This window comes from Parafrankia sp. Ea1.12, assembly GCF_900465275.1.
Lineage (GTDB): Bacteria > Actinomycetota > Actinomycetes > Frankiales > Frankiaceae > Parafrankia > Parafrankia soli.
Genome location: NZ_UBIZ01000233.1, coordinates 1 through 41,956 on the forward strand (window position 1 = coordinate 1; position 41,956 = coordinate 41,956).

Here is a 41,956-nt window from a genome sequence, read left to right on the forward strand (position 1 = left end):
GCCCGATCCCGTCCCACCGGTGCCGGGGCCGGACCTGTTGCCCGGTGGTGCCCCGGCGTGAGCGCGAAGCGCATCGGGGGAGTGGGAGAGGCGTCCGCACGGGGTAGTGGTCCTTCATGACCCACCGCCCCGAGGGAATTCCCGCGCCCGAACTCTCCGACTCCGACCTCGTCCGTGAAGTACGGCATCTGCACCTGACCAGGCACGACACGTTCCTGGCCGGGAGCGAGGACGCATTCGAGACCCACACCCAGCGGATGCTGGAACTGGAGCGCGAGTACCTGCGCCGGTTCCCCGACGCGGGCAGCCCGGACCCGCGGCGGACGCGGGCCGGCCGCCGCCGCGCCGCGGGCGTCGCGGGTTAGTACCGCGACCACCGCCGCGATCCGGAGGCGTCACACGGGGGAGAGGAGCCCGCGGACCTCGTCGTCCGTGGTGGCGCCGAAGTCGCGGTAGTACGGGCCGACGGCCATGAAGCCGTCGGGGACGGCCAGGCAGACGAGGGCGTCGACCTCTGGCCGCAGGGTCTGCGCCCCCTGACCCGAGGCGACCGGTACGGCGGCGGTCACCCGCGCCGCGCCGGCCGAGCGCATCGCCCGCACGGCCGCGACCATGGTCGCGCCGGTCGCGAGGCCGTCGTCGACGACGATCACCTCGCGGCCGGCGACCGCGGGTGGCGGCCGGTCACCGCGGTACGCGTGCTCGCGGCGCGCGAGCTCGTGCCCCTCGCTGTCCGCGATGGCGTCGACGACGTCGGGGGCCAGCCCGAGCCGGAGCACCGCGGGCTCGTTCACGATGCGGATCCCGCCGCTCGCGATCGCCCCGATGGCGTACTCGGGCTGGCCGGGCGCGCCGAGCTTGCGCACGGTCAGCGCGTCCAGTTCGGCGCCGAGCCGGCTCGCGACCTCGGCGGCGACCGGCACGCCGCCCCGGGGCAGGCCCAGGACGAGTACGCCCGCGGCGGAGCCGGCGAGCCGGTCCGCCAGCAGCGCGCCGGCCTCGCGCCGGTCGGCGAACAGGTACACGGGGGTGGGCCTACCCCGCCGTGCCCGCCATGACCCGGGTGGTGCGATCCGTCGTCCGGTCCGTGGCGCGGCCCGCTCGGCGGCCGCGGCTCGGGTGGTCGCGGGTCAGGCGGTCGCGGGTCAGGACGCCGGCGTCGTGGATGCCGGCTTGTTCGGGCGCCACGAGGTCACAAGGAGGCCAACCGAGCCGCCGACTCCCAGCACGAGGGCGATGATCGCGCCCACCCAGCCGTTGAGGTCGTCGTCGATCCCGATCGCGTGGTCGAGCGAGGCCTTGCCCGGGCCGAGGATGGCGATTCCCAGGCACAGGACCGCGATCATGAGCACGTACTCGTAGCCCTGGCCCGGCTTGAAGATGAAGAAGCCGTTCTTGCGGTGCGCGGTGATCCCGGCGACCACCATCGTCCCCATGATCGCACCGGCGCTGAACGAGTTCAGGAAGCCGAAGGCGAGCCCGAAGCCGGCCGCGATCTCCACCAGGCCGGACGTCCAGGCATGCACGATGCCGGGCCGCAGGCCCATGCTCGAGAACCAGCCCGCGGTGCCCTGGATCCCGCCGGGCCCGAAGACGTGGTTGTAGCCGTGGGCGACCAGCGTGAGGCCGACGATGATTCTGAATATGAGCGCCGCGGTGTCGGGCGAGGTCACGGGTACTGCCTCCCAGGAGGGGACCGGCCGGTCCGGACCGGTTCGGACCATCGGGTGTAGGTGATCGGTTGTGGGTGCCCGGCTTCGGGTGCCTGTGGAACCGGCGCCGTCGTGGGTCGGGTGGACGATGAGATCAGACGGTAGCGGTACTGCGGTCCAGATTCGACAGCTTGGAGGCCAAAGTAACTGCTCACTCCGATGTCGGGCCGGATGCGGAGGAAGTCGATCGGCACCGGGCGTCAGGCACCGGCCCCGGGCTGGCGCGGCACCCGTTCCGGACGGACCCCGTCGACCTGTCCCAGCGAGGTCAGCGCGGCCACGGTGCGCAGCCAGGACACCGTCAGTTCGGCCCGTGCCGCCTCGGACGTGCCCGGGTCGTCGAGGGCGTCCGCTACCGGGCGGACGACGCCGTCCGGCCCCGTCCAGGTCGGGCTGTAGGTGAGACCGACGACCACCCAGCCGAGCGCCGTGCGCCGTACCCGGGCGTGCAGGAGCGCGCCGTCCCGCTCCCGGTCCCGCCCGGCGGCGTCCACGCCCGGTTCGGCGCCTGCTTCCCTGCCAGGGCCGCCGCCGGGGACGCCACCGGCACCGCCGCTGGGGCCGCCCGCTGCCGGGACGGTGATCGAGCCCGTCCCGTAGGCGACGTACTTGCCGTCGACGCGTTCGACCGGCCGCACCGTGCCGGTGCCGGTGCCCACGACCAGGTCAACGAGTGGGGAGTGGAGCAGCTCGCGCGCGGTCATCCGCTGCCGCTGCGTCGGCGCCGTTTCCGTCGGCGCGCTCCGCGCGGATTCGGCCTGGTCGGGGGCCCAGGACAGCGCGACCACGACGAGGTCGGCGCCGGCCTGGCGGGCGCGGGCGGCGTCCCGCAGGATCCGCGCCGGGTCCAGCTCGTTGACCGTCCAGCCGGGCGGGTCCGCTCCGGGTGAGCCGGGAGCGGGGTCGGTGCCGGCGTCCTCGGTGTAGGACAGCAGCGAGATCTGCCCGCCGCGCACGGGCAGCAGCGACAGGGTGGCGGCGTCCAGCGGCTCGCGGGCCGTGCCGCTGTGGTCGATCGCCGCGCCGTCGAGGGCGTCCAGCAGGCCGCGCACCCCGGCACCGCCCAGCCGGGCCGCCCGGCCGGACGCGGTGGCGCACGCGCCGAAGCCCACCCGCCGCAGGGCCTCGGCGATGACCTCCGGGTGGGCGGTGGGAGCCGGCCCGCGGCAGATCGCGAGGTCGGCGGAGGACAACAGGCTGCCGAGCGGTGCCAGCGCCGCGCGGGCGCTGGACGGGCCGAGGACCAGGTCGCCGCTGAAGGTCAGGGTGAGCTCGGTCGTGTCCCCGGCATCGGACGGGCTGCCGGCCCGCGGTGGCCACACCGGCCCCGGCCGCTGACCGGCCGCAGCGCCCCAGGGGGGCTGTTCCGCCTCTTCCGCCGTGGCGTCCCGCGTGGGTGGTCCCCCGGCGCTGCCCGCGGGCGGCGGGCCACCGGCCCGGCCAGCGCCGAGGGTCAGGACGTGCCGGGTCAGGACATCGGAGAAGAGCCCGAGGCCCAGCGCCGCCATCGCCAGAACGCAGACCGCCGCCACCAGGAGCCGCGCCTGCGGCGGGTCGTGCCGCGCCGGCGGCGGGTCGTTGTGACCCGCCGCCGGCGGTGACTCGTGGCGTTCCGCGGCTCCCGCCGGCCCGGAACGGCCCGCCGGGCGAGGCGGGCCGCGGCGCGGGCCGCGTGCGGAGCGTCTGCGGGACATCATTCCCATCGCCTGGGCCTGATCGGAGGGGTGGACCCCTCTCAACCTAGGTGATGGGTGTTGGCCTCACTACTTTTAGTAGCTGGATCCGGTGCTGATCGGATCTTGTCGGTGGTGAGGCCGATCCTGCCGTCAGACGGCGGCGTTCCCCTCGGCCGCCGAGATCGCCGGCACGGACTCGACGATCCGCGTCAGCATGGAGAGCAGGGCGGTGCGTTCGTCCGCCGAGAGCGGGGAGAGCAGGAGGTCGTTCATCCGCTCCACCCGCCCAGCGACGTGGCTGTGCGTCGATTCGCCGCGCTGCGTGAGCCGCAGTACGTTGCGGCGGCCGTCACGGGGATCGCGCACGCGGCGGATCAGCCCCCGCTGCACCAGTCGCGCGACCACGTCGGCGACGGTGGAGCGGTCCAGCGACGCCCGTTCGCCCAGCGTGCGCTGGTCGATGTCGGGGTCGGCGAGCAGGCTGTTGAGAACCACGAACTGTGGCGGGGTTGTCTCGGTGGACACAGTGGCGGTCCACAGTTGATATGTGACCTGCTGCAGACGGCGGGCAAGCTGTCCGGGGTGTGTCGACAGGTCTGCTACGGGCCGCGCGCGGCCGGGGTCGGTCTCCTCGGCCGGCCGTCTCGGTCCCGGGTATCGCTGGTTCACGGCGTCCTCACCGGTTTCGATGGTCACATGCTCGGTTCGTGCGGGCGGGGTCAGGGCTTCGTTCCATTCCGGGCTGGAGGGCGGGGACGTTCGAGCGCGCGACGGCAGGGCTTCGCGTTGGTCATCATCTCGCATCTCTACGCCCGTTGCCGGCAAGCCGGAGGAATCGAGCCAGGACGACCCCCCGGAACGGGTAACTCATCCGGCATGCGTCAAAACATCACTACTCGCCGAAAGATATCCGCCGGCCGGTCATCGGTCGCCGCGCCGCGTGTCTCTCGTGGTGTCCCTGGGGTCTCACCGCCCGCGTCGACCGCGCCGTCGCACGGGCCGAGCTATGCCGGATGGACAGTTTCCACTGGCCCGACAGTGTCATCGCCGACAGCTCGGCGTAGCCCGTCAGGGCCGTTGCCGAAGCGCGGGACCAGCGGCTTCAAAGCACGCTCCGGCGCAGCGCGGCGGCGTGTGGCGACTGCGGGAGTGCATATGTCCGCGGGACCTATGTCGGGAAATGTCGTCGGCGGCTACCGGATGGTGCGTACACTCCTCGCTCTGAGGGATGCGTACGTCACGCCCGTCCCGCGCGGGAACAACAAGGCGCACTTCTTCGTCTCGGCCGTGAACAACGGCCCGGACGCGGGCGCCGGAGTGCCTTCCGACCGGCGTTCCGCGGAAGCGGTAGGCGGTGGAACGGCGTCGGCCGTGTGCAGTTGCCGCCGCCGGAAGACCGTGTGCGTACGTGTCGTGAACACGACATGGGGCCGGCTCTGTCACTGAGGTGCTGCCGCGCTGTTGTGTCCGAATTGGCGGTGATGCGCCCGCGCGCCGCCCGATGCGGGGGGTCCCGGCACCGGATGCGGCCTTCGGGGAGTCAGGACGATCGGCGCGGGTACCCCGATGGTCATGGATGATGCGCCCCGCGGTCTGCGGGAAAGTCTCAAACGTGTCGCCGTGACGCTGAAAGAGGCGGAGATCCCCTTCGCGCTCGGCGGCAGTTACGCGTGCTGGGCCCGCGGCGGGCCGGAGCCCGTGCACGACGTGGACTTCATGCTCCGCGAGGCGGACGTCCCGCGTGCCGTGGAGGTTCTCTGCGCCGGTGGGCTGCGCCCGGTGGACCCGCCCGAGGACTGGCTGACCAAGGTCTTCGACGGTGACGTCCTGGTCGACCTGATCCATCACCCGGTCGGGCGGGCGGTCACCGACGAGATGCTGGCCCGCTCGAGCGAGATGTCCGTCGACTCGGTCCGGATGCCCGTCCTCGACGCCACCGACTGGTTCGAGATGACCCTGCTCGCCCTCGACGAGCGGTACTGCGACCTCGGTCGCGTGATCCCCATGATCCGCGCGATGCGCGAGCAGGTCGACTGGGAGCAGGTTCGCCGGGCCACCGCCGAGTCGCCGTTCGCCGAGGCCGCGCTGCTGGTCGCCACCCGGCTGAAGCTGATCCCACCGCACGTCGTCACCCCGCCGCGCGCCGCACGCGCCGTGGATGCCGTGGACGGGGTGGGTGCCGTGGGCGCCGCCGCGCCGGTCGCCGTCCTGGACGTCACCGAGCCGGCGGAGTACCTGGCCGGTGACCTGCACGAGCGCCTGGCGGAGGATCCGCGGGTCGCCGAGCTCGGCCTGGACGTCGCCGTCGGCCCGGAGGGGATCACCGTGCGCGGGGAGGTGGCCACCGAGGCCCGCCGCCGCGCGGTCGACGCGGTGCTGGCCGACGCCGTGCCCGGCCGGCCCGTCCGCAACGACGTCGTCGTGTCGAAGCGCGATTCACCATCGACGATGGAGAGTGTGTCGTGATCCGGATCGCCGCGGTCGGGGACATCCACCTGGGCACCGACTCGCGTGGGTCCTTCGCGCCCTGCCTGGCCGGGATCGGCGACCTGGCCGACGTCCTCCTCGTCGCCGGTGACCTGACCCAGCACGGACGGGTGTCCGAGGCCGAGGTCGCCGCGGGCGAGCTCGCGACGTCGGAGATCCCGGTGATCGCCGTCCTCGGCAACCACGACCACCACAGCGATCAGGCCGACGAGGTGGCCGCCGTACTGGGGCAGGCCGGTGTCGAGGTGCTCGAGGGCTCCGTGGCGCTGGTTCGGGCCGGCGGGTGCTGCCTCGGCGTCGCCGGGGTCAAGGGCTTCGGTGGAGGCTTCGCGGGCGCCAGCGGCAGCGACTTCGGGGAGCCGCAGATGAAGGCGTTCGTCCGGCACACCAAGGAGGTGAGCGCGGGTCTGCGAGCCGCCCTGGAGGGCCTGGAGTGCGACGTGCGGGTAGCTCTCACTCATTACGCGCCCGTCCCCGACACCCTCGCGGGCGAGCGGCCGGAGATCTTCCCCTTCCTCGGCAGCTACCACCTGGCGGAGGCGGTGGACGCCGGCGGCGCCCAGCTGGCACTGCACGGGCACGCCCACGGGGGGACGGAGAAGGGACGGACGGCCGGTGGTGTCCCGGTGCGCAACGTGGCCCGTCCGGTGATCGGGAAGGCGTTCGCGCTGTACGAGGTGAGCGCCCGGCTCGACCCGGCCGCGGCGGTTCCGGCCTCCGTCTAGGCACCTTCCCTCGCGTTTCGGGTACTAGGGGCCTGAGGGCTTCACGAGGAACGCGACGAAGGCATCACGAGGAAAGAGGACGCCGCATGTCGATGGATCGTGGCAGCGCCAAGCACGGGCCCAAGCGCGACGAGCTGATGGCCCACGAGGTCGCGGGCATCGTCCGCGCGCGCAGGGACACCCGAGCAGAGGAATGGAGGTCACCGGAACCGCCTGGCGAGGACGCCCCCGCGCTCGCCTCCCGCCCGGACAGCGCCGGCGTCCTCGGCAGTGCTCCGCCCGGGATGACGACGGTGGACGTCGAGGAACGTTCGGAGCTGGCCCGCTGGCTCGGGCGTGCGGTCTTCCCCGCCGAGCGGAACGAGGTGATGGACCACCTGCGCCACCAGCACGCGCCGGACCGGGTGGTCGACGAGGTCCGCGCGGCGCCCGAGGGGGTCCAGTTCACCTCGCTGGGCCAGCTCTGGCGCGCGTTGCGCGACGACGCACACGTCGAGTCGCACCGGTACTGAGCCCGCGCCGGACGGGGCACGCGGGCGAGCCGCGGGTGCGGGGCGCTGGTGCCGTAAACCGGGAACCGGGGTGAGGAACGTCGCGGGTGAGGGGGCACATCGGTGGGCGAGGCAGGCATGACGCTCCGGAGCACGGGCACAGACGCTGGCATGGATGGTCCTGTCCTGGAACGACGCTCCCGCCAGCGGCGCCGGCCCTTCGGCGGCCCGCAGGTACCCAGCCCGATCGGCGTGCGCCCCGACCCCGTCGACGCGGAGGGCGCGCGTGCGCCCGCACCGGCCCGTCAGGCTCCGGCTCGCCCCGCTTCGGCTGGTGGGGCACCGGTCCGTCAGGCACCGGCCCGACAAGCTTCGGCTCGCCCGGTCACGGCTCGCCCGGTCACGGCTGGCGCGGCTTCGGCTCGCCGGGTTTCGGGTCGCCCGGCTCCGGCCCGGTCCGCGGCCGCGCGGCGCGGGAACGGGGTGTCCGGGTGGGTGGGCGCGCATCCGGTCGCCTTCGGGCTTGTCGGCGCGGGTGTTCTGCTCGTCGCCTCGGCACTGGTCGGCGCGCTGGACCTGTTCGCGGTGGGGGCCGTCTTCGGATTCTGGACGCTGATCGCCGCGACGGGGCTGGTGCTCGGCCGTCCAGGCGTCGACTGGCGGGTCCCGACCGAGGAGATCCGGGCCGGTGCCCGCCGCGCCGCCGCCGTCGGCCGACGGGAGGCCGCCCGGGCAGCCCGCGGGCTGGCACGGACGGGCGGTACGACAGCCCGCCGCGTCCAGCGCCGGGCACGGCGCGACCGGCCGGCCGGCGACTAGTGGGCCGCTGGCGGCTGGTCGGCGACCAGTGGCGAGCCGGTGACCAGCCGCCAGCGGCTGGCCATGGCCCACTCACCGGCGGGGCTGTTAATTACTTTCCGTAGTTGGGATGGCGCGCAAACCGTCATGCCAAGGCGTGCCGGACCGCAGAGGTGGGTAGGGGACAGCCATGGCTGGGACCTTGGGCGGTGTGTGCGGGCCGGGATCCTCCGACCTGCTGGCAACATTGGCGGACGGCCTCGACGAGCGGGAGCGCGACGAGACCCTGCAGATCATCACCAGGCGGCTCAACGCTGAGCGCGCGGCCGCCGTCGGTGGTCAACGCGACCGCCAGGTGGATGTCGGCACCCGTAGCCGAGCCGCACGCACGCGCCGCGGCCCGCAGCCCGCCGTCCGCACGACCCGCCCGCGCGACGACGCTCATCCTTAGCCGGGACGGCGCTCACCCCTGGCGTGAGCGCCACCCACGGCCCTTCCAGCACAACCGTGGCGGCTGAGTGAGTCCATGAACACTCTCAGCCGCCACACATTGTTTCGGTCGGCCCGATCGGGGCCTGGCTCGCCTGCCGGGCCCCGATCCTGCTTGCGGTGGTGTGGCTGTCAGCCGCAGCAGCCGCCGCCGCAGCATGCGCCTCCGCCTCCGCCTCCGGTGGCCGGCGCCGTGGCCATCGCGGGCGCGGATGCGCCGCGGCTCACCGCGACCGCGGAGAAGACCCGTGAAGTCTCGGCGTGGCCGGCAGGGCAGGGCGCCGGTGCGGTCGTGTCACTGTTCATTCCGCGGCGGACCTCGAAGGACGCGTCGCAGACACGGCATCGGTACTCGTATGCGGGCACCGGCCAAGGATAGGCCGGCGATCGGCCGCGGCGCCGGCCGATCGCCCACCCGGAGCGTGCACCTGTCCGGGGTGCCTGATCAGAGGCGCTCGATGATGGTCGCGTTCGCGAGGCCGCCCGCCTCGCACATCGTCTGCAGCCCGAACCGGCCGCCGGTCTGGTGCAGCGCGTGCACGAGGGTCGTCATGATCCGGGCGCCGCTGGCGCCGAGCGGGTGGCCGAGCGCGATCGCGCCGCCCCGGGCGTTGACCTTCTCCGCCGGTGCGCCGATCTCGGCGCGCCAGTCCAGCACGACCGCGGCGAAGGCCTCGTTCACCTCGAACAGGTCGATGTCGTCCAGGCTCAGGCCCGAGCGCTCCAGCACCCGGCGGGTGGCGGGGATGACGCCGCGCAGCATCAGGAACGGGTCGTCGCCGACGACGGCGAAGCTGTGCAGCCGGGCGAGCGGGCGCAGCCCCAGTTCGCGGGCCCGCTCCGAGGTGGTGATCAGCAGCGCGGCGGAGCCGTCGCTGATCTGCGAGGCGTTGCCGGCCGTCACGTTCCAGCCGATCTCCGGGAAACGCGCGGCGGTGGCCTCGTCGTAGAAGGCCGGGCGCAGACCCGCGAGGGCCTGCGTGCTCGATGCCGGGCGGATGCCCTCGTCGGCGGAGAACTCGACGACCGACCCGTCCGGCCCGGTGACCTTCACCGGCGCGATCTCCGGGGTGAACAGGCCGTCCCGGGCCGCGGCGGCGGCGCGCTGGTGGCTGGCGAGGGCGAACTCGTCCATCTCGGCACGGCCGAGGCCCCGCCGCGCGCCGATCAGCTCGGCGCTGATGCCCTGCGAGATCAGCCCGTCCGGGTAGCGGGCGTTGATCCGGGTGCCGTGGCTGTCTCCGGGGAGCGTCGCGGAGCCCATCGGGACCCGCCCCATCGACTCGACACCGCAGGCCAGAACCATGTCGTAGGCGCCGGCGATGACGCCCTGCGCGGCGAAGTGGACGGCCTGCTGGGACGAGCCGCACTGGCGGTCGACGGTGGTCCCGGGCACCGACTCGGGCAGTCCGGCGGCCAGGGTCGCCCAGCGGGCGATGTTCGCGGCCTGCTCCCCGCTCTGGGTCACGCAGCCGGCGATGACGTCGTCGATCAGCGCCGGATCGACGCCGGACCGCTCGACGGCCGCGGAGATGCTGTGCGCCAGCAGGTCGATGGGGTGGACGGGGGCGAGGCTGCCGCTGGCGCGTCCCCGCCCGATCGGGGACCGCACCGCTTCGACGACGACGGCGTCACGCATCGGAGGCTCCTTCTCCAGGAGTGAGTTCGAAAACCAAACTCACTGGTGTTCCCAGTGTGCGCGTAGTTAGTTGGAAAAGGCAACTGATGGAGCTGTGACCGCCGGCCGGGTGGATCGCTCGGGTGCGGGTCCCGGGCGGCGGCGGGGAGCGCGCATACCCTGATGTGCATGACGGATTCGCGATCATGAACGATTTCGGATCATGAGCGAGTCCGGGGGAGGCGTGGCCCCGCCGGTGGTCGCGTGGATCGAGCGCGCCACCGCCACCGACCGCGACACCGACACCGCCACCGGGATGACCACGGTTCTGGTCGAGAGCCGGATCAGGGGGACCGTCGTCGGGCTGGACCCGGCCGGCGCGGTGGTGCTGTCGGTCGGCGACCCGACCGCGGTGATCTCCCCGCGGTCCACGGTGAAGCCGATGCAGGCCGTCGGGATGCTGCTCGCCGGGCTCGACGCGGCGTTCGGCTCCGGTGCCGGCGCCGCTTCCCGCCCTGCCGCCGTTTCCGGTGCGGGCGATCCCGCCTCCGGCGTCGGCGATCCCGACTGCGGCGATCCCGACTGCGGGGCCGCCTCCGAGTGGGGCGGCGGAATCCCGTCCGAGCTGCTGGCGATCGTGTCCTCCTCGCACAGCGGTGAGCCCGAGCAGCTGGCGGCCGTGCGGGCCGTGCTCGCGGCGGCCGGGCGCGGCGAGGACGCCCTGGCCTGCCCCGCCGACCTCCCCATCGGGCGGCTCGCCCACGAGCGGCACCTGGCAGCCGGCGGCGGGCCCGAACGGCTGTTGATGAACTGCTCCGGCAAGCACGCCGGGATGATCGCCACCTGCGTCGCGGCCGGGTGGCCGGTGGCCGGCTACACCGACCCGGCGCATCCGCTGCAGCGCCGGATCCGGGCCGTGATCGAGGAGCTCACCGGTGCCACGATCACGGCCACCGCGGTGGACGGCTGCGGTGCTCCGCTGTTCGGTATCCCGCTGCTCGGCCTCGCCCGCGGGATGCGCGAGATCGCGCTCGCCGCCGCCGGCCCGCGCTCGCCTCGGCAGCGCGTCGCGGCGGCGATGCGGGCCTTCCCGGCCCTCGTCGGCGGTCCGGGGCGACCGGACACGGAGCTGATGCTCGCCGCCCCGTGGATCATCGCGAAGGACGGCGCCGAGGGGGTCACCGTCGCGGCGACGGCGGCGGGGTACGCGGTGGCGGTCAAGATCGAGGACGGCTCCCAGCGCGCGGCTATGCCGGTCCTGGTCACCGCGCTGCGCCGCATCGGCGCGCTCGACCCCACCCCGGGCCCGGGCGCCGCCGTGGGCCTGGACGCCGGCAGGCTCGACGCCCTGGCCGCTCCCGCGGTGCTCGGTGGCGGGATGCCGGTCGGTCGGCTGCGCCCGTTCCTGCCGTCCGCCTCCTGAGGCGTTCGGCCGTCCGGCTTGCCGGCCCCGGTCCCGTCGGGGCCCGGCCGTGGTGGTTCAGTGAATGCCGGTGAGCGCGGGCCGGTGAGCGGGTTCCGGGCTTCCGGTCGCGGTGCCCGTCCGGTGTCCGGGGGTTGGTGGGCACTTGGTCGGGTGGTTTGACGTGCCTGAAAGCGGTGTCGCGTGCACGTGATGGCGTGGGTGTGCAATGCTGTCCGTCACATAAGCCTCACTCTGGGACATGGTCTGGGGGCGGGAGTAGCCCGGACGGTTCGTCCGGTGACACATCAGGCGACACGCGTGATCCGCTTTACAGGATGGGGATATGTCCGACAACTCGATGATCGCCGCCCAGGTCGCGACGCTCGTCGACGAACCGGGAGTCACCGAACGCCTGACCGTGACCGGCCCCCCGGACGTCCTGCCGAGCCTTTACCGGGTGACAACCATTGCGACGGCCAGCGTCGCCGCCGCGTCCGTCGGCGCGGGCCGGTTACTGGCCGCGCGCAACGGGAGCCCGTCCCAGCCGGCGGTCACCGTTGACACCCGGCACGCCAGCGCGGCCTTCCGTAGCGAGCGGTACCTGCGGCTCGACGGACGTCCGCTGCCCAACCCCTGGGACCCGATCTCGGGCCACTACCGGACGGCCGACGACCGGTGGATCCAGCTGCACTGCAACTTCCCGCATCATCGCAACGGCATTCTGGAACTGCTCGACACGCCGAACGACCGGGCGGCGGTCGGGCGGTCGGTGGCCCGTTTCGAGGCCGAGTCCCTCGAGCTCGAGCTCCAGGCGATGGGGATGTGCGCCACGATGGCGCGCGACGAGGACGAGTGGCGGGCGCACCGGCAGGCCAAGGCCGTCGCCGAGCTGCCCGTGCTGGAGACCGAGCGGATCGGGGACGCCCCCGCGCTGCGGCCCGAGCCGGCGGACCTGCCGGCCGAGGGCATCCGCGTGGTGGACATGACGCGGGTCATCGCCGGCCCGGTCTGCGGGCGGACGCTGGCCGCCCACGGCGCCGAGGTGTTGCGGGTCGGCGCCGCGCATCTGCCGGAGGTCCGGTCGGCGCTGATGGACACCGGGTTCGGCAAGCGCAACACCTTTCTGAACCTGCGCGTCGCCGCGGACGCCCGCCGACTGCAGGAGCTCGTCTCGACGGCGGACGTCGTGCTCCAGGCGTACCGCCCGCGCGCCCTGGACAGGCTGGGCTTCGGTCCGGACGCGCTGGCGCGCCTGCGCCCGGGGATCGTCGTCGCGACGATCAGCGCCTACGGCCGGAGCGGGCCGTGGAGCGGCCTGCGGGGCTTTGACAGCCTGGTCCAGACGGCGTCGGGCATCTCGTGGGCGGAGGCCGAGGCCAGTGGGGAGGAGGAGCCCCGTCCGCTGCCCGCCCAGGCTCTCGACCACGCGACCGGGTATCTGGCGGCGCACGGCGTGCTGTCGGCGCTGGCCCGGCGCGCGGTGGAGGGCGGCAGCTGGCAGGTGCGGGTCTCGCTGGCCCAGACCGGCCGGTGGTTGCAGAGCCTCGGCCACCATGACACCCTCGCAGCCCCGGACCCGACCCGGGCCGACGCGGAGGAGTTCTGCCGGCGCCTGCGCAGCGAGTTCGGGGAGCTCTCCTACGTGGCCCCACCGGGAACGGTCGACGGCCGGGCACCGGCCTGGACGATGGCGCCCGCCTCGCTGGGCACCAGCCCTCCCGGCTGGGAGCCCCGCCCGGCCTGACCGCCCGGCCCGGGCGTGGGGCCCGGGCGTGCGGCCCGATCGGGCCGTTCGTGCCATGTAGCAGGTCGACGTCGCGTAGGACTGGGTCTGCGACATCTCGGCGGCGGGTGGGACGGGCTCCGTGGACTCCGGGCCGCAGCCGGACCTCCCCCTCGGCTCGCCGTCGAGAATCAGGTGCCGGACTGCCCGCGGGCGGCGGTGAAACCGGAGGAGAGACAGCATGATCAGGCGACCGGCCCTGGGTGCGATCGTCGCCGCCGCCATGACGGTGATGATCGTCGCGGCCTGCAGCGGTGACGGTGTCTCCTCGTCCGGTGACCGCCGCCGGACAGTCACCATCGGGTTCCAGGGCGTGCTGTCGGGCGACGACGAGCAGCTGGGCGTCAACGCCCTCTACGGGGTGCGCACGGCGATCGAGGAGATCAACGCGGACGCCAGCCTGCCGTTCCGGGTCGAGCTCGTCTCCTCCGACGACGGCGGGTCACCCGAGCGGGCGCCGGCCGCCGCGCGCAGGCTCATCGACGACTCCGACGCGGTGGCCGTCATCGGCCCGATGCTCTCGGACGCGACGGAGGCCAGCGAGCCGTTCTACAGCGAGGCCGGCCTGCTCTCGGTCAGCCCGTCCGCCACCGCCCCGGCGCTCACCGACCTCGGCTTCACCACCTTCTACCGGGTCGTCGCCCCCGACTCCGTGCAGGGCCGGGCCGCGGCCGACTACATCTCCACCGTCCTCGACGCGGGGAAGGTGTACTCGGTCGACGACCGCAGCGAGTACGGCATCGGCCTGTCCACCGCGCTGGAGGCGGAGCTGTTCTCCGACGGCGTCGACGTCGTCCACGGCGGCGTCGACCCGGCCCGGGACTACACCCGCGAGGCAGCGAAGATCATCGTCGAGGCGCCGGACGTACTCTTCTACTCCGGTCAGTACGCCGACTTCGCGCTGCTCAACAAGGCGCTCGAGGACGGTGGCTTCACGGGCACCGTCATGGGCGGGGACGCGACCCGCGACCCGGACTTCGTCACGCGGACGGGCGCGGCTGCCGCCGAGGGCGCCTACTTCTCGTGCGCCTGCAGCGACGTCGACACCGACCCGGCGGCGAAGGAGTTCGTGGCCTCCTACAAGGACGTCAACGGCGGGGCGTTGCCCGGGACCTACTCGGGGGAGGCCTACGACGCCACCTGGGCCGTCGTCGACGTCCTGAAGCGGCTCGGGAATGACATCAGCCGGGAGTCCGTCGCGCGGGCCTTCCGCACCGTCAGCTGGGACGGCCTCACCAGGAAGATCGAGTTCGAGGAGAACGGCGAGCTCAAGCGCTCGACCGTCTACCTGTACAAGGTGCAGGACGGCGAGATCACGGACCTCGGACGGATCTCGGACCTGATCGGCTCCTGACACTCGCCCGTCGGCGGTGCTCGTGTTTCGGTGCGTGGTCTCGTCTGGCCTAGTCGCTGTTGGCGAGGGACGATGTGCTCTCCGTGTCGCGTCCCGCGGAGAGAGGGCAGGCCGCCGAATGACCGTGTCAGCCGGATGACGGTGTCCACCGAATGATCGTTCCTACCGAATGATCGCGTCCACGCCCACGGCGGTGCCCTCGGGCACGAGCCTCGGCCGGCTGGCCGAGCTGTCCATCGAGCGGACCGGCGGCACCGGTCCGCTGATCTTCGAGGAGCAGCGCTGGACGGCCGCGCAGCTCGCGGCCCGGGCCCGGCGCCTGGCCGGCGGGCTGCGCGCGGCCGGGCTCGCGCCGGGGGACAGGGTCGCGGTCTGCATGGCGAACTGTCCCGAGGTCGGCATCACCTACCAGGCGGCCTGGTGGGCCGGCGCGGCCGTCACGCCGGTGCTGTTCCTGCTCGGGGAGACGGACCTGCGTCACGTGCTGGCCGACAGCGCCGCCTCGTTCGTCGTGACCACCCCGGACTTCCTGGACAAGGTCCGCGCGGCGGCCCGGGGCCTGCCCGCGCTGCGTGCCGTCGTGCTGGCCGAGCAGGCCGAACCCGCGCCCGCCGACCGCGCCGGGCCACCGGTGCTGCTGTTCGCCGAGCTGGAGTCCCCGGCCGAGTCCGACCTGGTGGACGTCGACCCGTCCGGTATGGCCGCGCTGCTCTACACCGGGGGGACGACGGGGCGCGCCCGGGGCGTGGTGCTCTCCCATGACAACGTCTCGGCGGCCGCGTGGGCGGTGCACTCGATGCGGCTGGGCGAGGGCCTGCCCGGCCTGCTGCCCCTGCCGATGTCGCATGTCTACGGGATGACCGTGAGCGTCATGGCCACCTACGCCGAGACGCCGGCGACGGCTGTCCTGATGCGCTGGTTCGAGCCCGTCCGGTTCCTGGAGCTGGTGGTGGAGCACCAGGTGGCGCAGACGGCGATCGTCCCCGCCATGGCCCGGATGATCCTGGACCAGGATCTCGACGGCTACGACCTGTCGGCGCTGCGCCAGGTGGTCTCCGGGAGCTCGGCGCTGCCGCGCGAGGTGGCCGACGAATGGGCGCGCCGGCTGCCCGGGGTCGAGCTCGTGGAGGGCTACGGCTGCACCGAGGCGTCGGCGATCGTCACGGTGATGCCACCGGGGCGGACCCGGCTGGGCAGCGTCGGCCGCCCGGCACCCGGCGTCGAGCTCCGGATCGAGGCCCTGAACGCCACCGACGGCGACCATGATGGCCCGCCCGGGGGAGCGGGTGGTTCGCCGGTCGGGGAGATCTGCGTGCGCGGACCGGGCGTCATGCTGGGCTACTGGCGTGATCCCGCGGCGACCGCGCAGGCGGTCCGCGCCGGATGGCTGCACACCGGCGACGTCGGCCACCTTGACCGGGACGGCTTCCTGTACCTCGTCGACCGGATGAAGGATCTGATCATCCGCGGCGGGTTCAACATCTACCCGCGGGACGTCGAGGACGCGCTGCGGGAGCACCCGGACGTCGCCGAGGTGGCCGTGGTGGGCCGCCCCGACCGCCGGCTCGGCGAGGAGATCGTCGCGTTCGTCCAGCTCGGCCCGGGCGCGGACGTCTCGGCGGAGGCACTTGTCCGGTTCGGGCGGGAGCGGCTCGGGCCGCTACGGTACCCGCGTGAGGTGCGGATCGTCCCGGCGATCCCGCTCACCAGCATGCTCAAGACAGACCGGGCGGCCCTGCGGACGATGCTCACGCCGTCAATTCCGCCGGCTCCGTCACCGGCTGCATCTCCGGCGGCTCCGCTGGAGCCGTCAGCGCACGGCTCGTCACCCTCGTCGCCCCTGTCGCCAGGGGATTCCGACTCCGTCGCGTGGCACGGCGGGCCTGTTGGACCAGCGTCGCGAGTTTCGTCGTAGGGTGAGGTTGGCTGAACCTTCCACTAACGTAAGGGTTGTTCGTCTCCCATGGTGCGGTTGCCGCTCAACGGAGTTTTCTCGCCCCCGGGTCGCCTGACGGGCCGGGCGGCCGTGGTGACCGGTGCCTCCAGCGGCATCGGTCACGCGATCGCGCTCGACCTCGCCGCCGCCGGGGCATCCGTCCTGGCCACGGGGCGGGACGGCGCGGCATTGTCCCAACTCGCGCGCACGGCCGCCGCCGGCCGGGTCGACCTGCGCGTCTTCGCCACCGAGATCACCGACGCCGACGGCCGGGAGCGGCTCGTCGAGACGGCCCGGGCGGAGCTCGGGGAGATCTCCGTGCTGGTCCACTCGGCCGGTGTCTACCACAGTGGTCCGATGACGATGGCGAGTCTCGCCGACCTTGACGATCAGTACGCGGTCAACCTGCGGGCCCCGTATGCGCTGACCCAGCTGCTGCTACCCGATCTCACTCGCACGCTGGGCGACATCATCTTCGTCAACTCCACCCAGGGCCTGTCGGCGAGCCCGGAGGTCGGCCAGTACGCCGCGACGAAGCACGCGCTGCGCGCGATCGCGGACAGCCTGCGCGGCGAGCTGGGGCCGAAGGGGCCGCGGGTCTGCACCATCCTGCCTGGTCGGACGGCCACCGCGATGCAACGGAAGATCTTCGAGACGGAGGGTCGGGACTGGGATCCCGAGGCCCTCATGCAGCCCGAGGACGTCGCGGCGATGGTGCTCTCGGTCGTGGAGCTGCCGCGTCGCGTCGAGGTGACCGACATCGTGATGCGACCGGCCCAAAAGGTCTCCTGATTCGGCGAGAGCATATTGTTCTCCGGGTTCGGTGCGAATTACGCGGGAATTCCACGAGGATTTCCGCGGCGGTGCCGCCTCAACGGCTGGTTGGCCGTGACGGCAACCGTTGGTGAACGTCCCACGGATTCAAAGGGAGCTCCCCGCGGGGGTGCGAGGCTTGCTGCGCTGACCCCGCAACGACAGGAGTTCCCATGTCCAGAGCGGCCAGGATCCTTGGCGCTCTCGCGGTCGCCGCCGCAGCTTTGCTGGGCACGTCGACCGCCGCCTCCGCGGCGACACATGAACCCGTCATCTTCGTCTACGGATTCAACGGATCGACATCCACCTGGACCGACATGGTCGCCGACTTCCAGGCCAACGGCTGGTCCTCGTCCGACCTGGTCGTGTTCACCTACGATTCGCACCAGTCGAACGTGACGACCGCGAACCAGCTGGCCGCCACAATCTCCTCCGTGCGCAGCGCGACCGGCGCGGCCAAGGTGGACCTCGTCACCCACTCCATGGGGGCGCTGTCCTCGCGCTATTACCTCAAGAACCTCGGCGGGACGTCCGTCGTCGACGACTTCGTGTCGCTGGGTGGCCCGAACCACGGGACCAGCACCGCGACCCTGTGCGGATGGCTCTACACGGCCTGCTCGGAGATGAGCCCTGGCTCGTCCTTCCTGAACACCCTGAACTCCGGTGACGAGACGCCGGGCGCGGTCAACTACCGTACGTGGTGGTCGTCCTGCGACGACGTCATCAATCCGGATTCCAGCGTCGCCCTCTCGGGTGCCACGAACACCGCCGCCGGCTGCCTCGGCCATTCCGAGCTGCACGACGACAACACCGTGGCCAGTCAGGTCAGAGCCTTCATCGGCTGAGCCGGGCTGAGCCGCCGAGCGGGCGGCTCACGAGCGATCCTGGTCCGGTGTGTGCGAACGTCCCGGGAACGGGTACTCCGAGCGCACCATGAATGGTCACGATCCGGCACGCACCCGGTTGGCGGGCTGGTTGCGCCGTCTGCCGCTGCAACGCCGCAACCGCGATAGCCCCGCCCCGCCTCCCACGCCACCGCCTCCTCCCATGCCTGAGGAGGCGGTGGCGGCCGAGGCGGTGGTGGCGGACACCGCCCGCCCCGATCCGCCGCGGGACGACGAGGAACACCACGAACACCACGAACACCACGAGGAACACGAGGAACACGCAGAGGAACACACAGAGCTGGACGACCTGCTGCGGGCGGTGGCCCGGGAGGGCTTCGGGTTCGCCGAGCTGCGCCCCGGCCAGCTCGAGGCGATGCGGGCCGTCACCGCCGGCCGGGACACGCTGTGCGTCCTGCCGACCGGGGGTGGCAAGTCGGCCGTTTACCAGATTCCGGCCCTGCTCACCGCGGGGCCGACCGTGGTCGTCTCGCCGCTCATCGCGCTGCAGCGTGACCAGGTGCGCGGGCTCACCGAACGCCTGGGCGGCCTGCTGGACGCGGTGCCCGCCGGCCCCGGGACCGCCGCCAGACCCGACGCCGGCCAGTCCGGTGCCGGTCAGCCTGACGCTGACGCGCCCGCGGTGGCGGCGAACTCGCAGAGCGGGCGCGGCGCGGCGCTCGCGGCGATCGACGCCGTCCGCCACGGCCGGGCCGAGTTCCTGTTCCTTGCTCCTGAGCAGCTCGCCCGCGACGACGTCCGGGAGGCGCTTCGCGAGGCGCGGCCCTCCCTGTTCGTCGTGGACGAGGCACACTGCATCTCCAGCTGGGGCCACGACTTCCGCCCCGACTACGCCCGCCTGGGCCAGGTGATCGACGACCTCGGCCATCCGGTGGTCGTCGCGCTGACGGCCACCGCGTCGCCGCCGGTGCGCCGGGAGATAGCCGAGCGCCTGCGGCTCGAGGATCCGGCGGAGATCGTCCGCGGCTTCGACCGCCCGGAGATCACCCTGAGTGTCGAGTCGTTCGTCGACGACGACGAGAAGAAGGCCCGGCTGGTCGAGCGGATCGCCGCCGAGACCAAGCCCGGCCTGGTCTACACGGCGACCCGGCGTGGCGCCGAGGATCTCGCCGCCGAGCTCGCGGACCTCGGGCTCACCGCGAGCGCGTACCACGCCGGGCTACGCGCGGCGCGCCGCCGTGAGGTCGAGGAGGACTTCATGGCCGACCGGTGCGACGTCGTCGTGGCGACGACCGCGTTCGGCATGGGCATCGACAAGCCCAACGTCAGGTTCGTGATCCACGCCGAGGTGGCCGACTCGATCGACTCCTACTACCAGGAGATCGGGCGCGCCGGCCGCGACGGCCAGCCGGCGGTCGCGGTCCTGTTCTACCGGCCCGAGGACCTGGGCCTGCGTCGCTTCTTCGCCTCGTCACGCCCGGACGAGACCGCCCTGCGCCGCGTCGCCGTGCTGCTCGGCCACGCCGAGGAACCGGTGAGCGCGCGCGCCCTGGCCGACGCCGCCGGGGTCGGCGACACCGCGCTGACCCGCATGGTGGACCTGCTCGAACGGGCCGACGCGGTCACCGTCCACGACGACGGCCGCATCGAGCGCAGTGCCGGTGCGCCGGAGCCCGAGCAGGCCGCGCGCCGTGCCGTCGAACTGGCCGCGGCACGGGTCGAGTTCGAGCGGTCGCGGGTCGACATGATGCGCGGGTACGCGGAGACCCGCGACTGCCGGCGGCGTTACCTGCTCGCCTACTTCGGCGACACGTCCCCCGCGGCCTGCGGGAACTGTGACGTGTGCCGGTCCCGTCTGCCCGGGCAGCGGGTGCCGGGCGGCGAGGGCGGGGCCGCGGCCGCCGCCGGTTCCCCGGCGCCGGTGGGCGACAACGAGGCCACGGCGGAGGTCTCGCCGTTTCCGGCCGGGCTGGCCGTCCGCCATGTGCGGTGGGGGCCCGGCCAGGTGATGAAGGAGGACGGCGACCGCATCACCGTCCTGTTCGACGAGGTCGGATACCGCACGCTGTCGGTGGCGGCGGTGACCGAGCGGGGCCTGCTGGCCGTCGCCGACTAGCCCCGCTGTAACGTCACCGCCGGCCCGCGCTGGCCGGTCGTTTCGTCAGCGACCGCGGTGCCCCGCACCGTCGAGGTCAGGCGCGGCCAGTCCGTCCCCGCACGTCGCCGATTGCCGCCGACCTGAGGAGCACCGCTTTCGTGACCGACTTCCGGAACCGGACCGCACTGGTCACGGGGGCCTCGTCGGGGATCGGGGCCGCGTTCGCCGAGGCGCTCGCGGCACGCGGGGCCGATCTCGTGCTCGCCGCGCCGTCCGAGGAGAAACTGCGGCCGGTGGGCGAGCGACTGCGCGCGCTGCACGGGGTGCGGGTGTGGACGGTCCCGGTCGACCTCGCCCGGGAGGACGGCCCGGACCTGCTCGTCGAACAGGTCCGGGCGACCGGGCGCGAGATCGACGTCCTGGTGAACAACGCCGGGTTCGGCACCTACGGCCGGTACGAGGAGCTGCCCGCCGACCGTGACCACCGCGAGGTCATGGTGGACGTCGTCGCGGTCGAACGGGTGACGCACCTGCTCCTGCCGGCGATGGTCGAACGGGGGCGGGGCACCGTCGTCAACGTGTCGTCGACGTCGGGGTTCCAGGCCGTCCCGTACATGGCTGTGTACGGGGCGTCGAAGGCCTTCGTGTTGTCCTTCTCGATCGCGCTGTGGGCGGAGTACCGGTCGCGCGGAATCCGGGTGCTGGCGGTGTGCCCGGGGCCGACCGACACGAACTTCTTCGAGGTCCTCGGCCGGCGGATGAGCGCCGGTGGACGGCTGCGCACCACCGACGAGGTCGTCTCGGCCGCCTTCCGCGGCCTCGACCGCGGCCTGCCCTACGTGATCGACGGCCGGCTGAACTACCTGACCTCGAACGCGTCCCGCCTGCTGGGCAGGGGGCTGGTCGCGGGGATCACCGCCCGGACGCTCCGGCCGCGCGGGCACGGGTGACCTGCTCGCCGTCCTGCTCCGCCAGCGCCAGCCGGGCGACCAGCTCGTAGGAGCGGATCCGGTCGGCGTTCGAGTGCACGTTCGTGACAATCATGAGCTCGTCGGCCTCGGTCGCCTCGAGCAGGGCGTTCAGACCGTCCCGCACGGTCTCCGGGCCGCCCACGATGTGCGAGGACGTCGCCGCCTCCGCCACATCGCGCTCCTGCGGCGTCCAGGGGTGGGCGGCGGCCTCCTCGGGCGTGGGGAAGGCGCCGGGCCGTCCCATCCGCAGGCGCAGCATCGTCAGGCGGGTGGGCCCGGCGAGCCACTGGGCCCGCTCGTCGTCCTCGGCGCACAGGACACCGGCGGCGACCATCGCGTACGGGCGCTCCCGCCCGGGCGACGGCCGGAACGAGTCGCGGTACAGCCGCAGCGCGGGCAGCGTGCCGGCGGAGCTGAAATGGTGCGCGAACGCGAACGGCAGGCCGAGGATTCCGGCGACCTGGGCGCTGTAGCCGCTCGAGCCGAGCAGCCAGATCGGCGGTGTCTCCGCCCGCGGGTACGCCTCCACACCGCGCAGTGGGTGCCCACCGGGGAACGACCCACCGGAGAGGAAGGTCGTCAGCTCGGCGAGCTGGTCGGGGAAGTCGTCCGCGGACATCGACCCCGGGCCGCGGCGCAGGGCACGCGCGGTGTTCTGGTCGGTGCCGGGCGCACGGCCGATGCCGAGGTCGATGCGGCCGGGGAAGAACGCGCCCAGGGTCCCGAACTGCTCGGCGATCGTGAGCGGGGCATGGTTGGGCAGCATCACCCCACCCGAGCCAACCCTGATGGTGGACGTCGCCGCGGCCACCTGGCCCATCAGGATGGTCGTCGCGGAACTGGCGATGCCCGGCATGCCGTGGTGCTCGGCCAGCCAGTAGCGGGTGAAGCCGAGATCCTCGGCCCGCCGGGCCAGCTCAAGGCTGCCCCGCACGGCCTCGCCGGCGGAGACACCCGTGCCCACCGGCACCAGGTCGAGGACGGACAGCGGCACCGGTCTCATCAGGCTCACCCTTGCGCCAACCGCCCCACCGGTGCCCGTCTTCCCACCAGGGCTCCGCTTTCCCCGTCGGGCTCGGCTCTCCCCATCAGGGCTCGGCCGGCGACGGCGCCGTTGGCGCCGAAGTGCCTGGACGGCCCGCCGTGGAACGGGAGGATGGCAGGCATGGGCGCATACCGGCGGGCGTACGAGCAGGAGCGGACCGACCCCGAGGCCTTCTGGGCCGCGGCCGCGCGGGAGGTCGAGTGGACCCGTCCCCCGGAGCGGATTCTCGACGCGAGCGCACCGCCGTTCTACCGCTGGTTCCCCGACGCCGAGCTGAACACCTGCGCCAACGCCCTGGACCGGCACGTCGCCGCCGGTCGCGGGGACGCGCTCGCCCTGGTCTACGACTCACCGGTCACCGGGACGTCCCGCCGGTACACGTTCGCGCAGCTCACCGACGAGGTGGCCCGGGCCGCCGGCGCGCTCGCCTCGCTCGGAGTCGGCCGCGGCGACCGTGTCATCGTCTACCTGCCGATGATCCCCGAGGCGGTCGTGGCGATGCTGGCGTGCGCCCGCCTCGGCGCCGTCCACTCGGTGGTCTTCGGCGGGTTCGCCGCCCCGGAACTCGCCGCCCGCATGGACGACGCCCGCCCGAAGGTCGTGGTCAGCGCGTCCTGTGGCATCGAGCCGACGCGGCTCGTCCCCTACAAGCCGATGATGGACGCGGCGATCGAGCTGGCCGTCCACAAGCCGGCCGGGTGCCTCATCGTGCAGCGCGAGCAGCACCGCTGTGATCTCGTGACCGGCCGCGACCACGACTGGGACGCCCTCGTCGGCTCCGCGCCCCCGCTGGCCCCGGTGCCCGTCGCGGCCACCGACCCGCTGTACATCCTCTACACCTCCGGGACGACCGGGCGGCCGAAGGGCATCGTCCGGGACAACGGCGGCCACGCGGTGGCGATGTCCTGGTCGATGCGCAACGTGTACGGCATCGGGCCGGGGGACGTGATGTGGGCGGCCTCCGACATCGGCTGGGCGGTCGGCCACTCGTACACGGTCTACGCGCCGCTGCTGGTCGGCGCCACGACGGTGCTCTACGAGGGGAAACCGGTCGGCACCCCCGACGCCGGGGCCTTCTGGCGGGTGATCGCCGACCACGGGGTGAACGTGCTGTTCACCGCGCCCACCGCGATCCGCGCGATCAAGAAGGAGGACCCGGCGGCCGAGCTCGTCGGCCGGTACGACCGCACCACCCTGCGGGCGCTGTTCCTGGCCGGCGAGCGGCTGGACCCGGCCACCTACGAATGGGCCTCGGGCGCGCTCGGCCTGCCCGTCGTCGACAACTGGTGGCAGACCGAGACGGGATGGCCGATCTGCGCGGCGCCGCTCGGGCTGGAGCCGCTGCCGCTCAAGGCGGGGAGCCCGTCGGTGCCGATGCCGGGATACGACGTGCGGGTCCTGGACGCGGCGGGCGAGGAGGTCCCGCGCGGCACCGAGGGCGCCATCTGCATCCGCCTGCCGCTGCCGCCCGGCTCGCTGCCGACGCTGTGGGAGGACGACGAGCGTTACGTCGCCTCGTACCTCTCGGCCTTCGACGGGTACTACCTGACCGGCGACGGCGGCTACGTGGACGACGACGGCTACCTGTTCGTCCTGGGCCGCACCGACGACGTCATCAACGTGGCCGGGCACCGGCTCTCCACCGGATCGATGGAGGCGGTGCTGGCGGCCCACCCGGCGGTGGCGGAGTGCGCCGTCGTCGGCGTCGCCGACCCGTTCAAGGGCCAGGTGCCCCGCGGGCTCGTGGTGATGAAGAGCGGAACGGAGATCACGCCGGACGTACTGGCCGCCGAGCTCGTCGCGCGGGTCCGCGCCGAGATCGGGCCGGTCGCCTCGATGCAACGGGTGGACGTCGTCGCCGCCCTCCCGAAGACCCGCTCCGGCAAGATCCTGCGCCGCACCATGCGCGAACTGGCCGACGGCCGCTCACCGGCGATCCCCTCCACCATCGAGGACGCCGCGGTGCTCGACGCCCTGCGCCCCGTCCTCCTCCCGGACACCTGATCGAGCCCGGGGAAACTGCCAGACACCTGACCAGGTCGGGCGATGTTGTGGGAGGCCTGATCGGGTCAAGCGAGGTTGTCGGTGGCCTCCAGGTGGTCGACGTAGGCGTCGGCGATCTCGTCCAGCTCGTCCGGCGGGAAGCCGAGGTTCCTGCGTATCGCGCGGCGCCCGATCAGCAGCAGGTGGAGCATGTAGACCGGGATATCCGCGTCCTGGCAGCGGTGGAAGCCCATCGTGAACCAGGTGAGCGCCTCCTGCTGCCGGCCGTGCTCCGCGAGTGTCTCCGCCACCGCCGCGTACACATCCGGATTCGTGGAGCGGCTCGACTTGATCTCGGCGCGCAGCGTCGTGGCCTCGGCCTCGTCGCCCTTGCGCACGAGCGCGTCATGCAGCCAGACCCGCGGGTCGATGTCCGCCACGCCGGCTGCCGCGTCATCCGCCGCGTCATCCGCCGCGTCATCCGCCGCCGCGTCATCCGCCGCCATGGCGGCCGCCGCCGCGGCGGCCACCGAACCGGCGGCCGCTGTGTCGTTGGCGACCACGGCAGCGCGGTAGCAGCGCACCGCCTCGTCCCAGTCGTCGGCGAGGCCGTACTGGCCGCCGGCGTGGACCAGCAGCATCGACGCGCTGACCTGGCCGTGGAGCTCAGGCCGCGCGGCGAGATCCTCGAACTGTGCCGCGGCCTGCTGGTGGCGGCCGTCGCCCGCGGCCTCGATGACGATCTCGTCCAGGTCATCCTCGGTGAGGATGTCGTCCTCGGTGAGCGTGCGCATGACGGCCATTGTTCTCCGCCCGCCGCCCGTCCCGGACGGCCGGGGATGAGGAGGCCACAGGGGGACGCAGACGCCGCCGGACCATCGGGTTCCGGGCTGGTTCGGCGGGGTAGCAGGCTGCGGTGACCAGTATTCCGCCCGAGAAACAGCCGGGGCCGGTCGCGTTCGTGCTCGGCGGCGGCGGCGTCCTGGGCGCCGCCGAGGTGGGAATGCTCGACGCGCTCCTGGCCGCGGGCGTCCGCCCCGACCTGGTCGTCGGGACCTCCGTGGGCGCCATCAACGGTGCCGTGGTCGCCGCCGACCCGTCCAGAGCCGCGATCGGGCGGCTGACCGAACTGTGGGCCGACCTGGGCAGCTCGGACGTCTTCGCCGGCGGGCCGGCCAAACGGCTGGCCACCGTCGTCCAGCACGGCTACCTGCACTCGAACGCGCCGCTGCGCCGGATACTGAAGGCGAACCTGCCGTCCTCCTTCGAGCGGCTGGCGGTGCCCTTCCAGTGCGTGGCGGCCAGCGTCGAACGTGCGGCCGCGCACTGGTTCGACCGCGGCCCGCTCGTCGACGCCGTCCTGGCGTCGTGCGCGGTGCCCGCGCTGCTACCCCCGGTCAAGATCGGGGACGAGCACTTCGTCGACGGCGGCCTCATCGACAGCACTCCCGTGGGCCGGGCGGTGACGCTGGGCGCGCGAACGGTCTACGTCCTGCACGTCGGGCGGATCGAGCGGCCGCTGCGCCCCGGCCGCTGGCCGTGGGAGGCCGGCCTCGTGGCCTTCGAGATCGCCCGCCGCCGCGGCTTCGCCGACGCGATGGCCGCCCTGCCGGCGGATGTCGCCGTCCACCTGCTGCCGATCGGTGACGCCACCGGAGTACCACTGGTCGGGCTGCGATACCGGTCCCCCTCCGGGGTCCGCCGCCGGATCGAACGCGCCCGCCAGGCCACAGCCGACTACCTCGACCTCCTGGCGGCCCCCGGCACCCGAGGCCTGGGCGCCGCGAAGACCCCGGCCACGCCGGGCCGCGCCCCCGACGGTGACCGCGGCCCTCGACCGGATCCCGACCGCGGCCGAAGCGTCGCCCCCGAGCCTCGCCGTGGCCTTGTCGTGAACAGCGACGGCGATCGTTCGGGGCGTGAGGCGTGAGAGTGCCACCAAGGGCGATCCGCCGCCTCGTGATCGATCCCCTGTTCATCCCGGTCGCGGTGGGCGGCGCGGTGCTCGGTGTCCTGGTGACTCTGCTCGGCCTGCTCAGCGCGCCCGTCGACCGCCGGCTACGGCTGTCCCGGGTGGCGGCCCTGGTCGGGGCCTACCTCGCGGCCGAGGCCGTTGTGATCGTGAGCGGCTTCGGGTTGTGGCTGGCCCGGCCGCTGCTCCGCGCCAGGTGGGAGAAGGTCAACCTGCGGCTGCTGCGCGGCGTCCTGCGGTTTGTCGTCACTGCCGCCGGGCGGCTGGTCGCGTTCCGCCTGACCGTCCGCGAACCGCCGGCGGGCACTGTGGACTGCGCCGGCCGCCCCGTCCTGGTCGCCAGCAGGCACGCCGGGGTCGGTGACTCCTTCGCGCTGGTCCATCTGCTGCTCGACCGCTACCAGCGCACGCCGCGGGTCGTGCTCCTGGCGAGCCTTCAGCTCGACCCGGCGATCGACATCCTGCTCGGCCGGCTGGATGCCTGCTTCCTGCGCACGGAGGGCGCCGACCCGACGGCACCCGCTCGGGTTCACGACCTGGCCACCAGACTGACGTCCCGCGATGCCCTCGTCATCTTTCCCGAGGGGGCGAACTTCACCGCGCGGCGCCGCCGGCGGGTGATCCGCGGGCTGCGGCTGCGCGGCCAGTCGAGCCGGGCCGCGGTGGCCGAGAACCTCGCCCACGTGCTGCCGCCCCGCCCCGCCGGCGTGCTCGCCGCGCTGGACGCGCGAACCGTGGGGGGAACGGCCGTGGTCGCCCACACGGGGCTGGACCTCCTGGTCACGCCGGGCCTCGTCTGGCAGGCCCTGCCGTTGACGGCCCCGATGGAGCTGCGCTGGTGGTGGTTCCCCGCGGACGAGCTGCCGCCCACCGGAACGGAGCGCGCGGACTGGTTGACCATGAACTGGGCAGTGGTGGACGCCTGGATCGACTCCCGCCGCTCCCCGAACCCCCTCCCGACGTCCTCGGACTCCTGACCGCCCTCTCGGTCAGGAGGAGCTCGGGAGGGCGCACGGCCTGCCGGTTCCGGCGGCGCCAGGCACACCACGACCGCGGGAATCGTTCAGCTCGTCTCGATCGGCTCAGTCATACCGAGGCCCGCCAGTGGTGGGATGACATGGACCGCGGCAACAGCCTGCAGACCCGAGGCCTTCTCGTCCTGCGATTCCCCGGTTTCATTGTCCTGAATGATCCCTGCCGCGTAGCGGCGGCCATCGCCCAGGCCCTGCGCTCTCGCGGCTGGACCGCCCTCTACCACCCCTGCCCCAGCTGCCAAACCCCCCGAACTCGAGGCTTTCAGGCCGTCCGAAAGAATGTGTGGCGGGTGGGTGAGTCCATGGACTCACCCACCCGCCACACATCTGGAGCGGTGGGGATATTGGGTCAGCTGGGAAGGGGGCGGCGGCCGGCGAAGCCAAGGTCGGCCCGGTGGTACCAGGCGAGATCCGGCTCGCCCTCGATCCAGCACAGCAGCACGTTCTCGCCCTCGAGGATGGCGGGGAAATCGATCAGTAGCGGGGCGGCGCCCTTGACCTGGATGCCGCGGGCGGGGAACCAGGCCAGCGCTTCGGACAGCCAGGCCTGCAGGGCTTTCATCTCGGCGAGTCCCCCTTTGGGGGACGACGCGCCATCCGCCAGCGCGGCGCTCAGCTCGGTGAGGTCCGCCCGCCGTGCGACGAACTCGGCGGCGCGTTCGTGGATTTCGGGCATGAGGGCACGGGCCTCGTCCACGGAGAACATCTGGTCCACGCAGTCCAGTCCATCATGCCTGGACGTCAACGGGCCCAGCCGGGTGGCACCGACCGGCACGCGCGTTCGTGGATCGCGGGAAACGGCCCCGGGCGGCTCCCGTCTCCGAGATCGTCGACCGGGGCCACCGGGCCTGGTGGGCCCGCCGGAGGAGGATGGATTCAGGAACGGCGGGCCATCTTGATGGTCTTCTCGAGCTGATCCCGGTCGACTTCGGCGGAGCGGCCGTTCGTCGCGACGGTCGGGATCTGGTGACCGCCGCCGAGGACCAGGTCGGTGGTGTGGCGCATGCCCATGTCGCGCTGCTCGACGTCGAGGATGGTCTCCTCCACCCGGTACAGCTTCTCGATTTTCGCGACCTTGGCCTCGACCTGCGCGGCGACGATCCGCAGCCGCCGTTCCGCCTTGGCGAGGCGTCGTTCCAGGCGACGGTCGACGACGTTGGGCATCGGCTCGTCGCGCTCGGTCGGGTCGTGCAGGTAGAGCTCCACGGCCACCGCCACCAGCGGGATCAGCGCGGTGAAGAGGATCGCCGGGCCGTCGCCGCCGTCGCCGGACGCGCCCTGGATCCGCACCAGCACACCCGCGATCGACAGGAGCAGGAAGATCGTCGAGGTCAGGGTGAGGGCGAGGGCCGACGTCCTGGTGGTGACGAGCTGTTCGCGGACCTCCTGGTCCATCTTGACCTCGCCGACGTCCGCGGCCTTCAGGAGCTGGATCTGGGCCCGGGCCAGGATCGCGCTTTTGATCGCGTGGGCGAGCACCATCCCGGCGATGAAGACCGCGATGCCCAGGATGCCGCCCAGGAACCAGCTGACGCCGTAGTCCGCGGCGTCGGTGAGCACGCCGTAGGCGTCGGCGAAGACGAAGAAGTCGAGGGAGGCGAGCACCAGCAGGATGAGGTGGCGGACGGCCGGCGCGAACTGCATCTGCGGGATGCGTTCCTGGATGCCGACGCTGCGCCAGAGCCGGCCCTGCTCGACCTTGTTCTTGATCAGTTCGGTCCGGCGTTCCCGTCGCTCGGCCCTGGAGTCGATCTCCATGCGGAGCTCGGCGATCAGCTCCTCCAGAGTCCGGGCGTCCGCGCGGACGGCCGCGCGGACCTCCTGGATCTCCGCTTCTTCCAGGCTCTTCAGGACCTTGGGGCGGGTCTCGGCCCCCGCCAGCGCGATGTCGGCGTCCCCGACCTGACGGATGAGCTGCTTGGCTAGACGGCCCGGCCGATTTCCCCTGCGCAGCACCTGAGGGTCCCTCTTTCCGTGTCTTCGTTCGGGCGGCCTCTTCGTTCGGATGGCCTCGATGGTCTGGACGGCCTCGTCGAGTCCGGTCAGCCTCAGAATTCAGAAAACAGGACGGCCTTGAAACCTGGGACGGACGTGAAGCCGGGGCGGTCGGGTATCCGGGGATGTCGGGTATCCGGGGATGTCGTGAGTCGATTAGGGCGGGCCGTGAAGGCGACCCGCGAAGGCGGGCGGTCAAGCGTACCCGCCAGCGAAGGAGCAAGCGTGAGCGCGGGTGGTGAGGACAGGCGGCCGACCGGCGAAAACGAACATCCGAGGTGCGGAAGATGGCCGGGCGGAGAACAGCCCTTTCCGCGGGCGACGATTGCGGCGGTCGGCGGCGGGAAAACGTCAGTCGATCGGGCGGGCAAAGGTTCCCCCCACGAAACAGAGCATCGCGCAGACGATCCCGAGCACCGAGGCGACCATGGCCTCGCGGGCGCCCTCCGTCTCGTCACCGGCGAAGACCATGGTCAGGACGAGGGTGCCGACACCGACGACGGCGCCGATCGCGCCGAGCAGGAAGCGGCGGGCGATGGTCTCCCGCGGCGGCAGGCTTGACAGCGCGTCGATGGGGGCGATCCGGCCGGCGCGGGCGCGGTTGCCGACCCGGCGACGGATGTCGCGCAGGCGGAAGGTGTTGCCGGCGATGAAGAAGCTGACCGCGGTCACGATCATCGACCCGGTGACGGACACCCGGGCGAACGGCGACGACAGGGTCAGCCAGACCCAGGTCTCCAGGACGGCGAGCAGGGCGAGGCAGGTCACGATCACTACGGTCGACCGCATGAGAGCCGGGCTGAAATGTTGGTCCTCGGGCTCGAACAGCAGGCCCATGGGTCGTCTCCTCGCGGTTGCGTCGGCCACGGGCATTCGCGGCACCGCGGTGTGCGTTCCGCCGGTATGTGGTCCGGCGGTGTGCGTCCCGGTGGAGGGCGTGGCTACGATCCCCGGGCTCGGCGCACCCCCCAGTTGGGCGATGGGGGCGGCGTCAGCCGCAGTCACTGCTGATCCGTCGGCACAGCTCGCCCTTGAGATAGCGGGCGATGTCCTGCTGAGGCCTGGTCGCCGCTCCCTCGTTCACGCCGATGAAGCGGACCTTGCTGTTCGCGATCGGTGTGAGCTGCTGGGTCTCCGGGGAGAAGCAGCGGCGCACCATGGCCTCCGCGATCTGGACGGACGCCTTCTTCCCGTCCACGTTGAGGCAGTCGGAGGCCTGACCGGTACCGAGCAGATCGCTCCAGACCACGACGGTGACCGCGCCGATCTCGACGCCGGGCGCCGCCCGCAGCGTGGCGATCTCGTCGTTGACGCCGGAGAGCAGGCCGGTGACGCTGCCGGTGGGGCGGACCTGCTCGCCCTGCACGATGTGGTCGACCTCCTCGGTGAGCGCGTCGGTCGCCGCGGTGCGGTCCTTCGCCTCCCGGGTGTCGTTGTTCCGGTCGATCCTGAAGACGGCTCCGCCGTCGAGGCAGTCCGAAGAGGTCAGTCCGGCGTCCCCGCCGCCACTGGCGACGAGGCGGATGTACTGGCCCTCCCGCAGCGCGGCGTCGAAATAGGGGCGCAGGCCCTCGGAGATACGGCTGGCGTTCTCCGGTGAGTTGTCGGAGACGTCCAGGTAGAGCATCAGCAGCGGGGCGCCGCCCTTGGGCGCGTCCTCCTGGTAGCGGGTGCAGTCGAGCGGGCCGTCGGCCGCTTTCCCGAGCATCGTGTCCATCGCGTCGCAGGACGTCAGCAGCGGCAGGGTGAGCAGCGCGGCGGCGAGCAGACCGGCTCCGCGGGCGCGCGGGCGTCCCGCCCTGGCCCGGCGGCGGGACGTCCCCGGCGGTGGCCCCGCGGTGTCCCCAGCGTTCCCTGCCGCGCTGTTCCCCGACCGGGACGCCGGTGTCGTGGTCGCTGTCGTCACGGTCATCGCAGCACGATCTCCACTCGGCGCCGGCTGGCGTCCGCGACCCCGTCGGTGGCGCCCTGTTCGCCCTTGGCCACGACCTCGAGCAGCGAGGCCGGGATGTCCTGGCTCGTCAGGTAGGCCTGGACGGCCACCGCGCGCCGGCGGGAGAGGTCGAGGTTGTGTTCCGTGGACCCGAGACCGTCGCTGTACCCGACGACCTCGACGCGGCCGTCGTGCTCGCGGATCTGGGGAACGATCCCGGCGAGCGCGGTGGCGGCCTCGGGCCGTAGGTCGGCGCTGTTGGCGTCGAAGAGGTAGTCCGCGCTGACGGTCGAGACCCGGCTGCCGTCCGCCTGGGTGATGAAGCTGCTCAGCGGCGGGAGCGGGTCCGGAGCGACTGACGGTGGCACTCTTGTGGCATGCGGCGCGGGGGTGAAGCTGGACGCGACCGCGTCACTTGAGCAAGCTGAGGCGAGACCGAGGACGGCGGTGAGCGCGAGTGCCGCGCACGCCGGAACCCCGGACCGCCGACGTCGCCTGGACGCGGCACGTCCGGCGGTGCGAAACGCGTGATACACGGTCGGCCCCCAACGGCAAGTGCGGGGCCAACCATAACCGTGCCGAAAAGCACCCTGTCGCCCAGGCTTGGGCGTTGTGTCGACCGTGGGATTAATCCGTGTTGCGTTGATGTATGACGTGTATCGATCATGTTTGTCGCGGATCGGTCTGGTGGGTGCCGGTCGCGGATGATTGCGGTGCCGTGCGCGTTACCAGCCGAACAGGGTGGGGCGCGACACCGGACGTCCGGTGTCGCGCCCCACCCTGTTATTGCGTATTTCTGTTCCGGGGCGGCCGATCAATAGCTGGTGGTGGTCGTCCCGTGGCTGCGCGAGCGCCGGCGGAGCCGCCGAAGCCCGCGGGCTCCCGCACGGTCGGCCTTGTTGACGTCGCGTCGGGCCTCGTGGCGAATCCTGGGCAGCAACCTCATCGCCTTCTCCTTCGGCTCGTTCCCGGGTGTTCTCCTGCATGGGGTCGCATTGTCCGTTCGTCGACCTGTTGCAGGGATTCCCCGAACCATGCCGATAACACCTGCGATTTCGGCACCGTCCGACGAGGGGTGCCGATGTGGGAGTCCAGGGCGGGAGCGCGGGCGGGGGCATGGGGCGAGAGCACGAGGTTGGATCGGGGAGGGCTGGCCACCGCTGGTCTCCAGCCTGAAGACCCTGCTGGAGACCGGTGATGTCCTCCCGGTCGGCGTGGGCGAGCCGCACCCGGCTTCCGGAGACGAGCGTCGAGCCGAGTCCGGCACGGAGGCAGGAGCCGAGCCCGGCGCCCGACTCCGCGCCGGACTCGGCTCCCGAGCCGGTGAGCGGCCGCTGACGGGGAATCGTGTCAGCGGCGGCGTGCGGCGTTGACCGCGAGGACCGCCACCGGCGGGATCACCATCGAGGCCAGCATCATGCCCATCGCCACCGGGACGGAGTAGAGCCGCACCACCGCGCCCGCCAGCACGAACAGGGCCAGGCACAGCGCCATCGAGACCAGGTACCTGCGCCGTGCCCGCCGGCCGGGACCCCGCGTGGGGTAGTCCTCGTCCGGCCAGGTGGCCCAGGTCTCGGCCCCGCCGGGCGCCTCGTGCGGGGGCGGCCCGGCTGGGCCGCCGTCCGGTGTCATGGCCTGGTCGGGCCCCACGACCCACTCGGCGGCGTCGGCTGGTGGGCGCCGGCGCGAGCGTCGCCGCCCGCCGGACGCCCCGCGCGGCCCCGGATGCGCCCGCCGGTCCGGGTTGCCCCGCCCGCCGGACGCCCGGCCATCCTCGGGTAGGGGAGCGGCAGTGGCATCGCCCCAGCCACCGGTGGCGGCCCAGCCACCGGCCTCGCCCCATCCGCTGGCGGAGTCCGTGCCCTTGCCGGGCCCCCTCTGATCGGAGGCCCGGCCGGACGCTCCCCGCCGGCCCGGGGCGGCACCCCCCGAGGGGGATGCCGGGTCATCCGAGGTGCCCCGATTGCCGGAAGCCCCCCGTCCGGGGTTGTCCGCCTGCCCGCCGGGCGACGTGCGCCCGCCCGGGTTCGTTCGTCCGTCGGATCCGGGACGCCCGTCGGCGGGGTGGCGCCCGCCGGGCGCGGCCCGCCCGCCGGGCGGGCGCGCGCCGCCGGAGCGTCCCGGCTGGTCATATGCGTCGAGCAGATGGGCGAGCCACAGATCGTGGGCTCGCCGCATACCGGGGTCGCTCAACACCCGGTACGCCGCGTTCACCCGGAGGAACGCGCGTTGGGATCCGCCGGCGTCCGGATGGGCGCGTTTCACCACGCGCCGATAGGCGGCATGGACCTCCTCGTCCGAAGCCGTGGGTGCGATCCCGAGCACCTCGTACATCGAGGCCCGCAAGTACTGGGCCGACTGGCTTTTTGGCGTATCACGCATGGCGATCACCTCCCGGCGCCCGTGCAGTGGGGCGTCGCGTCGACCTGTTCCCACCGTAGGCGGGATCTCGCGGGTCGACCGCCGGCGGTCGCGGTGAGCGAGACCACGGATGGCCCGAAGGTCGGTCGCCGTCAGCCCGGCTTGGCCGTGACGAAGATCGACGTCGACGGAACGAACTGCCCCCGAAGGGGTCCCCACTGGCCCCACACCCGGTTGTGACCCTCAGGCCATTCCGGCTCGATGACGTCGAGTAGTACCAGGCCGGCAGCGATGATCTCGCGTACGCGGTCGCCCATCGTCCGGTGTGCCTCTATGTAGGTCGGCTCGCCGGTCTCGGAGTGCTCCGTGTACGCCCGGCGGTCGAAGTAACTGTGGAAGACGACTAGCCCGTTGGCGTCGGGGGCGTCCGGCAGGCACCACACGAAGGGGTGGGTGGTCGAGAAGACCCAGCGGCCCCCGGGCCGCAGGGCCCGGGCAACCTCCCGCATCAGTGCCGCGCTGTCGGTGACGAACGGGACGGCGCCGAACGCCGAACAGGCGATGTCGACGCTCTCCGAGCGCACCGGCAGCGTGATCGCGTCGGCCTGGAACAGCGGAACCGACACTCCGGTGCGGTCGTTCAGCGCGCGCGCCTGCGCGAGCTGGCCCGCCGACAGGTCGGTGGCGACGACGGTCGCGCCCTGCCCGGCCAGCCACCGCGAGCACTGCGCCCCGCCGCAGCCGACCTCCAGGACCACCCGGCCGGCCACGTCCCCGAGCAGCCGCGCCTCGGACTCGCGCAGCCCCTCCGGGCTCCAGCAGAAGTCGACGTCGCCCAGGAAGTCGCCGTGCTCGGCGTAGTAGGAGGGGGCTTCGGAATCCCAGTAGTGCCGGTTCGCGGCGCGGGCGCCGGCGGAGTCGATCTCGGTGTACCCGTACGCGGGCCGGGTGCCCTGCTCGTCGGTCGAGGGCTCGTCGCCGCCAAGGCCATCGCCGTCAAGGCCATGGCTGCCAAGGCCGTCGCTGTCGATCCTGTCGCTGTCGCTGCCCTGCTCGCCGTGCTCGGCGCTGTCGTTCTCGCGGGCGTCGATCTCGGAGGTGGAGATGTTCACGGCGGCCATGCTCGCATCGCGCCCCGACAGCTCACGGGGCGGTGTGGGTGACGGCGGCGCCGATCACCGCCCGGTTCTCCGCGATGCTCACCGGGGTGTAGACCACGGTGCCGGTGCCGGTGCCGGTGCCGGTGCCGTCGCGGTCGACCAGCCGGCCCCGCCGGCTCTCGCCGACGAGGCGGGCCCGGCCCTCCAGGGAACCGAGGCCGACCTCGCGGTCCACCGGCCCGAACGGGCCGGTCCCGGCCAGGCCCGCCTGCTCGGGAGCCTGGGTCGCGTACACGCGGACCACCGATCCGGGCACGGTCGTCCAGCGCAGCACGGTGCCGCCGAGAGTCTCGCGCGCTTCGAGGTCGACGACGGCGCGCGGCCTGGCGATCACGCGGGCGGTGACCTCGGCGCAGGCCGACGGGCGCAGCCCGTCCGACTCCTCGCCCGCCGCCACCCACACGCGGTAGCGGTAGACCGCGCCCGCCTGTACGTCGCTGTCGACGAAGGCCCCGCCGAAGCCGCGGTACCGGCGCATCGCCCCGCGCATCGAGGACGTCTCGTCGTGCGTCCGCTCGATGATCACCTCGTCGCGGCCGGGCACGGGACGCCAGGACAGCGCGACGGCGTCGTCCGTCATGTCGGCGCGCAGCGCGGTCACCGGCGGCAGCACCACCCGGGCGGCGCTTCGGGCGGGCGCCGACCGGGCACCGCCGCCGGCGCTCGGCCCGATCGCGACGACCTCGTGCCACACCTGGACACCCTTGGGTACCCCGGCGTCGAACAGCTCGGTCGCGGTGGTGTTGCCGAGACTGCGCTCCCGCCGCCCGCCGTCGGAGGAGTGATCCGGGACGACCCGGATCACCCGGTAGGTCTCGGCGCCCGGCGAGGGCTCCCAGGTGATCAGCAGCGCGCCGTCCTGCTCGACGACGGAGACCCCGGCCGGCGGCGGCGGCGCGCCGACCGGCCCGTCCGCGTCGCCGCGGCCCGCTGCGTCATCGTGGCCCGCCGCCTCGTCGTTCCCGTCGTGCCAGTCGGTCTCGGAGGCGGCGGGTCCGCCGGGATGGACGGGCGGAAGGCCGGCGAGGGTCGTCGGGGCCTCGGGATCGACGCGGGGCACTTCCCCGGCCGGGCCGGTCGGTCGGAACTGACCGCTGCCGAACTCCGGCTCGCCCTCCAGCGTGCCCGGCACCCGCCAGGATCCGACGCCGCCCTGGCCGCCCGCATCGCCCGCGCGGGCCTGCCAGCCCAGCCCGTCCGCGCGCACGACCGGACGGCCGCCCCGGTTCCCGAGGACGGCGGTACCGGTCGCGGTCGCGCTGCCGGCGGGCGAGCCGCCTCCGCCTCCGCCGCCACCACCGCCGCCCGCGGCCAGCCCGCTCCTGATCAGTGTGTCGAGCATCGACCGGGCGGCTCCGGCCGGCAGCCGTCGCTCCGGCTCCTTCTCCAGCAGTCCGGTCAGGACGTCCGCCAGCGGACCGGCGAGCCGCATCGGCGTCGGCGGGTGCAGCAGCACCGAGGCGAGCATCGCGCCGAAACTCTCCCGCTCGAACGGCGGGCGGCCCTCGACGGCGAAGTACAGCGTCCCCCCGAGACTGAACATGTCGGCCTCGAAGGTGGCCGGAGCGTTGTTCAGCCGCTCGGGCGCCATGTACAGCGGGGTGCCGAGTACTCCGGTCACGGTGAGAGTCGGATCGCCGTCGCCGGTGGCGATTCCGAAGTCGGTGAGCACCACGCGTCCGTCCGTGCCGATCAGAACGTTGGACGGTTTCACGTCCCGGTGCACGATTCCCTGGGCGCGGGCGGCGAGCAGCGCGTCGATCATCGCGATGCCGATCCGGGCGACCTCCGGCACCGGCATCGGCCCGTCGTCGCGCACCACCTCGAACAGCGACCGGGACGGGACGAGCTCCATCACGATCCACGGCAGGCCGTCCTCGAGGACGACGTCCAGGATGGTCACCACATGCGGGTGGCCGCGCAGCTTGGCGGCGTGCCGCGCCTCGCGCAGCGCCCGCTCGACCCGTTCGGCGCGCTCGTAGTCGGGCACGCCACCGGCGAACTCGATCTCCTTGAGCGCCGCCTCGGTCTCCAGGACCTGGTCGAAGGCGCGCCAGACGGTTCCCATCGCACCGGCTCCGAGCCGTGCCACCAGCCGGTAACGACCGGCCACGACCCGTGCGCCATCCGGACCGACCGCCACCTGACCCCCTCGGCCGCACCCATCGCCCGGAGTCAGCATCTCAGGCCGGCGCCCGGACCGGGACGCGAGGACACATCGTAGACATCTCGCGGCCTTGACATCGCGGCGGCGGACCACAGCGGCCGGTCGCCACGGCCGGCGGGTGGCCACGGCCGGCCCGCGGGTCGCTCGTCAGCTGGTGTACGGATTTCGCAACGTCATGGGCGTGCCCGCGATGTCAAGCGCCGACTGAGGGAAGCGGGAGCCCGCCCGGTAATAGCGGGCCCGGGTTCGGCCGACCGGTTCCAGGACCTGGGCGGTCGTGAGGTCGCGCAGGTCGCGTTGCGCCTGCTGCAGGCTCAGGCCCTCGGCCTGCTCGTAGCGTGAGCGGCGGACCCGCCCGGCCATGGCCACATCGTGCAGGGCGCTCACCACACGCTCGTCCAGACCGGTGCTCTCGGTGAATTCCGCGAGCGCCCCCCATACCCGCCCGGAGCGGTCGAGCCGGCCCTGAACGGTCTGGGCCTGCTGGTGGTAGGCGGTCAGACTGAACCGGATCCAGCTGGAGACGTCCTGGTCGGGAAGGTACGTCGCGCCCCGGTCGCTGAGTTCGCGGTAGTACTCCCAGGTGTTACCGGGCCGGCCGAGCCACGCCTCGACGGACGAGAACTCCGGGGCCAGGACACCTTCGCGGGCGATCATGAGCGTCTGCAGCGAACGGGACATCCGGCCGTTCCCGTCAGCCCAGGGGTGGATGGACACCAGGTGCAGGTGAGCCATTGCTGCCCGTACCAGCGGATGGGCGCCGTCGGCGGCGTTGAGCCAGCCGATGAGCTCGTTCATCAGCGCGGGGACGCCCTCGGCGCCCGGGGCTGTATAGGCCGCGATGCTGGGGTCGCGGGCGTCGGTGACGTAGACCGGGCCCCGGCGCCACTGCCCGGCCGGCTTGCGCACGGTGTGCCGGTGACCCTGCAGCATCCAGTGCAGCGCGTTGAGCAGCCCTTTGCTGTAGCTGAAGTCCTCGGCGTCGTGGAGCGTCTGGATATACGTCATCATCCGCTGATAGGCGAGAGTCTCCTCGCGGTTCTCGTCCGAGACTTCGACATCCCGCTCGCCGGTCATCAGATCCTGGACGTCGATCGTGGACACCTTGAAACCCTCGATGGAGTTCGAGGCCGCGACGGCGTCGGCGGTCAGGAACTTCCGGAGCCCGTCAGTCCGTTTCGGCGATGTGGTCTGGATCTGGTGCCGCAGCGCATCCCGCAGGCCGTCGATCTCGCCGAGCACCTGATCGTCGGCGGGCCCGAGGGCCGGAGTGGGATAAAGCATGCATCAACGATAGATTGATGCAGTCATCACGTCGAGCGGGCTGACCTGTGTGGCGTGGCCTGCCGCTCAGCTGTCAGACGGCGCGGGGCAGCGTGATCCGGCCGTGCGCGGTGAGCGTCTCCAGCGCTTGCAGCGTGACGAGACCGCGCCACTCGACGGACTGTCCCGGTGACCAGCCGAGCCAGTCGAACGTCCAGCCGCCGTCGTCGCGCTGTCCCTTTTCCAGGAGGTCGAGATCAGCCTGGATCTGGTCGTCCGTGAAGAGAGCACGGCTGCGCCCGCCTGGCTTCGGCGACAGGGCGAGAGGGGTGATCCGCTCGTTCTCGGTTCCGCCGGGAACAGAGATGGAGCCGTCAGGCTCGATCCGGGGGCGCAGATCCTCGATCACCGCGGCGGCGCGGGCCGGCTCGGGAACCTGGTCGAGAAAGCCGAGGGCGAACTTCAGCAGGTAGCCGCTCAGCTCGTCCGGGCTCTTCAACGTCGCCCAGCACCACTCGGTCGCGCGCCGCAGCCAGGGTTCGTGGGAACCCGCCTGCCACAGCGCACCCGCGATCCCGAACGTGAGCTGCGACCCGCCCTCGGTGGGCACCATCCAGGGCGCGTGCGGATACGCCGCGGCGGCGGGCAGGACGAACGGAACGCCACCATCTGGATCCGCGATGGTCGCGATCCAGGCGGCGGCCTCGGCGACCATCGGATGGGCGAGCTCACCGAGCGCGGTGATCACCTTCAGCGCGTGCAGCGTGGCGGCCGGTTCGCTGCCGGGGGCGCGGACGTCGGGCTCGAGCGCGTGACCGAAGCCGCCGTCGGGGTTTCGGTAGGCACGCAACGCGTCGAGGACGGGCGTCACGGGAGCGTCGTGCAGCAGCACGGCCAGCAGGTGACGATCCAGCAGGCGGGCGTTGGCCAGCATGAACCGCTCGGCGGACTCGACGTCAACAGGCATGGCCGCCACGCTAGGCAGTGCTCAGCGCGGCGTCTTTCAGAAATCGGACCGGTGTGCTGCCCGTCAGCCGACGTACCTCGTCGTTCATGTGCGCCTGGCTCGCGTAGCCGGCCCGCAACGCGCGGGACGACAGCGAATCGTCGCGGAGCCCCACCAGACGGCGCAGCCGGGCGACCCGGGCGAGCATCTTGGGCCCGTAGCCCACAGCGGCGAGAGTGCGGCGGTGGAGCTGGCGCTCGCTGACCCCCAGCTCGGCGGCGACGCCCGCGACGCGGGCGCCTGGCAGGGCGAGCCCGCGTGCGGCCGCGGACACCAGAACATCCGGTTGTGCGTCGCGTCGGCCGACCGCGTCGGCCAGCAGCTCCAGCCGCCGCGCGGGTGCGGCGACGGGGAGAGCCTGCTGTAGTCCCACAGCCTGCTCACCCCACACGGACGCCGCGTCGACCTGCCGGTCGCGCAGCTCCGACGCCGGCACCCCCACAACCGCGCCGGCCGCGGAGCAGCGCAGGCGAATGCCCGACGACCGGGCGTGCCCCGGCAGGCTCACCCCGCGAGGACCCGTGTCGGCGCCGACGATCACCAGCTCCCGCTCGGACAACCAGATCAGGTCCATGCAACCGTCGGGCACCACCAGCTGTGTGTGGTCCTCGTCCGACTCGTGCTCCCACGTGCAGGCCGCCACAGGCCTCAGACCGGCCGGCGGCTGGTACTCGCGATAGGTAGCCGACATCCCCAGCACCGTACCAACGAAGGCCCGGCGGGCTGCCGCGCGCGGGCCGGCCGGATTCTGAGGTGCTGCCGGTCGGCCCGCGAGTGGGCGCTATCCCTTGCGGGTCAGGCCGTTGTTGGTCCAGGCGTTCACCACGCCGGCGTTGTCGACGGTGAGGTAGTCGTCGCGGTGGTCCCCGTTGAGGTCGGCGAAGCGCACCTCGTCCCGTGACGCGGCTCCTGTGGCGACCTGACCGAGGTAGGTCCACGGGGAGCCGCTGCCACCGCGGTTGTTCAGCCAGGCCCGCACGACATCGTCCGTCACACAGTTCTTGCACAGGCGCAAGAACAGGACATTTCTCCCGCGATTTCCCGGTCGGTGCGGGCGCGTCCTCCGGCGTTAGTGGTGAATCCCCGAACCTGGGGATGATCGGTATGTATGGTGGAAGTGGGATATGCCTCGGTCGGTCGTGACACCGGCGAATGGCCGATTTCTACTCAAAGCGCTCGCTGGGCTCTGTGCTGCTGGGTGATCCGGTCATCTGGGATTCCGGGCGGTCAAGCGCCCCCGACGGGGCGGCGAAGCGCTCCACTCCGAGTGTGTCCGTCCTCCACCGCCCGCCGAGATGAGCGCTGCTCGCACCGCGCCAGAGTTTCATCCGCGGCGAATCCGTTCCTGACCCCGATCAGCCGAGGTGATTGAGTCGTGGGCGAGTTCAAGCATGACCATCGATGCGAGAACGCAAAAAATTCTTCCTGTGAATGCGGGAAATGTGGCGGCTCCTTGCATGGCGTGAGCGGTCACATTGCGATGAGCCGCGCACCTCGGGAGGGGCGGGAGCGGCGGCGCGATGAACTTGGAAGCGGACTAGTAAGGATCCCGGGGAGAACAATCCTCAAGGGGACCAAAGGTAATCGCCTCACGGTCGCGAAGATATGCGTTGTCGACGTCGCGGACGGTGTCGCCGAGAGTAGCCAAGGAGATCGGAAGTGCCGGGACCGCGGGGTCGACGAGCCAGGTGGCCCCGGGCCCGATGTCGATCAGATCGAGGCGGTCGCCAAGCTACTGACCCGGGACCTCTGGCCGGAGATTCGGGGCGCGATCGACGAGGCCGCGAAGGGCTCCGGCCTTGATCCCGTGGCTGTGCGGCGTCAGCTGGCAGATCACGGATGGTGCGACCTGATCGTCGGAATCATCCAGGTCATCGAGGCAGCTGATGGCGTGGTGGACAGCGTCCAGGAGAGAGCACGAGACATCATCACCCGCGCGGTGATGAGCTCGTCCATGCAGGGGCCTCGCGATCAGGTCACCGGAAGAATCATGGCTCTGGTGGTGGACAGGGTCTGGTCGGCTCTCTTCGAGGCGCTGAAGAACGCCGTGCCGCCGTTGAGCCTGCTGACCAACGAAGATCTTCTTCGTGCCCTGCGCATCCTGGCCGTATTCATCTGCCCGGCACCCGGGCTGCATTCGGAAGTTCTCACACACGCGCTGAGGCCACTCGGTGAGGACGCCCGGGGCTATCTGACCGACCAGACCAAGGAGTACCTCGGCGAGGTGTTCGTCGAGTGGCGAGTCGGAGACAGCCATCAGGGACGCAGTCCGGGAGACAGGACTTCCTGATCGGTAGCTACCTCGGCCGCCGCTCCGGTTCAGGAACCGCGGTTTCAGACGGACCCTCGATGCTCGGTGGGTCGCCTGGAGGCGAGGGCATCTTGTGTGGGGTGCCGGGCGGGCCCGCCATCACGACTGCTACGGCGCTCGCCAGCAGGCAGGCCGTCGCGATTTCGGTCAGGACGGGTAGCGGTGCGCCGAAGCCCGCGAGCCGGGCGAGCACGAGACCGCCCGCCGCGCCGACGGCGGCCGCGAGAACCGTGATGAGGGCGCGCCGTCCGCGGGCCGGGGCGAGCGCGTGGGCGCAGGCCGTGGCGACCCCGCCCGCGCCGACCGGCCCGGTGACGCCGGCCGCGACACCGGCCGCGGCGGCCCCGAGCAGGGCGGCGCCCGCCAGGCCCACCGCGGCCAGCAACAGCAGAAGGAACCGCACCGGCAGCGTCGCGGAGCTCGGTCGTTCGACAGGATCCCGCTGCCAGTCGGAGCCGGGCTGGCTGGGGGAGCTTGGCTGGCTGGGGGAGCCGGCTGGCACCGCGGAACCGGATGAGGTGGGAG

At 72.6% G+C, this 41,956-nt stretch carries 39 protein-coding genes and 1 pseudogene; 18 read left to right on the forward strand and 22 right to left on the reverse strand.

Going from position 1 to position 41,956, the window contains the following annotated elements; genetic code table 11:
• Positions 1 to 116: 116 nt before the first annotated feature.
• Positions 117 to 365 (forward strand): DUF6158 family protein, encoded by a 249-nt coding sequence (locus tag FMEAI12_RS09160; protein ID WP_071065954.1) that lies wholly within the window; start codon positions 117 to 119, stop codon positions 363 to 365.
• A 30-nt stretch (positions 366 to 395) separates the two neighbouring features.
• On the opposite strand, the gene FMEAI12_RS09165 is transcribed toward FMEAI12_RS09160, so the two are convergent.
• The 4 genes from FMEAI12_RS09165 to FMEAI12_RS09180 form a co-directional block, all read right to left on the reverse strand.
• Entirely contained in the window at positions 396 to 1,025 is a 630-nt protein-coding gene (locus FMEAI12_RS09165) for a phosphoribosyltransferase (RefSeq protein ID WP_112105681.1), read from the reverse strand.
• A gap of 120 nt (positions 1,026 to 1,145) precedes the next feature.
• Positions 1,146 to 1,673 carry a DoxX family protein gene (locus tag FMEAI12_RS09170; RefSeq protein ID WP_112105703.1) on the reverse strand — a complete coding sequence of 176 codons (528 nt, stop codon included), beginning with the start codon at positions 1,671 to 1,673 and terminating at the stop codon, positions 1,146 to 1,148.
• A 239-nt stretch (positions 1,674 to 1,912) separates the two neighbouring features.
• Positions 1,913 to 3,409 carry a CapA family protein gene (locus FMEAI12_RS09175; RefSeq protein WP_235013845.1) on the reverse strand — a complete coding sequence of 499 codons (1,497 nt, stop codon included), beginning with the start codon at positions 3,407 to 3,409 and terminating at the stop codon, positions 1,913 to 1,915.
• Positions 3,410 to 3,538: 129 nt separating this feature from the next.
• Positions 3,539 to 3,913 carry a MarR family winged helix-turn-helix transcriptional regulator gene (locus tag FMEAI12_RS09180; protein WP_230202790.1) on the reverse strand — a complete coding sequence of 125 codons (375 nt, stop codon included), beginning with the start codon at positions 3,911 to 3,913 and terminating at the stop codon, positions 3,539 to 3,541.
• Between the two features lie 1,095 nt (positions 3,914 to 5,008).
• On the opposite strand from FMEAI12_RS09180, the gene FMEAI12_RS09185 reads away from it, so the two are divergent.
• The 5 genes from FMEAI12_RS09185 (at position 5,009) to FMEAI12_RS09205 (ending at position 8,340) form a co-directional block, all read left to right on the forward strand.
• The gene (locus FMEAI12_RS09185; RefSeq protein ID WP_338045502.1) at positions 5,009 to 5,854 is read left to right on the forward strand and encodes a phospholipid-binding protein; all 846 of its coding nucleotides are present in this window, start codon (positions 5,009 to 5,011) and stop codon (positions 5,852 to 5,854) included.
• Positions 5,851 to 6,600: a metallophosphoesterase gene (locus FMEAI12_RS09190; protein ID WP_071065958.1), complete on the forward strand. Its 750-nt coding sequence runs from the start codon at positions 5,851 to 5,853 to the stop codon at positions 6,598 to 6,600. Before FMEAI12_RS09185 ends, FMEAI12_RS09190 begins: the two co-directional genes overlap by 4 nt.
• A gap of 86 nt (positions 6,601 to 6,686) precedes the next feature.
• Positions 6,687 to 7,112 (forward strand): DUF2795 domain-containing protein, encoded by a 426-nt coding sequence (locus FMEAI12_RS09195; RefSeq protein ID WP_071065959.1) that lies wholly within the window; start codon positions 6,687 to 6,689, stop codon positions 7,110 to 7,112.
• Positions 7,113 to 7,586: 474 nt separating this feature from the next.
• Entirely contained in the window at positions 7,587 to 7,910 is a 324-nt protein-coding gene (locus tag FMEAI12_RS37945; RefSeq protein ID WP_235013846.1) for a hypothetical protein, read from the forward strand.
• A 169-nt stretch (positions 7,911 to 8,079) separates the two neighbouring features.
• A complete protein-coding gene (locus FMEAI12_RS09205) occupies positions 8,080 to 8,340 on the forward strand; it encodes a hypothetical protein (protein ID WP_112105684.1) in 261 nt (86 codons plus the stop codon).
• 170 nt (positions 8,341 to 8,510) lie between these two features.
• Here the strand turns inward: FMEAI12_RS09205 and FMEAI12_RS09210 are convergent, their stop codons facing one another.
• Both FMEAI12_RS09210 and FMEAI12_RS09215 read right to left on the reverse strand, forming a co-directional pair.
• Entirely contained in the window at positions 8,511 to 8,744 is a 234-nt protein-coding gene (locus FMEAI12_RS09210) for a zinc ribbon domain-containing protein (RefSeq protein WP_112105685.1), read from the reverse strand.
• 79 nt (positions 8,745 to 8,823) lie between these two features.
• Positions 8,824 to 10,017 (reverse strand): thiolase family protein, encoded by a 1,194-nt coding sequence (locus FMEAI12_RS09215; protein WP_112105686.1) that lies wholly within the window; start codon positions 10,015 to 10,017, stop codon positions 8,824 to 8,826.
• 202 nt (positions 10,018 to 10,219) lie between these two features.
• On the opposite strand from FMEAI12_RS09215, the gene FMEAI12_RS09220 reads away from it, so the two are divergent.
• The 8 genes from FMEAI12_RS09220 to FMEAI12_RS09255 all read left to right on the forward strand — a co-directional run bounded on the left by FMEAI12_RS09220 (position 10,220) and on the right by FMEAI12_RS09255 (position 21,180).
• The gene (locus FMEAI12_RS09220; RefSeq protein ID WP_112105687.1) at positions 10,220 to 11,419 is read left to right on the forward strand and encodes an asparaginase; all 1,200 of its coding nucleotides are present in this window, start codon (positions 10,220 to 10,222) and stop codon (positions 11,417 to 11,419) included.
• Positions 11,420 to 11,744: 325 nt separating this feature from the next.
• A complete protein-coding gene (locus FMEAI12_RS09225; protein WP_112105688.1) occupies positions 11,745 to 13,145 on the forward strand; it encodes a CoA transferase in 1,401 nt (466 codons plus the stop codon).
• A 220-nt stretch (positions 13,146 to 13,365) separates the two neighbouring features.
• Complete coding sequence (locus tag FMEAI12_RS09230) at positions 13,366 to 14,538, forward strand: branched-chain amino acid ABC transporter substrate-binding protein (RefSeq protein WP_112105689.1); 1,173 nt, start codon at positions 13,366 to 13,368, stop codon at positions 14,536 to 14,538.
• Positions 14,539 to 14,707: 169 nt separating this feature from the next.
• Positions 14,708 to 16,453: a class I adenylate-forming enzyme family protein gene (locus FMEAI12_RS09235; protein ID WP_112105690.1), complete on the forward strand. Its 1,746-nt coding sequence runs from the start codon at positions 14,708 to 14,710 to the stop codon at positions 16,451 to 16,453.
• Between the two features lie 48 nt (positions 16,454 to 16,501).
• Positions 16,502 to 17,266 carry an SDR family oxidoreductase gene (locus FMEAI12_RS09240; RefSeq protein WP_020463881.1) on the forward strand — a complete coding sequence of 255 codons (765 nt, stop codon included), beginning with the start codon at positions 16,502 to 16,504 and terminating at the stop codon, positions 17,264 to 17,266.
• 194 nt (positions 17,267 to 17,460) lie between these two features.
• Positions 17,461 to 18,132 carry a triacylglycerol lipase gene (locus FMEAI12_RS09245; protein ID WP_071065968.1) on the forward strand — a complete coding sequence of 224 codons (672 nt, stop codon included), beginning with the start codon at positions 17,461 to 17,463 and terminating at the stop codon, positions 18,130 to 18,132.
• Positions 18,133 to 18,334: 202 nt separating this feature from the next.
• Positions 18,335 to 20,248, forward strand: coding sequence for an ATP-dependent DNA helicase RecQ (locus tag FMEAI12_RS09250; protein ID WP_112105691.1), 1,914 nt, complete (start codon positions 18,335 to 18,337; stop codon positions 20,246 to 20,248).
• Positions 20,249 to 20,388: 140 nt separating this feature from the next.
• On the forward strand, positions 20,389 to 21,180 hold the full coding sequence (locus FMEAI12_RS09255; protein WP_112105692.1) for an SDR family oxidoreductase: 792 nt from the start codon (positions 20,389 to 20,391) through the stop codon (positions 21,178 to 21,180).
• Here the strand turns inward: FMEAI12_RS09255 and FMEAI12_RS09260 are convergent.
• On the reverse strand, positions 21,143 to 22,204 hold the full coding sequence (locus tag FMEAI12_RS09260) for an LLM class flavin-dependent oxidoreductase (protein ID WP_165938511.1): 1,062 nt from the start codon (positions 22,202 to 22,204) through the stop codon (positions 21,143 to 21,145). The two genes, FMEAI12_RS09255 and FMEAI12_RS09260, sit on opposite strands and share 38 nt — an antisense overlap.
• A 162-nt stretch (positions 22,205 to 22,366) precedes the next feature.
• Between FMEAI12_RS09260 and FMEAI12_RS09265 the strand changes: the two genes are divergently transcribed.
• The gene (locus FMEAI12_RS09265) at positions 22,367 to 24,250 is read left to right on the forward strand and encodes an AMP-binding protein (RefSeq protein WP_112105694.1); all 1,884 of its coding nucleotides are present in this window, start codon (positions 22,367 to 22,369) and stop codon (positions 24,248 to 24,250) included.
• A 65-nt stretch (positions 24,251 to 24,315) separates the two neighbouring features.
• Here the strand turns inward: FMEAI12_RS09265 and FMEAI12_RS09270 are convergent, their stop codons facing one another.
• Positions 24,316 to 25,032, reverse strand: coding sequence for a hypothetical protein (locus FMEAI12_RS09270; protein ID WP_112105695.1), 717 nt, complete (start codon positions 25,030 to 25,032; stop codon positions 24,316 to 24,318).
• Positions 25,033 to 25,145: 113 nt separating this feature from the next.
• On the opposite strand from FMEAI12_RS09270, the gene FMEAI12_RS09275 reads away from it, so the two are divergent.
• Complete coding sequence (locus FMEAI12_RS09275) at positions 25,146 to 26,159, forward strand: patatin-like phospholipase family protein (RefSeq protein ID WP_255565670.1); 1,014 nt, start codon at positions 25,146 to 25,148, stop codon at positions 26,157 to 26,159.
• Between the two features lie 29 nt (positions 26,160 to 26,188).
• Positions 26,189 to 27,178, forward strand: a complete 990-nt coding sequence (locus FMEAI12_RS09280) for a 1-acyl-sn-glycerol-3-phosphate acyltransferase (protein ID WP_235013847.1) — start codon at positions 26,189 to 26,191, stop codon at positions 27,176 to 27,178.
• A gap of 406 nt (positions 27,179 to 27,584) precedes the next feature.
• Here the strand turns inward: FMEAI12_RS09280 and FMEAI12_RS09285 are convergent, their stop codons facing one another.
• From FMEAI12_RS09285 to FMEAI12_RS09340, 13 genes are all read right to left on the reverse strand, one after another.
• Entirely contained in the window at positions 27,585 to 27,950 is a 366-nt protein-coding gene (locus tag FMEAI12_RS09285; RefSeq protein ID WP_198541448.1) for a DUF2203 domain-containing protein, read from the reverse strand.
• A 161-nt stretch (positions 27,951 to 28,111) separates the two neighbouring features.
• Positions 28,112 to 29,191, reverse strand: a complete 1,080-nt coding sequence (locus tag FMEAI12_RS09290; protein WP_018500353.1) for a hypothetical protein — start codon at positions 29,189 to 29,191, stop codon at positions 28,112 to 28,114.
• Between the two features lie 390 nt (positions 29,192 to 29,581).
• A complete protein-coding gene (locus tag FMEAI12_RS09295; RefSeq protein ID WP_071065975.1) occupies positions 29,582 to 30,067 on the reverse strand; it encodes a hypothetical protein in 486 nt (161 codons plus the stop codon).
• Positions 30,068 to 30,221: 154 nt separating this feature from the next.
• Positions 30,222 to 31,142: a hypothetical protein gene (locus tag FMEAI12_RS09300; RefSeq protein ID WP_112105696.1), complete on the reverse strand. Its 921-nt coding sequence runs from the start codon at positions 31,140 to 31,142 to the stop codon at positions 30,222 to 30,224.
• Positions 31,139 to 31,531 carry an OmpA family protein gene (locus FMEAI12_RS09305; protein ID WP_235013848.1) on the reverse strand — a complete coding sequence of 131 codons (393 nt, stop codon included), beginning with the start codon at positions 31,529 to 31,531 and terminating at the stop codon, positions 31,139 to 31,141. Before FMEAI12_RS09305 ends, FMEAI12_RS09300 begins: the two co-directional genes overlap by 4 nt.
• Positions 31,532 to 31,977: 446 nt before the next feature.
• Complete coding sequence (locus FMEAI12_RS39205) at positions 31,978 to 32,109, reverse strand: hypothetical protein (RefSeq protein ID WP_255565671.1); 132 nt, start codon at positions 32,107 to 32,109, stop codon at positions 31,978 to 31,980.
• A 404-nt stretch (positions 32,110 to 32,513) separates the two neighbouring features.
• On the reverse strand, positions 32,514 to 33,545 hold the full coding sequence (locus FMEAI12_RS09310; RefSeq protein WP_112105704.1) for a DnaJ domain-containing protein: 1,032 nt from the start codon (positions 33,543 to 33,545) through the stop codon (positions 32,514 to 32,516).
• A 131-nt stretch (positions 33,546 to 33,676) separates the two neighbouring features.
• A complete protein-coding gene (locus tag FMEAI12_RS09315) occupies positions 33,677 to 34,645 on the reverse strand; it encodes a class I SAM-dependent methyltransferase (protein ID WP_112105698.1) in 969 nt (322 codons plus the stop codon).
• Between the two features lie 22 nt (positions 34,646 to 34,667).
• Positions 34,668 to 36,827: a serine/threonine-protein kinase gene (locus FMEAI12_RS09320; protein WP_112105699.1), complete on the reverse strand. Its 2,160-nt coding sequence runs from the start codon at positions 36,825 to 36,827 to the stop codon at positions 34,668 to 34,670.
• 171 nt (positions 36,828 to 36,998) lie between these two features.
• Positions 36,999 to 38,135 (reverse strand): Fic family protein, encoded by a 1,137-nt coding sequence (locus FMEAI12_RS09325; RefSeq protein ID WP_112105700.1) that lies wholly within the window; start codon positions 38,133 to 38,135, stop codon positions 36,999 to 37,001.
• A gap of 73 nt (positions 38,136 to 38,208) precedes the next feature.
• Entirely contained in the window at positions 38,209 to 39,081 is an 873-nt protein-coding gene (locus tag FMEAI12_RS09330) for a hypothetical protein (RefSeq protein ID WP_112105705.1), read from the reverse strand.
• A gap of 10 nt (positions 39,082 to 39,091) precedes the next feature.
• On the reverse strand, positions 39,092 to 39,811 hold the full coding sequence (locus FMEAI12_RS09335) for a helix-turn-helix domain-containing protein (protein WP_112105701.1): 720 nt from the start codon (positions 39,809 to 39,811) through the stop codon (positions 39,092 to 39,094).
• A gap of 90 nt (positions 39,812 to 39,901) precedes the next feature.
• Positions 39,902 to 40,114: a hypothetical protein gene (locus FMEAI12_RS09340; RefSeq protein WP_071065982.1), complete on the reverse strand. Its 213-nt coding sequence runs from the start codon at positions 40,112 to 40,114 to the stop codon at positions 39,902 to 39,904.
• A 381-nt stretch (positions 40,115 to 40,495) separates the two neighbouring features.
• Here FMEAI12_RS09340 and FMEAI12_RS36150 point away from each other — a divergent pair, with 381 nt between their 5' ends.
• Entirely contained in the window at positions 40,496 to 41,410 is a 915-nt protein-coding gene (locus FMEAI12_RS36150; protein ID WP_131624698.1) for a hypothetical protein, read from the forward strand.
• 7 nt (positions 41,411 to 41,417) lie between these two features.
• On the opposite strand, the pseudogene FMEAI12_RS09350 reads toward FMEAI12_RS36150, so the two are convergent.
• Positions 41,418 to 41,956: pseudogene (locus FMEAI12_RS09350) on the reverse strand (serine/threonine protein kinase); the annotation flags it as partial.

Coding starts and splice junctions, on each gene's coding strand:
- FMEAI12_RS09230 (WP_112105689.1), top strand. CDS start 13,366: ATGATCAGGCGACCGGCCCTGGGTGCGATCGTCGCCGCCGCCATGACG.
- FMEAI12_RS09205 (WP_112105684.1), top strand. CDS start 8,080: ATGGCTGGGACCTTGGGCGGTGTGTGCGGGCCGGGATCCTCCGACCTG.
- FMEAI12_RS09220 (WP_112105687.1), top strand. CDS start 10,220: ATGAGCGAGTCCGGGGGAGGCGTGGCCCCGCCGGTGGTCGCGTGGATC.
- FMEAI12_RS09330 (WP_112105705.1), bottom strand. CDS start 39,081: ATGCCTGTTGACGTCGAGTCCGCCGAGCGGTTCATGCTGGCCAACGCC.
- FMEAI12_RS09260 (WP_165938511.1), bottom strand. CDS start 22,204: ATGAGACCGGTGCCGCTGTCCGTCCTCGACCTGGTGCCGGTGGGCACG.
- FMEAI12_RS09225 (WP_112105688.1), top strand. CDS start 11,745: ATGTCCGACAACTCGATGATCGCCGCCCAGGTCGCGACGCTCGTCGAC.
- FMEAI12_RS09265 (WP_112105694.1), top strand. CDS start 22,367: ATGGGCGCATACCGGCGGGCGTACGAGCAGGAGCGGACCGACCCCGAG.
- FMEAI12_RS39205 (WP_255565671.1), bottom strand. CDS start 32,109: ATGAGGTTGCTGCCCAGGATTCGCCACGAGGCCCGACGCGACGTCAAC.
- FMEAI12_RS09310 (WP_112105704.1), bottom strand. CDS start 33,545: ATGCGTGATACGCCAAAAAGCCAGTCGGCCCAGTACTTGCGGGCCTCG.
- FMEAI12_RS09335 (WP_112105701.1), bottom strand. CDS start 39,811: ATGTCGGCTACCTATCGCGAGTACCAGCCGCCGGCCGGTCTGAGGCCT.
- FMEAI12_RS09160 (WP_071065954.1), top strand. CDS start 117: ATGACCCACCGCCCCGAGGGAATTCCCGCGCCCGAACTCTCCGACTCC.
- FMEAI12_RS09325 (WP_112105700.1), bottom strand. CDS start 38,135: ATGCTTTATCCCACTCCGGCCCTCGGGCCCGCCGACGATCAGGTGCTC.
- FMEAI12_RS09175 (WP_235013845.1), bottom strand. CDS start 3,409: ATGATGTCCCGCAGACGCTCCGCACGCGGCCCGCGCCGCGGCCCGCCT.
- FMEAI12_RS09235 (WP_112105690.1), top strand. CDS start 14,708: ATGATCGCGTCCACGCCCACGGCGGTGCCCTCGGGCACGAGCCTCGGC.
- FMEAI12_RS09215 (WP_112105686.1), bottom strand. CDS start 10,017: ATGCGTGACGCCGTCGTCGTCGAAGCGGTGCGGTCCCCGATCGGGCGG.
- FMEAI12_RS09195 (WP_071065959.1), top strand. CDS start 6,687: ATGTCGATGGATCGTGGCAGCGCCAAGCACGGGCCCAAGCGCGACGAG.
- FMEAI12_RS09300 (WP_112105696.1), bottom strand. CDS start 31,142: ATGACCGTGACGACAGCGACCACGACACCGGCGTCCCGGTCGGGGAAC.
- FMEAI12_RS09270 (WP_112105695.1), bottom strand. CDS start 25,032: ATGGCCGTCATGCGCACGCTCACCGAGGACGACATCCTCACCGAGGAT.
- FMEAI12_RS09315 (WP_112105698.1), bottom strand. CDS start 34,645: ATGGCCGCCGTGAACATCTCCACCTCCGAGATCGACGCCCGCGAGAAC.
- FMEAI12_RS09240 (WP_020463881.1), top strand. CDS start 16,502: ATGGTGCGGTTGCCGCTCAACGGAGTTTTCTCGCCCCCGGGTCGCCTG.
- FMEAI12_RS09295 (WP_071065975.1), bottom strand. CDS start 30,067: ATGGGCCTGCTGTTCGAGCCCGAGGACCAACATTTCAGCCCGGCTCTC.
- FMEAI12_RS09250 (WP_112105691.1), top strand. CDS start 18,335: ATGCCTGAGGAGGCGGTGGCGGCCGAGGCGGTGGTGGCGGACACCGCC.
- FMEAI12_RS09245 (WP_071065968.1), top strand. CDS start 17,461: ATGTCCAGAGCGGCCAGGATCCTTGGCGCTCTCGCGGTCGCCGCCGCA.